The following is a 56,924-nucleotide window of genomic DNA, read 5'->3' as shown; positions in this document are numbered from 1 at the left end:
ACAACATCATGAGCTGTTACTATACGGATCTGGCTTTACAAATGCGATAAAATAGCCGAAAAGGATGCAGAATCCTTTGACAGCTTTGCAGTGGATCTATATGATGCGCGCCTTATGCAAAAAGTAAAAATTCCTGTTACCTTAGACCCGGTGCGGGCGGCCCAGAAACGATCATCGTATGATGGTGTGGTGCCGCTTAAAAATTTAAGCCGGTTATCAGAGCAACTGCTGGATACCAGTGGTGAGGTAACTGTACGGATTGATTGTGATATCGACGAGCAAAAGCTGGTCGTGCTATCAGGGGAAGCGAATTGCGACGTGCAGCTAAGCTGCGAGCGTTGTCGACAACCGATGAACCTGTCATTGCATTGCCAGTTTGCGTTTACGCCGGTTCGCAGCGATAATACAGCGCTGGATCATATTCCTGAGCGCTATGACGTGGTCGTTCCGGACGAACACGGTGAAGTGAATTTGCAGCAAATGGTAGAGGATGAGTTAATCCTGACCCTGCCAATGTATCCGGTGCATGACGAAAGCTTTTGTTCAGCATCGGATCAGCTTAGCAGCTTTGGTGTGGTGATTGATGAGCCGGAAAAACCGAACCCTTTTGCAGTATTGCAAGAATTAAAGAAAAAGTGATTTATTAGGAGAAAGCCATGGCTGTTCAGCAAAACAAAAAATCTCGTTCACGGCGTGATATGCGTCGCTCACACGACGCACTGACAGGCCCTACGCTGTCTGTCGACGCTACCACTGGTGAAACGCATCGTCGTCACCACATGACTGATAGCGGCTTCTTCAAAGGCCGTAAAGTCAAGTAAGTCTGGATGCACCTGGTGCAGCCAACACAAATACATATCGCGTTAGATATGATGGGGGGCGATCACGGCCCCCTTGCTACTTTACCTGCAGCCATTCTGGCTGTGCAGGAATTCCCTTATCTGTTACTTACCCTCTGCGGTGATGCAGCTTTGTTGCAGCGTGAGCTCAGCCAGCTTGGTTTTGGCAATCATCCCCGTTTACGTATTCAACACTGCTCTCAGCAAGTGAGTATGTGCGAAAAACCCAGCTCAGCGTTGCGAAATAAGCGTGACTCCTCAATGCGTGTAGCTCTTGACTTGGTAGAACAAGGACAAGCCGCAGCTTGTGTCAGTGCAGGCAATACCGGTGCATTAATCGCTATGGCGCATTTCGCATTGAAAATGTTGTCAGGTGTCGAGCGTCCTGCCCTGATCAGCACCTTGCCGTCTACAGCAGCACAGCCTGTCTACATGCTGGATTTAGGTGCTACTGTAAACTGCGATGCCGACACCTTGTTTCAGTTTGCCGTGATGGGGTCGGTGATGGCGGAAGAAGTAGAAGGTCTGGATGCCCCAAGGGTGGCTTTGCTGAATATGGGGGAAGAGGAAATTAAAGGCTCCGATCAAATTAAGCAAGCAGCGGTGTTGCTTAGTGAGTGCGATGAGCTGAATTATATCGGCTACATCGAAGGCAACGATATTTTTTCCGGCAAAGCCGATGTAATCATTTGCGATGGTTTTGTCGGCAATGTGGCTTTGAAGACTTGCGAGGGCGTGGCCAAGTTGATTGTAAATCAAATCCGGACCACACTGCTGAGCAGCTTGATTGGACGAATTGTCGGCAAACTGGCGCAACCCTGGTTAAAAAGCATGGTCAAAGGGGTGAACCCCGACCAGTATAATGGCGCAAGTCTGATAGGATTGCGCGGAATTGTCGTGAAAAGTCATGGAAATGCCTCCAAAGAGGCCTTTTTCAGTGCTATCCGGCAAGCTGTCCTAGAGGTTGAACGTCAGGTCCCGGCCAAAATTAAAGATCGGCTGGAACAGGTATTAATTGGAAAAGCGTAGGTTGCCATGTATTCTCGCATTATCGGAACCGGAAGTTATTTCCCGTCTCAAGTAAGAACCAACACCGATCTGGAAACCATGGTCGAAACTACCGATGAGTGGATCATTGAGCGCACTGGTATTCGTGAACGTCGTATCATTGCCAAAGATGAGAGTGTCGCTACCATGGGGGCAGCCGCTGCCCGCCAGGCCATCGAAGCCGCTGATATTGATAAGAACAGCCTGGATATGATTATTGTCGCTACCACCAGTGGGGCGCGTTCATTACCCAGCTCAGCCTGTGAAGTGCAGCGTGAACTGGATATTCCTGCTATTCCTGCCTTTGATGTGGCCGCAGCCTGTGCTGGTTTTTGTTATGCACTTAGTGTGGCGGATCAATACATCAAAAGTGGTATGGCGAAACGCATTCTGGTGATAGGCTCCGACTGCTTGTCCCAGTTGATAAGCCCGGAAGACCGAAGCATGGTGATCCTGTTTGGTGATGCTGCCGGTGCTGTGATTTTAGAAGCGTCTGAGCAGCCAGGGATTTTATCTACCCATATTCATGCCGATGGTAAATATTCAGAGTTACTTTATGTGGATAATCCAATCCGTGGTGATGTCGAGTCTGTGCATAACTCCTGGGGATCGATGAAGGGCAACGATGTCTTTAAAGTCGCCGTCACTAAGCTATCGGAAGTAGTAGAGCAGACACTGGCTGCCAATAAGATGGATAAATCTGAAATTGATTGGTTGGTTCCACACCAGGCTAACCTGAGAATTATATCTGCTGTCGCCCGTAAGCTGAACTTACCAATGGAGCAGGTGGTGATAAACCTGGACCGTTATGGCAATACGTCTGCGGCAACGGTGCCAACTGCCTTGGATGAGGCCATCCGTGATGGTCGCATTAAGCGTGGTCAAACCTTACTGCTAGAGGCTTTTGGTGGTGGTTTTGCCTGGGCATCTGCGTTGGTTAAGTACTAGTCCGCTTACTCATGGCACCGGTTTTACTACAGGATTAAGATTATGACAAAGAAAATTGCCATTGTGTTTCCAGGGCAGGGCTCACAAAGCCTTGGTATGCTTAGTGAACTTTACGCTGCTCATGCCGTGGTTCGTGAAACCTTTGCTGAAGCGTCAGTTGCTTTGGGTTACAATCTTTGGGCATTAGTTGCGGAAGGGCCGGAAGAGCAACTAAATGAAACCGATAAAACCCAACCCGCTTTATTAACTGCCTCTGTGGCCTGCTGGCGTCTCTGGCAACAGCAGGGTGGAGCCAGTCCAGCCTATCTTGCCGGTCACTCCCTGGGCGAGTATTCAGCACTGGTTTGTGCAGGCGTACTCTCGCTGGCGGAAGCTGTTGTTTTGGTTGCCAATAGAGGTCGTTACATGCTGCAAGCCGTGCCTGCTGGCACCGGGGCTATGTACGCTATCATCGGTTTGGACGATCAGGCCGTTGCCGAAAGTTGTGCTCAGGTTGCGAACAATGAAGTCGTGGCACCAGTGAACTATAACTCACCTGGTCAGGTTGTTATTGCTGGCCATAAAGCGGCGGTAGAACGGGCTGCTGAAGCATGCAAAGCTGCAGGTGCCAAACGGGCATTACCTCTTGCTGTTAGTGTGCCGTCGCATTGTGCCCTGATGAAGCCTGCTGCCAATACGTTGGCACAGGATATGGCTGCTATGGATTTTCAGCCAGCGACTCTTGCGGTGGTTAATAATGTAGATGTGGCTGTATGCTACGACAGTGCAGCCATTCAGGATGCCTTGGTGCGGCAGCTGTATAGCCCGGTGCGCTGGACTGAAACCATCGAGTGGTTAGCCGCTCAGGGGGTGACTGATGTTATTGAGCTGGGAGCTGGCAAAGTACTCTCTGGCTTGATTAAGCGCATTGATAAATCCCTGGCCGCTGTTTCTGTCAATGACAGCGCCTCATTAGCTCAGGCACTGGCCAACGAATAACACAAGAAAGGATTTTTTATGACAGCTTTATTTTCTTTAGAAGGCAAAGTTGCTCTGGTGACAGGTGCCAGCCGTGGTATTGGCCGGGCGATTGCGGAGCAATTAAAAGCACAGGGAGCTACTGTTGTTGGTACTGCGACCAGTGAAAAAGGGGCCGCTGCCATTACTGAGTACCTTGGTCAGCCAAATACTGGTTTGGTGCTGAATGTGACCGATACTGATTCGATTGAAGCTTGCCTTACCAGTATTAAAAATAATTTTGGTGATATTGATATTCTGGTCAATAATGCCGGTATCACCCGGGACAATCTGCTGATGCGCATGAAAGACGACGAATGGTTTGATATCATTCAAACCAACCTGACATCGGTGTTTCGTCTGAGTAAGGCCGTGTTGCGCAGCATGATGAAAAAGCGTTATGGTCGTATTATCACTATTGGTTCGGTGGTGGGTAGTATGGGCAATGCGGGTCAAACTAACTACGCAGCCGCCAAAGCTGGCGTACTGGGTTTCACCAAGTCACTGGCACGAGAGGTCGCTTCGCGTGGTGTTACGGTGAACGCAGTGGCTCCGGGGTTTATTGATACGGACATGACTAAAGAGTTATCGGATGACCAAAAAGAAGCTATTTTTGGCCAGGTGCCTGCCAATCGCTTAGGACAGCCTGCTGAAATTGCTGCAACTGTTGCCTTTTTGGCATCAGAACCTGCAGCCTACATTACTGGCGAAACGATTCATGTCAACGGCGGTATGTACATGGTGTAAGCCCAGCATGTCAGACCAGCAAAAAAATGCCGGTAGGACGACTTGCATCAATGCAGGCTTACGCATAAACTAGCGCCACATAAAATTGCACGAACTGTTGCGATTTAAATGAAAAAAGGAAGAAAAGATGAGCAACATCGAAGAACGCGTTAAAAAAATTATTGTTGAACAACTGGGTGTTAAAGAGGAAGAAGTCAAGCCTGAAGCTTCCTTTGTTGATGACCTGGGTGCAGACTCTCTGGATACCGTTGAGCTGGTAATGGCTTTAGAAGAAGAATTTGATACTGAAATTCCTGATGAAGAAGCAGAGAAAATCACCACGGTACAATCTGCGATTGACTACGTCAAAGCCAACGCAGAGTAAGCCGTTCTGGCTAAAAACGGGTAGCCTGGCTACCCGTTTTTTGTTGGATGCTTTTATCCGGCAACTCTTGCAGCAAGCTTAGTGTCGGTCCAGAATAAATTCTACTGCAGCATCGCATGTTGATGCTGCAGTAGAATTTATTTTCATCAGCTCCATTGGAGGATGCAGTGTCAAAACGTCGAGTCGTAGTGACGGGGCTGGGTTTACTCACCCCGGTTGGTAATGATGTAGCCACCAGCTGGCAAGCCCTGCAACAAGGTAAAAGCGGTGCAGGCTTGATTGAGCACTTTGATACCGAAGCCTACAGCACCAAATTCGCTGCCATGGTCAAAGACTTTGATGTCGAGCCCTACTTTCCGGCGAAAGAAGCCAAAAAGATGGATTTGTTTATCCAATACGGTGTTGCGGCAGGTATCCAGGCGTTTCGCGACGCTGGTATCGAAGTGACCGAGCAAAACGCTGGCCGCATAGGTGCAGCCGTTGGTTCTGGTATCGGTGGCCTTGGTTTGATTGAGGAAAACCATACCAAGCTATTAAACAGCGGCCCTCGTCGCTTGTCGCCGTTTTTTGTGCCCTCGACCATTATCAACATGATCTCGGGTCAGTTGTCTATCATGTTGGGCCTGCAAGGCCCCAACATTAGTATTGTGACTGCCTGTACCACAGGCGTGCATAACATTGGTCAGGCGGCCAGGATGATTGCTTATGGTGATGCCGATGTCATGCTGGCTGGTGGTGCTGAAAAAGGCTCAACCCCACTGGGAATGGGGGGCTTTGGTGCTGCCCGGGCATTGTCTACCCGCAATGATGCACCGGAGCAGGCCAGTCGTCCCTGGGATAAAGACCGTGATGGCTTTGTGCTGGGCGATGGTGCTGGCGTGGTGGTACTCGAAGAGTATGAGCATGCCAAAGCCCGTGGCGCCAAAATTTATGCCGAGCTGGCTGGTTTTGGCATGAGCGGTGATGCTTTTCATATGACATCACCGCCGGAAAATGGCCGTGGTGGCGCTATGGCGATGCAAAATGCGCTGAATGATGCCGGGGTGAACCCGGAGCAGGTTGGTTATATCAATGCGCATGGTACCTCGACCAATGCAGGCGATTTAGCGGAAACCTGTGCGATTAAGTCGGTATTTGCGGCCAACAAAGACAGCATTATGGTGAGCTCCTCCAAGTCGATGATTGGTCACTTGCTGGGTGCGGCCGGTGCAGTTGAATCAATCATCACCATTTTATCGCTGCGCGATCAACTGGTGACGCCAACCATTAACCTGGATAATCCAGATGATGGTTGTGATTTGGATTATGTGCCACATACAGCTCGTGATGCCAAACTGGAGTATGCGCTTTGCAACTCTTTTGGCTTCGGTGGTACAAACGGCTCCATCCTATTTAAGAAAGTGTAACCCGCTTCTTGTGTGATCAAGCCCGCCTGGTGCGGGCTTTGCTGTATATGCAGTATGGAGGATCCCGTTTTATAACGGTAGTTTGCATGATTGAGAATTTAACTTTCTGACAGCCAATAAAAAAGGCAGCTGCATTGCAGTTGCCTTTTTTGACTAAGATGGCCGTAGGTTCAGAACAGTTTGAACTCAGCGGCGCTATCCTAACGATTAGATCGCAGTAATGTTAGACGCCTGTGGGCCTTTCTGGCCAGCAGTGACGCTGAACTGAACACGTTGGCCTTCAGCCAGGGTTTTAAAACCTGAGCTTTGGATTTCACTAAAGTGAGCGAAAACATCTGGTCCAGAAGCTTGTTCGATGAAACCAAAGCCTTTAGCTTCGTTAAACCATTTGACGGTGCCGGTAGTTGTATTAGACATGGTATGTACCTGTATTAATTAATAAATAAGATGCCTGATGTCAGGCGATTGTGCTGTGAGAGATGTTTTAACTTATGAATACAGGAAGAGTTACTAAAACGGCAATAACATTCGAGGTTTTGCATAAATAACGAACAAACTAATCAAGCACGGCCAGTGTATAGGTTTTCTTTGCGCTGTCAAACTTTATTTCTCATAGTTATAAAAAATAATGTTTTTATTTCTCTGCTGTCTATTGCTCCGACCAAACCGCGTATTCATTGCCACTAGGGTCGGTAAAGTGAAAACGCCGCCCGCCCGGAAAGTTGAAAATAGCTTGCAGGATCTGACCACCTGCCGCTTTCACATCAGCTAAGGTTTGCTCCAGCTCAGAGCTATACAGCACCACCAGGGCGCTGCCATGCTGAGTTAGCGCTAGGTGTTCACTTTGGTAATAACCACCATCAATGCCAGCATCGGTAATGGCCATATACTCCGGGCCGTGATCGACAAACCCCCAGCCAAATACCTTGCTAAAGAATGCTTTGGTCGCCGCCATATCCCGGCAGGGCAGTTCGATGCAATTGATTTTTCTATGCTGATGCATTCGGGAATCTCCTGTTGAATTGAGGTTTAGCCACAAAATGGCACCAGTTTTAGATGTATATTTCGCCCATCATATAATCTACCGCATTGCCTGTCAGTTGCACCCGATCGCCCTTGAGTTCACAGCGCAGGGCACCGCCTCTTTTGGATAGCTGGTAAGCACTCAGTTGCTGCTTGCCAAGCTTGTGGGCCCAGTAAGGGGTAAGCTCACAGTGCGCCGAGCCGGTGACCGGATCCTCGTTTACCCGCAGCTTGGGAAAGAAACAGCGGCTGACAAAATCAACGTCTTTATCTTTGCCAGAGGCTGGAGCGGTTGCCACCACGCCACGCAAGCCCAGTTTTTTCAGTTGCTCAAAGTTGGGGGCTAGGGCTTTGATCTCATCGGCAGTTGGGTACACTGCAATGTAATCAAAGGCTGCCAGCACCTCCACGGGAGCTTTGCCAAGCCCGGCAAGCAGCTCTGCCGGCGCTGAAACCGGTTGTGGCATACTGGCTGGAAAGTCCAGCTGATAACCCTTATCAGTGCGTGTTACCCGCAAAAGGCCACTACGGGTACTAAACACCAGTTCTGGCTGATGAAAGCCAAGCTGGCTATACAACACATGGGCAGCAGCCAGAGTTGCATGGCCGCATAAATCTACTTCTTCTTCCGGGGTAAACCAGCGCAACTGGTAGCCATCGCCTGCAGGCACAAAAAAGGCGGTTTCCGATAAATTGTTCTCTTCAGCAATGCGTTGCAACAGCGCATCGTCCAACCAGTTGGTCAGTGGGCAGACCGCTGCCGGATTGCCACCAAACACCTGCTCGGTAAAGGCATCCACTTGAAACATTTGTAATTTCACCTTGACTACTCCTGGTTGAAAATCGGTTCAGTTTAACCGCTTAGCCACTGTTTGACGAGTGGGATCAAGGCTTCGATGGCAGCACCTTGGCTATCGGTGTTGGCATCGGCAATGCCTATGACCAGGCCACGCTTTGGCTCATGCATAAAACAATAGCGGCTAAAGGGCTGTACTTTAAAGCCGTGTTGCCAGAGCTTGTGGCTTAATGCCACATCGTCCGCTAGGTCGGGCAGCAGCAACGTCAGGTGTAAGCCAGCATCCTGTGCCAGCAAGGTGGCATTTGGAAAGTGTTGCTGCAGCAGGGGTATCGCGTATTGCTTTTGCTGCTGATAGCAGCGACGCATTTTCCGAAGATGGCGTAAAAAGTGCCCTTCAATGATAAAGTCGGCCAGCACGGCTTGGGGCAGTAAAGCCACATCGCCCTGCACCGCCTGCAGCAGGGCACTGGCGGTTTGGATCTGGGCTTTGGGCGCCACTAAATAACCAAGCCGTACTGCCGGAAACAGAGTTTTGCTGAATGAGCCGACAAAAAGCACCCCTTCACCTCCGGCTAGCCCTTGCAAGCTGGCAATAGGCCGGTGGCGGTATTGAAACTCACTGTCGTAATCGTCTTCCACCAACCAGCATTGCTGTTGTCTGGCCCAGTGCAGTAATTCCAGTCGCCTGGCCAGGGGCATAATGCCGCCGCAAGGGTATTGGTGCGATGGCGTTAAAAAAAGCGCTCTGGCCTTGCCATTGGTCGGCAGTTGGCGCAGATCCAACCCATCGGGGCCAGCCGCCGGCAGATGCTGCACTTTAAGCTCTGCCAATTGCAGCGCTTGTTTTAGTCGTGGATAACCTGGGGATTCCATCAGCACTTGCTCATGGCTTTTTGCTGCCAGCCTGGCCGCCAGAAACAATGCCTGCTGGGCACCCGTGGTGATAAGGATGTTGTCCTGATCGCACTGCAGCTGACGCGACTGAGCTAAGTAGTGCGCCAAAGCTTGTCGTAGTGGCTGGTAGCCAAGCGGATCGGCCATGCCACAGAGCGCAGTCCGGTTGCCATGGCGCTGCAGCAATTGCTGCCAAATACGAAATGGAAAGGGGCGTACATTCGCCAGACCAGGCTGCAGCCGACCGCTGTGAGCCTGGCCTTTGGCTGATAGGCCGTAGTGCTGCATCGGCAGGGCAGCACCAGCGGACGCCTGGACTGGTTCTGGCGTGAAGTAGTGATCGGGCAGTGCTGCAACGATCTGATAGCCCCGGCCTTGCTGTGCCTCGACATAGCCTTCTGCCACCAGTTGCTGCAACGCTTGTTGCACTGTGGTGCGGCTAAGCACAAGGTCACTGGCCAGTTGCCGCTCTGAGGGCAGCAAGGCGCCAACCGGCCAGCGGCCACTGAGCAGTTGCTGACGTAAACACAGATAGAGTTGCTGCTGCAGTTCCCCCTGGCCGGATAAACTGAGGGCATCACTGCACAAACGGGTACCGGGCAACTGGATTGCTCCTTTTTCTAAAACTGGCTATTTCAATCAATCCAGTTTAGCAGTGAAATGATGTTTTCAGAACAGGAGAGATTGATGATTTTAACCTTTGCTATCGAAACACAGCTTGATCTTGATGAAGTCATAGCGCTGTATCAAAGCTCCGGCATCGCCCGGCCGCTAGAGCAACCGAAGCGGATGCAGCGGATGCTACAGCATGCCAATCTGATCGTTACCGCCAGGCGGGACGGCCAGTTGCTCGGGCTGGCTCGCTGTTTAACCGATTACAGCTGGGTGGTGTATATTGCCGATTTGCTGGTAGCCAAAGATTATCAGCAGCAAGGGGTAGGGCGGCAGTTACTGGCAGAAGTGCAGCGCATCACCGGGCCTGAAGTGCAGCAATTGCTCTTAAGTGCCCCTTCGGCCATGGCTTATTACCCGAAGGTAGGTTTTCAGCCGCTTAGCAATGCCTTTGCCATTGGCCGTAAGGAGTAGCCCATGCTGTATTGCCCCAAAGCCATGGCGTTTGCCAGCACGGACGCTTTGCATGATTTTATCGAACAGCATGCTTTTGGCTGCCTGGTGAGCCAGCCATTTTTTTGCAGTCATCTACCCTGGTTACTGAAGCGGCAGCAAGGCGAGCAAGGGGTGCTCTATGGTCATCTGGCCCGGCAAAATCCGCATGCCAAAGCCCTTAACGGCCAGCAGGTGCTGATTAATTTTACCGGCCCCCATGCCTACATTTCACCGGGCTGGTATCAAAGCAAGCTGGCGGTGCCGACCTGGAATTATGCGGTGGCGCATGTGCAGGGCAAGGCACAGTTGCTGGAGCCAGAGGAAACGTTGGCAATGCTGGAGGAGCAGGTGGTCAGTTATGAGTCTGAGCCGGCGGCATTGGCGAAGATGCCAGCCCAGTACCGCGAGCAACTGGCCAGGGCCATTGTCGGGATCCAGGTGCCGATAGAGCAGCTGACAGGCAAGTTAAAGCTGGGGCAACAGCGCTCAGCCGAGGATCAGCAAGGGGTGTTGACTGCCTTGCAGCTGAGTGAATCGCATCAGGCACAGGCTCTGGCGGCCTTGATGACCAACTGGCAACTTGGCGTTGGCTAAGTGGTCGCTTGTTGCGTCAGATCAAGGCCTGTTGCTGTGGTTTCGTTAGACTAAGCGCAGAGTTCATTGCTTTGAGAGTTCCTATGCCCAGTATCCAGTGGGATCCAGCTTTGATTGCCAAATACAACATCCATGGCCCACGCTACACCTCGTACCCGACGGCGCTGGCACTGCAGGCGCCCTTTGATAGCCAACAAGTGCGCGACACCTTGCTGGCATCGGCCGGTGAACTGAGCCTTTATCTGCATCTGCCGTTTTGCCATCAGCTCTGTTACTACTGTGGCTGCAACAAGGTGGTTACCCGGCATCAGCACAAGGCGGATCGTTATCTGGATGCACTGGAGCAGGAAATGGCCATGTATCAGCCCTTGGTAGCGCACCGGCCCATTGGCCAGATTCATTTAGGCGGCGGCACCCCGACTTTTCTAACCGAGCAGCAGTTAAGCCGGTTAATGCAGCTGTTTCATCAGTACTTCGATTGTACAGCGCTGGATGAGCTCAGTATTGAAATAGACCCGCGCAGTTGCAGCCTGGAAAAACTGGCGCACCTACGCCAGTTGGGCTTTAATCGGGTCAGTTTTGGCGTGCAGGATTTTGATCAGCAGGTGCAAATCACCATCAACCGGGTACAGGATGCCGATTTAATTCGTCAGCTGGTGCAAGCGGCCAAAGCACTTGGCTTTAGCTCCATTAATCTTGATTTGGTCTATGGTTTGCCTTACCAGCAGGCGGCTTCGTTTCAGCAGACGTTGGATCAGGTGGTGGCGTTGGAGCCGGATCGGGTGTCTTTATTTAGTTATGCCCACTTGCCAGCGCGCTTTGCTGCGCAGCGCAAGTTGCCGGAGGCCGCCTTGCCAGGCGCTGAAGCCAAGCTGGCTTTGTTGCAGCAAGGCATCGCCACTTTTAGCCAAGCTGGTTATCAGTTTATTGGCATGGATCACTTTGCCAAGCCTGAAGATGGCCTGGCCAAAGCGCAGCGGGCAGGGCGGTTGCAACGTAATTTTCAGGGCTATACCACCCATGGTCAGAATGCGCTGCTGGGCCTTGGCGTTTCTTCGATTAGTCAGGTGGATGGTGTGCTGTGGCAACATGAAAAAGATTTGCCGGATTACTATCAGGCGATTGAAGCTAGGCAGTTACCTCTGGCCAAAGGTTTTGTCTTGTCCAAAGATGACTGCATTCGTGCGGAATTAATCGCACAGCTGATCTGTCATTTTGAACTCGATACTGCGGCTTTTGCACAGCAGTGGCAGCTTGATTTTGACCAATACTTTGCTGATAGCTTGCAAAAGCTGGCCCCCTTTATCGAGGATGGTCTGGTTGAGTTAAGCCCGACAGGCATTAAGATAGCCGATGCAGGTCGGCTATGGGTGCGCAGCATTTGCAGCGCCTTTGATGTGTATTTACAGCAGGGCCAGCAGCGTTATTCCAAAGTGGTTTAATACAAAGAGTGGTTTAATACCAAGAATGGTGTAAGCCAAACAATAAAGCCACCTCGCGGTGGCTTTATGCGTAGTTGCAGCGACTTACAGATGATAACTGATGTGCTGATGAAAACGCACTACCAGATCATCTCGCTCCGGATTCAGATTAACGCCTTTGGCAAAGCGGCGCAGGGCGGTTTCGACCTGATTCATAAAGCGTCCATAACCCATATCGGTGTAATCGTCTTTGGTTGCAAAGATAATAAACTGAGCGGATTCAACCAAGTTGCTATCATCCCAGTCAGCAATCAGTTGCCCTTCGCTGATGCTGGTATCAAAACCAATCATCTGCAATTCTTTGCCGGTACTCATTTTATCAAACTTGCTGTTACGAACCAGTGGCAGCAAGCCATTGGCCAGCACAGCTCTGTGGGTCAGTTTATTCAGGCTGGTGGCTTCAACAAACTGGTCCTGAATCAACTGGTACAACTCAGTGTAAGGACGATCAGATTTAGCATCAATGGTGACTTGCTCTTTGATATAGCGGCTAAGTGGCAAGTTAATAATGGCATAAGTCAGGGCACTGTGCTCAGCCGGTAGTTCACAATGGCGGGCTTTGTAGCGCGCATCCAAAGAGCGAAGTTTGTAGCCATAACTTTCTTTGACACCTTTTTGCTTAGCAAATAAGTCGTACGTTAGGTGTTGGTGGTCGCGAACTTTGATGGCGAGCTCTGGGCTGTTAATTTCATCGCTAAAGCGTTGCAACAAGGCGCGAACTTTATTGTGAAAATCTGCTGCGTTGGCACGAATGTTTGCATCTGTTGCCATAAATAGTAAGGAGATCTTACGGGCTTTTTCCGCCGGGTTAAAGAAGCTATTTTGCGCTTCATGGTAGGCCGGGTTGTAGAAAAACAGAATTTGTTCGGCGGTTTGCAGGGTATAGGCTTCGGTATGAAAACGCACCACCGGCGTTTTGCCATTGGCAATCAGGTGGACATTGCGTAAACCTGCTTGATCGGCCAGTTCGAAAAAAATCTTACTCAATTGCAGGTAAAATTCTTTGAAAGGCTCGGGACTATCAACCATTGGGGCGCCAAAGCGCGCCAAAATTGCATCTGTCAGGCTGAACTCTGCTAGCAGATATTGGTTGTCCCTGGAGCTGGTTGGAATATAAACTTTGTGTTGGCTGCTGACCGGCATAACTCCCCCGTTAAAGCTGTCCTTAATTGCTGGTTAGTGTAGCAAAATTTAATCAGCTGGACTTTCATTTTTTGTTGATTTTTCACAAAGATAGTAGCTGGTACACCAAACAGGTACACCAGCCGAGGTTAATGGCTGCTCCGTGCAAAGCGTCCCAGTTGTTGCTGTGTTCGGGCCGTTCCATCCAACAAAGCTTTGGCGGCATCATCAATAGAAGTCATCTGCACATTGGCTTCATTGGTCACATGCTCAATAGCTGATAAGTGCTTATGGGTTTGCTGGTAACGTTTTTCCAGTGCCCCTACGGTGTCATTGATACTGTGCACCCGGTTTTTGGCATCGGCCAACTGCTGTTGTAAATTAACAAATTCGTGGCTGGTTACCCCAGTTTGCTGTTGGGCATCTTTGGCTTGCTGGTGCAGACTTTCCGATTCGGTTCGGGTTTCCTGTACCAGCCGCTCCATATCGTTTAAAAAGCCTGATATTTGCCGGGTGGCATCGTTGACCTTGGCCGCCAGTGTGCGTACTTCATCAGCTACCACGGCAAAGCCACGGCCAGCCTCACCGGCTCGTGCCGCCTCTATGGCAGCATTAAGCGCCAGTAAGTTGGTTTGGTCGGAAAAGTTCTCTACCATCACCAGAATTTGCCGTACGTTCTCAGCATTTTGATGCAGACCATTGATGGTCTGACCAAAGGTATCCAGCAGTTTGACGATACTAGCTAACTGACCCGACAGCTGTTGCATCTGACTGCTGGCGCCCTGTGCACTTTTTACTGTCACTGATGCTACTTCACTCATTTGATCACCGTGCTGAACGATGTCAGACAAGTACTCCAGTACCTGATCACTTTCGCCGCGGATCTGATGGCTACGCTTCTCCGTATCCTGCAAGTGACTGCGTGTGGTGCGAACAGCTTTGGATACTTGCTCATTGGTTTCATGGGTGCGTTTAGCTTCCTGATGAATATCACCCAATAACTGCCCCAGTTGATTAACAAACTGATTGTACTGCTCAGACAAGGTTCGAAACTCGTCGTGGGTAAAAGCCGGCAGTCGGTGGTTCAAATCTGTTCCTTTACTGTTGGTTTCCTGCAAAGCGGATACCAGAGCATGTACTGGCCGAACGATTAAGTGATGTAAATAGAAAATGGTGAAGATAAAGGCTGCCGAACCCAGCAGCAACAAAAGCCACCACCCCGTGGTAGCCGCATCATCCGCCGGGTAAGCCAGATAGAGGGTCAGCGCAAAGAAGAGCGCCAAAAAACCAATGTTGCCGATGATTTTACGAGTGAGAGTATAGAAGAAAGTTTGTTCAATAAAGTTATACACTTTGGCAAAACTCCCCATAGCTTTTCCATGCATCAGTTACGAATCGAATAAATGCAGCATAGCATAACTGCTGCTGCTGACTATTGTTTCAGCACAGGTTTTCGTTGCTTTTTTGCGGCTATTAATTGGAAGTCACTTCCGGCAATAACTCCAAACCAAATCGGCGGAACTCATTGCTAAACGGTTCTTGCTGCAGTATGCGGTAAACCCATTGGTACAGTGTTTCTATGGCAAGATCATGTTCGGGATTGATCAACAACTGATGCTGGTAACTTTGATCAACCCGTTCGGAAACGATGATTTTCCTGGCATTCTGTTGGTTAGCCATTAAATACTGATGTAAAAAAGAACGGGTCACGATGGCTGTATCGGTGCGCTGCTTCAACACCAGCTCGATACTGGCCTGATGATCGTTGACCAAGGTCATTTGATAGTTGCTAGCTATTATATCAGGGGCGGTTTCATAGTTGGCTAGCCGATAATGATAACCTAGAATTCCGGCAACGGTTTTATCGGTAAGATCGTCAAACCAGGACTGAGTGCTGGCTTTACTGCTAAGTGCAATAAAAACTTCATCATCTTTGGCAAAGGGCGGTGAATGATCAATGCTTATGTTGCGTTGAATCCAACCCCAGCTCGGATCTTCAAAGAAAATTGCATCGTACAGGCCTTGTTGATAGTCCTGATGACGCCGTATGGGCGTTGTGAGTACCAACTCAAAGCGGTAGTCCTGTTGCAGGCGGTTAAGCTGAAGGATTAAATCCACGGTGAAGCCTTTAGCCAGCCCATGCTCTAGCTCGATATAAGGAGGAAATGGGTAGCCACCAACGCGCACCAGAGTTGTTGCAGACGCCTGATTAAAGAAAGTGACCAGGACAATTAACGTAGAAATCACAACAGACCGCATGATCGATTCCTTTTAACAGCGAAAGCTAATTCATTCCTTGCCTATATCTTCGTACCATAGTTCCGGTGAACTGGCAATAAAGTCTTCCATCAGTTGGATGCATTCTGCATTCTGTAATATAGTTAACTTTACCCCACGGCTGCGAATGTAATCTTCCGGTCCCTGAAAAGTTTTGTTTTCACCCACCACTATATTCGGAATACCGTATAGCAAGGCTGTACCACTGCACATATCGCAAGGGGATAAGGTAGAATAGAGTGTCGCTTTTTTGTAATCGGCTGGCGATAGACGGCCTGCTTGCTCCAGGCAGTGCATCTCAGCATGCAAGATGGCACTGCCTTGCTGCACCCGTTGGTTATGGCCACGGCTTACAATCTTATTATCGATCACCAATACGGAACCGATGGGAATACCTCCTGCAGCCAAGCCTTTTTTTGCTTCATCAATAGCTGCTTGCATAAAAAGATCTGTCATCGTTACCCCGACTTTTTATGAATGCCTGTGATTTAGCATAGTTGCTTTTCTGCTTTGCCGCGAGAGCAGTTTTGTTGAACATACCAGCTGTGGTAGATTGCATCAGAGTATGAGCTAGCAGAAAAGGCATAAACAGATGGAGTGGATACTGGCATTAGTTATCGGGGCAGCGACACCTGCTGTAGCAACGCAGAACGAAGCTGCAGCACAGTTTTGGTTGCATATGGCGCAACACTGCGGTCAGGCTTATGAAGGGCGGCGCGTAGTAGCCCGGGATGACCGGCCGGATTTGCTGGAGGGTAATGAACGCCTGATTGTGCACTTTCGTGAGTGCTCCAGTGAATTACTGGCACTGCCATTTCATATTGGTTCGGTCGATGGCAGTTGGGATCGCTCCCGTACCTGGCGTTACAGTTGGCGGGATGGTCAGTTGGAACTGCGTCATGATCACCGGTTAAGCAGTGGTGAGCCTGATGAAAGCAATACCATGTATGGTGGTTTATCGATAGGGCGAGGCACACCGGAGCAACAACAGTTCTTATTTACTGAACGCACTGCTGACGATGGCTCAGCGCTTGGTTGGCGAATCGAAATCGTTCCTGGTGTGCGCTATACCTACGGTACTTTTAGTGGCGATAACTGGACCTGGCGGTTGGACTTTGATTTAAGCAAACCCTTGGATAGACTGCCCCCGGCACCCTGGGGGCATCAGTAAAAGAGCATTAGCTACCGAAGTTGGCCGAAAAATTGTAAATCACGCCCAGTGACAGTGCATAGGGATCCTGGCCAGGTTCAATGGCCAGTTGCTTACCATGGCCGCCTCCGGCCGATACATTAAAGTTGGCATTGTCGGCGTTGTTGGTGAAGGCCGCTGCTGCATAAAGCGTGAGCTGGCGGCCAAAGCGCCGGTCTAGACCTAATGCCAGCATGGTGGCTCTGCTGTTGTCAGCATCGGCGTTGCCGGCATGATAAAGCTGAGCTTTCACGCTGTAGGCGTCATTGATACGATAAGCAGCCCCGATGCCGTAAGCATCTCTGTTGCCACCAGCGAAGTTTTCACTGCTTTGCCAAAAGGCCGTCAGCCGCCATTGTTCGCTCAGGCGATAACTGGCGCCAGCACGAAAACCGCTCAGTGCGCTATTGTCCGGCCGGTTGCGCCGCTCGTAAGCCAGCATCAGCATTAGCGCTTTGTTATCAAAGGTGACTGAGCTACTGATGGCATCGTCTTTATTGTCACTGGTGCTGCCGGTGCGATCATGGGTGGAGTAGTGCAGATCGAAGGTCAATTGCTGAAAAGCAGGGGTTTGATAATGCAGGCCGTTGCGAAAGCGCCGGTCTAAATCGACTCCGCCACCCCGAACGATGTTGCGGGCATCACCTACCTGATCACCAAACAAATCGGTGCGGCTGCGTACGTTTTTCAAGGGAGTATCAAAAAATCCGGCCCGAACCAGGCCGAAATCGCCCTGTAATCCTAAAAAGCTGTTGCGCGAGGCCCAATCACCACTGCCTTCATCGAGGCGGATCAGGCTTTCGATTTGCAACAACACAGTCAGATTGTCCTGCACCTGATGCGAGCCGCGAATGCCAAAACGGCTGGCATTGCTGGATATATTCAGGCCATTGTCGTTGCCATTGTCCAACTGATCAACCGACAGGTGCGCCCGGCCGTAGATGCCAAACTCAGTGGCTTGAGCAGGGGGCAGTAAAAGGATGCTACTGACTGCCAGGCAGCCAAGGAGAAGGTGTTTTTTCATGGAAAAGTGATCCGTCATATTTTTGTCATAATGGTAGTTCGCTTAGGGGAGAAAATCAAAGATAAAACAGATAGCTAGCTGGTCTTGAGTAGATAAAAGCGGATATTCAAGGTCTTGGCTATTGGCCAGAGCAACTGCAATTGCTGTTCGAGCTGTTGCTGAGGGACATCATGGAGTGCCTGTTGGGCCTTTGCGTTAAGCAAGATATCGACCTGAATGGGGCTCTGATAGTAAAGGTTCAGTTCAACATCATTGCTGTTAAGTTGGTAGGAGTGCAGTAGTTGGTCGATAGCCCGGGTTAAAGCTGGCCGGATATTCAAAGCTTGTAGCGATGATGACACCTCTGAAGCAGAGCTATTGATGTGGACCAGGATATCGCCGATTTCGGGGAATTGTTGCTGCAGCTGCTGTTTAACCTGAGTACCCAGCAAGTGTGCTTCGGAAGCAGTAAGTCGTGGCGCAACTTCCAGTTTTAGTTCCAGCAGGACCTTGCCACCACTGGTTCGGCTGCGCAGGGAGTTGATGGCGTGGATCCCGTCTGTTTGTACAATCAACTGACGGTAGCTTTGTTGCTGTTGCTCGGGGATGGCGGTATCTATTAGCTCTGCCAGGCTGCCCGCTAGCAACTGCAAGCTGATCATGCCAATCAATACGGCCACCAGCACAGCAGCAACTGCATCCAGCCACCAGACACCCAGCATGGCACCGCCGGCACCGAGCAGCACCACGATGGAAGAGAACGCATCGCTTCGGCTATGCCAGGCATTGGCGTTCAGCAGCTCTGAGTGCAAAGCATGAGCTGCCTTGATGGTATACCAGTACAGCCCTTCTTTGATGCTAAAAGAAAGCCCTGCCACCAGCAATACTGGCCAGGTAGGTACTGTGCTGTCCTGGCCTTGCCACAGGAACAAGGCATTTTGCCAGATCAGCCCAAGGGCAATGGCCAGCAGCATCAAGCCAAGGATCACTGTACCCAGGGTTTCAATACGGCGATGGCCAAAAGGGTGGTTTTGATCAGGCGCCCGGCCACCTAACCGGATGCTGATAAGCACCACTACATCGGTCGCCAGATCCGACAAAGAGTGCACACCATCAGCAATCAGGGCAGCAGAGTGGCCAAGCAGGCCGGTGATGATTTTCACTACGCCAAGAAGCGCATCAAACAGCGCACCGACCAGCGTTACTTTGCTGGCATGAGCTGTATCCTGCTGCAGGGATGTTGCATCAGTATGTGAATCCCTCATGTCAGTGCGCCACTATAACGAGACCGATGCCTTCAGTGTTAGCCACCAAATTACCTCGCGTCAAGATGCACCCTAAGTGTTAATGAGGCAATGGCCATTTTCTTGCCAGATACCAGCCTGCAATCATAGTGGCTACAAAAGCCAGAGTAGCAGGGCTGCCTGCACTTAAAGCCGCTAACGCCGGTCCCGGGCAATAACCGACCAGGCCCCAGCCAAGACCAAATACCGCCGCACCAATCAGGATAGGTTTATCGAGCTTGGTGGCGCTTGGCAGTTGAAATTTTTCTGCCAGCAAAGGCGCCGGTTTGCCGCGAACCAGGCGAAAGCCAACACTGTACACCGTGAGGGCTGCCGCCATCACCAGGGCTAAACTGGGATCCCAGTTGCCGGACAGATCTAAAAAGGCCAGTACTTTGGCCGGATCGATCATCATGGAGACGGCGATGCCGATGGACATCAACAAACCGGCGACAAAAGCGATGATGAGTTGCATGGTGGACTCCTTAAAACAAACTGGCGACAAAAACGCCAACCGCCATAAACACCAGGGTGGCAGTAATGGAGCGCGGCGAGAAACGGCCAATGCCGCAAACGCCGTGCCCCGAGGTGCAACCACTGCCCCATGCGGTGCCCAACCCAACCAGCAAGCCGGCAATCAGAGTTCGAGGGCCTAGCTCAGGGGTGCTGAAACTAAAATCGCTGATAACCAGTGCCACCAGCAAAGGCCCTAGCAGCAAGCCGGCAACAAAAGCCAGCCGCCAGCTACGGTCTTGCTTTTGGAAAATGGCCTGGCTGGCAATGCCGGAAATCCCGGCAATTCTGCCAAGAGCGGCCATCAGCAATAAGGCTCCCAAGCCAATAAAGGTGCCACCAATCAAAGCGGATAGCGGAGTAAAGTTTTCCATGATTACCTCTTATTTCACGATAGGCAATTGGGCGTCCAGCCAGCCCTGCATGCCCGGTGCAACGGAGTACACCTTTGAAAAGCCCATGCGTTGCAGTGACTCTGTTGCCAGAGCGGATCGTGCACCAGAGCGGCAAATTAGATACAGTGGCTCTGCAGCCAGTTGCTCCAGTGCGACATCAGCAGCGCAGCCACTGGCTGCGACGGCTGGGTGGTTGGCCAACTGCATTTCAAGCACACCTCGGGGATAATTGACCGCCCCCGCAATATGGCCCTGAGCAAACTCTGCTGGCTCACGCACATCAATCAATCTGGGTTCAGGATGTGTGTTCAGGTAATTTGAAAGCTGATCAAGGTTGACTTCCTTTATGCCTGCTTTGGCTTCTGCTACCAATTGTTGTGCTGTTTTCATCTGTATCTCCAAGTTGTTAGATAACGGACTGCGTTACGACAACCACTGCCATAACGGCTAAAAATACCGCAAAACCCTTCTGCAGTTTTTCTTTAGGTAAACGGCGGCCTATCCAGGCCCCTAAATAACTGCCGGCAATACCTGCCACGATCATTAGAGCAATGACGGTCCAATCAAAACTTAACCCCTGGCCGGTAAAGACCACATAGTATTTGGCAAAGCCGACAAAGGATTTTAAGGCGATCACCACCAGACTGGTGGCAACCCCAATGACGATGGGTAAGCCGCCCATTAGCACCAATGCCGGCACGATAAGAAAGCCACCACCGACGCCGACAAAGCCAGTCACTGCCCCTACCACCAGGCCATCAGCCAGGACTTTGGCCTTGTTAAAAGCGAGTTGGTTGGCGGTATCTTTCAATTGGCTGCGCCACATAAAGAAAGCAGCGACGATCATCAAGAGGGCAAACACCAGCAACTGCCAACGGCTGTCGACCATAGTCCCGGCCCATGCCCCCAGATAGGTTCCAAACATACCCGGGATACCAAACCAAAAGACATGACGCCAACTGATGAGTCGCTTAAAACCATTGTGAAAAGAGCCAAAAGCACTGATGGCTGCGACGATAAGCAAGGATGAAGCAATGGCTAACTCTGCCGGCATGCCTAACAGGTACAACAGCACCGGGACGGTCAGGATTGAGCCGCCTGAGCCAAATAAACCAAGACTAAGACCTATAATGAGTGCGCCTAAGAGTGCTAACATAATTTTTATATTCCAAAAAAGAATATGTATATAACTGAATTGCATTTTAAACTGTGCTCAGCTATGATGCAATCACTATTTAGTGAAATCTAATTTAAAAGAGGTGCCCCGATGACCACGCAACAGCAGCCGATGCACATTGAGATGTTTTTTGATAACGATAGCAGTACTTTCAGCTATTTGCTGGTGGATAAGAGCAGTAAAGTGGCGGCATTGATTGATCCTGTGCTCGATTACGATGCCGCTGCCGGCGCAGTCGATACCCGCAGTGCCGATCAGGTATTGGCTTACCTGAATCAGCATGAGCTAAAGCTGCAATGGATTTTAGAAACTCATGCCCATGCCGATCATTTATCGGCTGCGCATTACCTGCGGCAAAAAACCGGCGCTCGGGTCGGTATTGGTGAAGGCATTCGCAAGGTGCAGCAGACCTTTAAGGTGGTGTTTAATATTGGCGACGAGGAGCTGACTGCCAGGGGGGAGTGCTTTGATCATTTGTTCCATGATGACGAGACTTTCCAGATTGGCGCTCTGACCGGACGGGTGATCAACACACCGGGGCACACCAACGATAGCGTCAGCTATCTGATAGCCGGTCATCTTTTTGTCGGTGACTCCTTGTTTATGCCGGATGCAGGCACGGCACGTTGCGATTTTCCGGGCGGCGATGCGGCTGTGCTCTATCAATCCATTCAGCGGTTGTATCAATTGCCGGATGAGACCCCGATGTACATGTGCCACGATTACCAGCCCAATGGCCGTGAACTGCGTTACAAAACCACGGTGGGGGAGCAAAAGCAGCAAAATATTCATGTTGCGGCGCAAACACCGCAACAGGATTTTGTGCAAAAGCGTACGGCACGCGATGCCACTCTGGCCGTGCCGCGGCTGATTTATCCTTCGGTGCAGGTGAATATCCGTGCGGGGCAGTTGCCATCAAAAGAAGGCAATGGCACGGCTTACATCAAGATCCCACTGAAAGGCACGGCTCAGCTTGACTGAGCCGAAGGCTATTGGCTTTGACGATTTGCACAGCTGATGCAAAGAGTAGTGTAAGGGATGGCGCTTAGCCGCTCGATAGCGATAACATCCTGGCACACTGAGCAGCGGTCATAGCTGCCTTGTTCCATCCGGGTCAAGGCACGATCGATGTGTTGCAGCTCCTGCTCGGCTTTAAGTTCAAGGGCAGTGAGTACGTCATCATTCTCTCGCACTTGCGCTTGCTCGGCCAGATCGGAACTGCGGCCCTGGCGAAAGTCGTGTTCGATGGCAGCAATCTGACGTTCGAGCTTCATTTTGCGTTGCAGTAACTCTTGCTTTAGTTTTTGCAGAGGCATCGTACTCTCCTGTGGTTATGCTAAAAGCGTAGTGTAGTGGATTTTATCTGTATGAGCTTGATCTGTCTCAATGACTGCGCGAGTACTGAATGCGATCACCGGATTGCAGACTTGTCGGTGGATGAGTGATCACCAGCTCACCGGCTGTAAGGCCAGACTCCAGTTGTGTCACCAGTCCGCTACGACGGCCAATCTCGACAAATCGTAACTCTGCTTTGCCGTTTTTGGCAACGAACACCGCCCAGCCCGGTTGCTCATTCGTTTGTCCGGCATCGTTGCGCTGCTCACGGAATAAAGCACTGGTGGGCAGGCTGAGCACATCATCGCCTTGCCAGAGGACAAAGCGGGCTTCTACCCGGTAGCCTTCGCCCAATTGCTGCCACAGCTCAGGGTTCGATTCAATGCTTACCAGTACCGGCACACGCTGCTCATCCACGCCCAGCGCCGACACGCGGGTAAAACCGGCTGGCTCCACCCGTCGGACCAGTCCCTGCAGGGTGCTATCACCCCCCCAGCGCTCCAGGTGCACCGTCATACCAGGACGGACCCGCACTGCATCGGCCGATAGCAAATCGACCTGAACTTCCAACTGATGCAAGTCGCCAAGGGTGAGCACCGGCACGCCGGCCATTATGACACCTTCGCAGCAGCGGTGGCGCTGCAGTACCAGGCCGCTAACCGGTGCCAGCACCTGCAACACACGTTCATCGCCACTGCGGCTGCCATCGGTAATGGCCAATAGGGCACGGGCATTTTCCACTTCGTAGCGGGCGACATCCATGGCTGCCCTGGCCATACGTTCACCGGCTTGGGCGCGCTGCCATTCGTGGCGCAGTCGCTCCAGCTGAGTGGCAGATATCACGCCTTGTTGCTGCAGGCCTTGATGACGTTGGTATTCCTGCTCAGCGTAACGGCGCTCTTGCTCACTGCTGTCAAAACTGGCTTCAGCGGCCAGCAACCTGGCTTTGGCGGCAGAAAGCTGCTCTCTGGCCTGCTCCAGGCTGCGTGCATCCAGTGCCGGTGTTGGAGCAGGCTCCAGGGTGAGTAGCGGCTGACCGGCCTGCACAGCATCGCCCGGCTCAAATTCGACCCGATGCAGGTAGCCGTCTATTGGTGCCGAAATGGTGTAGGTATCACGTAGCCGGGTTTTGCCTTCATCGGCCAGAGTTTCTGCAAAATAGCCGCTTTGTATCTCGCTGATCGACACCTGCACAGCAGCAGGCCGAAGGGCCAGCAACAGCGCCAGCATCACCGCGGCGGCTAGTAAACACAGAAACCAGTGTTTGGTTCGGATGATCATGAGGTTACTCCGTTTTTAAAGCCGAAATCATATCCAGTTGCTGAAAACGCCTGAGCATCAGGCTAAGTGACAAAACCGTTGCTACCAATACACCCAATGCTGCCAGCGCAAAGCTGGCTGGCTCCAGCACAAAGGGTAAGCGAAACAGATCCATGGTCAGCGCCTGTTGCAACGACCAGGCGAAACCGGTACCCAGCAGCCAACCCAAAGGGATCGCTAGCAGGGTCAGCAGTAGTACTTCACCGGCCAGCACCCAGCCGACCTGATAGCGCTCGAACCCCAGCACCCGCAAGGTTGCCAACTCACGTGAGCGCTCAGCCAGCGCAATGCGGGCATTGTTGTAGATCACCGCAAAGGTGATGGAGCCTGCCATCAGCAGCAGGATAGCCATCATCCCAAGCAGGGTATCGGCAATGTAATTCCTCAGCTGCTGCTCAATATCAGCCATCTGACTAATACCGGCAATCTTGGGGCGCTGCTGCAGGCGCTGTTGCAATTCAGTGCGCTTAAGCGGATCGGTCAGTAACCAGACGCCGGAAATAGCAGGGCCTTCCTGCAATAAGCGGTTTAAAGCTCTGCGCTCCATGTAGCCACTGACCCCAACCGGCTCATCCACCACAGCAGCCAGTGGCAGCTCCACCAAGCGGTTGGCGCCTTCCATTAGTTCTGCCTGCACACTATCACCGGGTTTGAGCCCGAGGTAGTCGGCCAGGTACCGGGTTAATACCAGGCCTTCTGCGGGCAGTTCTATCGGTGTTAGTTCCTGGTCGAGCAGTTGCCTTAGTTGAGGCCTGGCTTCCAGTCCTTGCAGCACGGTGCGGTAGGAGGTGCGTTGATGGTGCAGTCGCACCGGTACCATGCGAAAGGCTTCAGCGGCCAGTACCCCGGGTTCAGCCCTGATTTCGGCCAGTACCCGTTCCGGACTGGCTTCGGTGAGCATCAGTTGGGTGTCCATTTGCAGAATGTGGCGGTACTGGATATCCAGTAAAGCATTGAGGGCATGAAACTGAAAACTACCGACCAACAGCAAGGCTGAGGACAGCGCTATCCCCAACACCGATAGCAGGCTACGGCCGGGGTAACGCAGCAGGTTGCGCACAATGATGCGGTTTAGCTGGCCCAGCCAGGGGCGCAGCAACAGCTGCTCTGCCAGGCCTTGATGAAATTGCGGGGGGACAGCCGGGCGCATAGCTGCTGCGGGCTGCAGTCTGGCGACTTGTTGTAGCACACTAAATACGCCAACCATGGCGGCCAACAATGCCACCAATAAGGCCAGAGCCAGGTGGCGCAGTTGTACCCGCAACTCCATCTCGGGAAAATGAAAGTAAGCGGCATAGAGCTCAGCCAGGCCAGTGGCTGCCCAAAGCCCTAAGCCGATGCCAGTGATCACTCCAAGCACTACAATCACGCAGGCCAGTTGCAGGTAATGCAGTAGCAAAGCACTGTGGCTGTAGCCAAAAGCTTTTAGCACCGCAATTTGCTGCAATTGATTGCGCACCAGTCGGCCAATCAGCACATTGAGCAGGAAAGCAGCCACGCCAAGGAACAACAGCGGCAGTACCCAGGCCATCACGCTAAGCTGCTCCAATTCCTCGGTTAAAAAGCGATGCGAGGCTTGCTCGGCTCTTAGGTAACTGCCCCGGCTGCCATAAGGCGCCAATACCAGATCCAGTGCATCCAGCACCGGCAGTGGATTGGCGCCACGCTGCAGGCTAACACTCAAATGATTGAACGCGCCATCCATCTGAAAAGCATGGGCCAGCGCCCGTCGCTGCATCCAAAGCACACCAAAGCGCTGGTAGTCCGGCAGCAAGTCGGCCGGACCCAGTTGATAAATAAACTCAGGCGACAGCACGATGGCGCTGACTTGCAGGCGCTGCAAGCGCCCCTGAATCACGGCGGTGATGGTATCGCCGGGTTGCAACTGATGGGCGTTGGCAAAGGGCTCGGTGATGGCGACTTCATTGGCTTCGGCCGGAAAGTGTCCATGCAGCAACACCAGTTGATTCAAACGCGGCAGGCCTTGCTCCGGCAGTGACAGCATCAGGCCCCGGATTGGAGCCTCAAAACCGGCCACCTCCAGCCGCACCGGGGCCCGTACCGAGCTTTGCACCTGTTGCACTCCGGGTAGCCGTTGCAATTGAGGGAACAAGTGCTCTGGCGCTCTGGTCAAATCGACAAAGACATCGCCAAAATGGGCCTGCTGGTAAAAGCGTTGTTGCGCCCGCTCCAGCATATCCAGGGTGGTGACCGCCAGGAACAGCACCATAACGCCGGCACCAATCACCGCTGCGATGGCCAGGATCTGACCTTTCATCGCCAGTAAGTCGCGCCATAGCTTTTGTTGCAGGGCCTGCATTACCAGCTGAGCTCCGAGGCGGATTTGGGAGCAGGGTTGTGCTGAATATCGACAATTTGCCCGTCTTTTAATCGAATAACCCGATCCGCCATAGCGGCAATGGCTTCGTTGTGGGTGATCACCAGGGTGGTGGTACCCAATTGCTGATTAATCTGATGCAGTACTGCCATCACCTTGCTGCCGGTTTTGGAGTCGAGCGCTCCGGTTGGCTCATCGCACAGCAGTACCCTGGGCTTTTTGGCAATAGCGCGGGCAATCGCCACCCGCTGCTGTTCACCACCGGAGAGTTGTGACGGGAAGTGACCGCTGCGCTCAGTCAGATCCACCATCGCCAGAGCTTCGTGCGGCGACATCGGATTGGAGCTGATGTCGGTGACTAAGGCAACATTTTCCAGCGCGGTCAAACTGGGGATCAGGTTGTAAAACTGAAACACAAAGCCGACCTGTTCGCGACGATAGCGGGTTAATGCTTTGTCATCGGCCTGGCTTAATACCGTATTGCCATACCGCAGCTCACCAGAGCTGGCCGTATCCAGCCCACCCAGAATATTGAGTAAGGTCGATTTACCAGAGCCGGAGGCGCCTAACAGTACCACAAACTCACCGCGGTACAGCTCCAGATCGACCCCACGCAGCGCCTGGATCAGCACATCCCCCATCTGGTAATGACGGGTTAGCTGATGGGCAGAAAAAACCGGCTCTTTGCGTTCGGTTGTGACAGACACCACATTTCCTTATGAAAAAGCAATAGCTTAGTATGGCACAGCCTGATGCGAATTGGCTTGATCTACAGCAAGCTGGATGATCTGGTATTTTTTGGATCAAAAAGGGCGCTGTAGCTGCGCCCAATGGGAGTATGATTTAGACGGCGCTATCTTTAGAAATAGGCTCGGATCCCCAATGAAAGTTGGGTTCCAAAGCGCTCCAGGTAGGCCACTTGATCGTCCCGGTCGATGTAGTGCCAGGCGCGGTTGTTGGTGATGTTGGAGGCTTCGGCAAACACCGTGACCTTGTCGTTGATGTCGTAGCTCAGGCTGGCATCCAGCTGCCCGTAGGCAGCATGCCAGGCAGGTCCACCCCAGGCATCCGGGTTTAACAGGTACTTGCTACGCCAGTTATAAGCCAGTCGTGCTTGCAGGCCATACTGCTCGTAATAAAGCACAGCGTTGTAGGAATTTTTCGACATGTCTTGAAAGGGCAGGCCGGCAGCTTTTAGCTCTGGGTCTTCGTAGTTGCTGTCGACATAAGTGTAATTAAGCAAAAAGCCCAGTCCATCGAAAGGTGCCGGCAAAACATCAGCAAAGGATTGCTGCCAGGCCAGTTCATAACCACGCACTGAGGCGCCATAATCACCACTTACCGGCTCGTAAATTAAGTACTCAATACCTTCAACTACGCCTCTCTTACCCTCAGAGCTGATAAAGGACAGAATATCCTTATAGAAAACACCCACATTCAATGCACTGGCTTCGGCAAAGTACCAACCAAGCACCAAATCGCCCTGACGAGCCCGCTCAGGTTTAACACTGGCATTACCACGGGTCAGCACTGGTAAGCCCTGCTCACGGCTGGTGAAGTTGGCCTCAGCCCATGGACGAAGGTAGCTGAGGCTTGGCCGGCTTAGTACCTCTGCAGCTGAAGCCCGAAGCTGCAAACTATCCGTTAACTGGAGCCGGAAATTCATGCTCGGTAACACATTGGAGTAGTTGCCGCTGTAGCCTACACTCACCACCTCATCTTGCCAGTCATTATTTACCGGCTCTCCAGTCGCTGGATCCAGTTCAATGAAACTAAAATCGTAGCCAAAGCCTGATGCATCGACAGCCGTTCTGCTGGCCCGTAGCCCCAGGTTTAACACAAAAGGCAGGTTTGATAGTTCACTTTCAAAATCGGCTTGCAGATAGACAGCGCTAACCGCTTCAGTTACTTTGTAACTGTCTTGTGGCACTACACTGGCAACGATGCCGGCATTGGCAGCATCGGCATTGATACTGCGGTAATAGTCTACCAAATCGTCGTAATCAAAACTTGGCCAAGGGTTTGGCGTGATGCTGTTCTCGCCTTTTAAAAAGTTATCAAAATTGGCAGGGCGAAAGACATAAGAGGGGATTTCAAATAGCTCAAAAGCTCCTCTTTGAAATACGGTACTGTTGTCAAATGCGTAACCATCCCGCTCTAAAAAGAAGCCTCCGCGGCTAAACTGGCTTGGATTTCTGGAACGAAATCCATCTTGTTGCTTGGATTGACGTAGGTAGGTCAGACCTGCATCCAGTCGGGTTAATCGACTGCCAAAGGGTTGGTATTGCGTAATGAGCTTTAGATCGGTAACGGTATCTTTTACCCCAGTGCCAGAACTCAAACTGTAATGCGCACCATACTGCTGATCGGCGGTCAGACCTGGCTCAATCACCACATCGGGCAGCATGTTGCCGCTGCTGTAATCAATATCAATGGCATCAACAAAACCACGGGCAACAATAAAACGATTGTCGCCATTGTTTTTGTTCCGGGCTTCCGAATAGGCTGCATCTGCTTCCAACGTCCATTCATCATTCAGGTAATAACGGGCATTGGTGCCTAATTGCCAGGTATCGCTGTGTCGGGGGGTGGTGCGGTTTAATAGTTCCACCATGGTCTCGGGGCCGGTCTGGCGGATTTTATTGACCCTTCCCAGTTCATCAAAGCCCGGCTCAGTAAAGATGGGGGTACTGGGCGTCCAGTCCTCGTCGTAATTCACAAAACCTATCTCGTAGAAGCTGCCATCGGTAGTATATCGCGAGTACAGAGCATCCAGATTCAGATCCAACCGATCACTGGGTTGCCACTGCAAGGCCAGTGAGCCACCGATGCGGGTGCGCACATCCTGTGCATTGGCAAAATACATGTACATGGGGATTTGAGATGGAAAACGTTCGTCATCGCTGATGACGCCATCGCCATTCATATCCACATTGAGGAAGGCGTCCTCATCTTCATCCTCAAAGCCTGAGGCCCTGTAGGTATCAGCACGTAGGGTTTTACGTGAGTAAACCAGTGAGAATAACGCCCCCAAGCGGTTATCGGCCGTTTTATCGCCAAGAATAAAGGAGGCATGCGGATGAATATCACCGGAGCGGGATTCATGAATGCCTTTGACCGAAGCGGCCACGGTACGACCATCCAGAGCTAATGGTTTGCGGGTTTCAATATCAATCACTGCGCCAATGCCGCCATCAATCAACCTGGCTTCGGGCGATTTATACACGCTTAGCACATTGACCAATTCGGAGGCGATGGTGTCAAAATTGAAGTCCCTGCCAGCAAACTCGGATGCCAGTTTCCTGCCATTCAGGGTGGTGCTGTTGTAATTGCCACTTAAACCCCGCACCGAGATATTCTGGCCTTCGCCACTGTTGCGGGTGATGGTAATCCCTGGAATGCGTTGCAAGGCTTCAGCTAAATTCTCATCCGGAAATTTACCAATATCATCAGCCACCACCACATCAATCACACTGGTGGCGTGTTGCTTTAAAAAATGCGACTCGCTAATACTGCCGCGGATACCGCTAACCTGAATGCGCTCAACCTCCTCTTCTGTATTTTGTTGCTGTCCGGCCAGTAAAGCAGGTGTTTGCATACTGAAGAAACTGGCCAGCGCCAGCGCGACAGGTGTAGGTATAAATGAGCGTTGTATCATGATGTGTTCCCCTGTGTTCGTTATTGTGCGCTCTTGTCTTTTGAATCACTGCAATAAATCTTTATTCGAAACATATCGAAAGGTGTATTTTGTTTCGATGTTATTCTTATAGCCTGTTTTTTGCTCAGCGATCAATACCGAAGGCAAAAAAAAATATTGCTTGCTTTTCTTTTTGGTGGCTGGTACATCTATAAAAGGCTGCTGGTAGAGCGGGGGACCGTAATTTGTTGGCTCGTATTTTTCGTAAGCATTTGAAAGTATCAACTGAGGTGTTATCTTAAGGTTAAATTTAGGCAGGAAACTAAGAGCAACGTTGATATGAGTGGATTAAATACGATTGAGCGGCAACAGCAAATTGTGCGGTTAACGCAAGAGCAGGGCAAGGTATCGGTCAAAGAGTTATCCGATCGTTTTCAAGTATCGGAAGTGACTATTCGTAACGATCTGGGGATATTGGATCGTAAAAAAATGCTGGTACGTTCCCGTGGTGGCGCTATGGTCAACTCGCAACTAAGTCGGGAGTTGTCACTGAAAGAGAAGAGCCACCACCGCCATGCGTTAAAGCAGTTGCTGGGTAAAGCAACTGCTCAATTGGTCGGCGATAACGAGCAAATTTTATTGGATTCCGGCACTACCACACAAGAAGTTGCAGCCAACCTGGTCGATCGGAAAAACCTGGTAGTGATGACCAATGGTTTGAATATCGGGTTGGAGCTTGCTCAAGCAGACGACGTTCAGGTGATGTTGACCGGCGGTGTGCTGCGGAAAAAATCGATGTCCTTTTATGGCCATCTGGCTGAGAAGAGTTTGCAGGATTTTCACTTTAACAAGTTGATCCTGGGTGTTGATGGCTTTGACCTGAAAACCGGGCTGGCAACACATTTTGAAAAAGAGGCGGTGCTTAATCGCATTATGTGCGAAATCGCTAGTGAAATCATAGTGGTAACCGACTCATCCAAATTCAATGCCCGGGCATTTCATCGCATTTGCCCCATTCAGCGGATCCATACCCTGGTTACCGATGATGGCATTCCGGATGAGTATGTGCAGGCATTAGAGCGACAGGGTGTGCGTTTACATCTGGTCAAACAAAATAAATAACAGGAGCATGGCAATGTCCAAACTGAATCGTCGATCGTTTTTAAAAGCCACCATGGCAACCGCAGCCCTGGGTGCTATGACTGCCTGCAGTAGCAGTCAGGCAGGAGGTGCCTATACACCTGCAGCAAAAGGCAAAAGCGTGATGGGTCTGGTCGCCCCAAAAATGGAGACGGTTCGGGTTGGGTTGATAGGCGTTGGTGAGCGTGGTGTGGGTTTTGTCCGCCATTTCTGCCATATCGACGGTGCTGTGGTGACGGCAGTCTGTGATACCGACCCAATTGTATTGGAGCGAGCGGCTGGTATTGTGACCTCGCTGGGTGGCGAAAAGCCAGCACTCTATGGTGAGCACCCCTATGCGTATCGGGACATGTTGGCGCGGGATGACATCGATATCGTCATTATTTCTACCCCCTGGGAATGGCACCATCCGATGGCCAAAGACAGCATGTTGGCCGGCAAGCATGCTTTTGTTGAAGTACCGCTAGCGCTGACTGTGGCAGAAATGTGGGATCTGGTCGATACCGCAGAGAAAACCCAGCGCAACTGCATGATGATGGAAAATGTCAATTACGGTCGGGACGAGCTGATGGTGCTGAATATGGTACGTCAGGGCCTGTTTGGTGAGCTGTTGCATGGCGAAGCGGCTTACATCCATGAACTACGCTGGCAAATGAAGCAAATGGATCGGAAAACCGGTTCCTGGCGCACCCATTACCATACCACCCACAATGGCAATATTTATCCGACCCATGGCCTTGGCCCCGTATCACAGTACATGAACATTAATCGCGGTGATCGCTTCGATTACCTGACTTCGATGAGCTCACCAGCCCTGGGGCGGGCAGCTTATGCCAAGCGCGAATTTCCAGCCGATCATCCGCGTAATCAACTGAACTTTGTGCATGGGGATATCAATACCAGCATCATCAAAACGGTAAAAGGCCGAACCATCATGGTGCAGCATGACACCACAACCCCGAGACCTTACAGCCGGCACAATCTGATCCAGGGAACCAATGGCGTCTTTGCCGGCTTTCCCAATCGTATTGCGTTGGAAACTGGCGGCCGGCTCGATTTTCATCACTGGGATTATGAGATGGAAGATTGGTACCAAAAATACGATCACCCGTTGTGGACCCGGATGGGCAAAGAAGCAGAAAAGCAGGGCGGCCATGGTGGCATGGATTTTCTGATGTGCTGGCGCATGATCTATTGCCTGCGCAATGGCGAGCCGTTGGATCAGGATGTGTATGATGGTGCTGCCTGGTCAGTGATTCTGCCACTGTCGGTGGCATCGGTGGCCGATCGCGGTAACTCGAAAGATATCCCTGACTTTACCCGTGGTGCCTGGCAAAGTGGCCAGCCGCTTGGGATAGTGAGTTAGCAGAGACAACCTATTGCTCACACCTTTCTGCCTTTTAGCCGGGGCTTGCCCCGGTCTTTTTTACATAGTTTGAGGATCGCATGCACGCATTGCACTCTATCTTTGCTGCCAACAAGGCTGGCCAGCAGCAAGGAATTTACTCCGTATGTTCCGCCCACCCGCTGGTCCTAAAAGCGGCTTTGCTCCAGGCGAAGCAGGATCACAGCTTGTTACTGATTGAAGCCACCGCCAATCAGGTCAATCAGTTTGGCGGTTACACCGGCATGCTGCCGGCCGATTTTATTGCCTTTGTAAAGCAACTGGCTACTGAGGTTGGCTTCAATCCCGAACACCTGGTGTTTGGTGGCGATCACTTAGGGCCGGTCTGCTGGCAGGAATTGCCGGCGGCAGAGGCAATGCTTAAGGCGGAAGACCTGATTGCTGCTTTTGTCGCTGCGGGTTTTACCAAAATTCACCTGGATACCAGCATGCGCTGTGCCGATGATCCGCCTGTGCTGTCTGATCAACTAATAGCCAGCCGGGCGGCACGTTTGTGTCAGGTTGCTGAAGAAAATGCGCTTCGAACCAACCGAGCCGGGAGCCTGAGTTATGTGATTGGCACTGAAGTGCCACCACCAGGGGGCGTATCTGAGCTGGAGCAGGGTATTGTGCCGACCTCGTTGGACAGTGTGCAGGCGACTCTTTTGGCTCATCAGCAAGCTTTTGTCAGGCAGGGTTTATCGGCTGAGGTCTGGTCTAGGGTGATTGCTGTGGTGGTGCAGCCTGGCGTCGAGTTTGATAACAGCAGGGTGCATGCCTTTGATGCTAAGAAAGCCAATGCTTTGAGTGCATTTATTGCCAGCCAGCCAGGTCTGGTGTTTGAAGCCCATTCTACCGATTATCAAACCGAAGCGGCTTACCACGCTCTGGTGCAAGGTCACTTTGCTATTTTGAAGGTTGGGCCACAGTTAACCTTTGCGTTGCGTGAAGCATTATTTGCATTGGCACAGCTGGAGCAGCAACTATTGCCCGCTGCTGAGTGCTCGCAACTGCAAACTAAGTGTCTTGAGCTGATGCAGGCTAAACCTGCTTACTGGCAAAAGTTCTACCAGGCGCAAGATACCAGGCTGTCGGAGTTGCTGCTATACAGCTACAGCGATCGCATTCGTTACTATTGGCCTGAGCCTGAGCTGCAACAGGCAGTGCAGCGTTTATTTGACAATATACGGCACTTGGAAGTCAGTCAGCCAGTTCTGCATCAGTTTTTACCGCAGCATGCGTTGCCTGAGACCGGGAGTGAGCTGGTGAATGATCCAGAGCAACTGGTGATTCGCCATATACAATTAGTACTGGCACGCTATGCCAGTGCTTGTGGTTTGCGCTACCAACAGGAGCAATCGTCATGACAACGGCTTTGAATCACGATGCAGGTTTGATGCTGGGATTATCGCAGGCTGAGTTACGTCAGGCCGGTGCCCAGGCGACCGCGAAAGAAATTAGTCAGCAGCCAGAGTTATGGCGCACTCTGCTTGATGGTTTTGAGCAGGAAACCGCGGGCTGGTTACCTTGGCTGACTAAGGTACTGCAACAGCCAGGGCTGCGCTTGATTTTGACCGGTGCCGGTACCTCTGCTTACATCGGAGAGGCACTGGCTCCTTATTTGCAACAGCAACTCGGAAGTCAGGCTCAGGTGCAGGCACTGGCAACCACCGATTTGGTCAGTCACCCACAGCTTTATCTGGCAGGGGATCAGCCGGTGTTGCTGGTATCGTATGGTCGCTCGGGCAACAGCCCGGAGAGTGTGGCGGCTGCACAGATGGTGCGTCAGTTGCACCCTGACAGCCACCATCTGGTGCTCAGTTGCAATGCCGATGGCAAACTGGCTCAAATGGCTGTAGATGATGCCGCTACTCAGCTTTGGCTCATGCCTGCCGAAGCCAACGATCAGAGCTTTGCCATGACCAGCAGTTACAGCTGCATGTTGTTTGCTACCATGCTGTTGTTTGGTGCTGACAAGGCGCAGGCAAGCCGGATGATTGCATTAAGTCAGCATCTTTTGCAGCACAGTGTAACCCGCTTAAAAAGCTTATCGGCGCACAGCTGTGATCGTATTGTTTTCCTGGGTTCCGGACCCTTAAAGGCGGTGGCAAGGGAGTTGGCTTTGAAGTATCTGGAGCTGACGGCCGGCCAAATTCCAAGCTTTTATGAAACGTCCCTGGGTTTTCGGCATGGCCCGAAATCTTTAGTCAATCAGAGCACTCAGATTGTACTGCTGGATGCACTTGATCCATACAGTCGGCGCTACGATCTGGATATGCAGCAGGAGCTTTGCCAAGACCAGCAGGCCTTGTCGGTGCAACTGTGTTCGGAGTTGCTGGATACTGGCTTACTACCAGATGATGATAGCTGGCTTTGCTTTCCTTATGCGTTGTGCGGTCAGTTGTTGGCATTTTTCAAAGCCATTGAGCTTGGAATATCGCCGGATAATCCGTGCCCGACTGGCCTGGTCAATCGGGTGGTGCAGGGCGTGACCATCTATCCTTTATTCGAGCGGTAAGGACCATGAAGCTTTGTTATGGCCTCGATATTGGTGGCACCAAAATGGAGCTGGCCATTTTTGACCAGCAGATGCAGTTGCAACAAGAATGGCGGTTGGCTACGCCAACTACCAACTATGCCGATTTTCTGCAGCAACTTTGTGCTCAAATTACCCAAGCCGATCAGTTCAGTGGGCAGAAGGGGCAGCTGGGCATCGCGCTGCCGGGCATTCAGGATGCAAACGGTCGGGTTGTTTCAAGCAATGTGCCTTGTTTAAACGGTCGGCAGGTTGTGGCTGATTTGCAGCAACTGCTGCAGCGCCCGGTGGCCATTGGCAATGATTGCCGCTGCTTTGTGTTCTCCGAAGCTGTGCTTGGCGCAGGTCGTGGTTTTGTACGGGTGCTAGGTGTTATTTTGGGTACGGGGTGTGGCGGTGGCTTTTATGCTGATGGCGCCTTGCAACAAGGCAGGCAGCAGTTGGTAGGGGAGTTTGGTCATCAAAACCTGGCAGCCCGGGTGGTGCAGCAGCACCGGCTACCTCTTTATTCGTGTGGCTGTGGTCTGGTAGGTTGTGCGGAGACCTATGTCTCCGGGCGAGGGCTGGAGCGGTTGTATCAGCACTTTGCCGGTGAGCCAAAGAGTACCTATCAATGGCTGGAAGATTACCGGGCCGGGCAGCCCGCAGCTGTTCATACGTTTGCCGCTTATATGGATGCGCTTGGTTCAGTGCTGGCAGCACAGCTGCTTGCTTACGATCCGGATGTAATCGTGCTCGGTGGTGGCTTGTCCGATATTGCTGAAATAGTTGCCGCAGCACCAGAGGCAACACAGGCACATCTCTTTGCCGGTGTTCAAGTACCGCCAATCAAAGTGGCAGAAGGCGGTGCAGCCAGTGGCAAACGTGGTGCTGCGCTGTTAGGAGCAAAGGCCAATGGTTAATGTCTTTCAAATTCTGGCGCCAAAAATTTTGACCCCAACTGGCTGGCTGTACCATGGCTATGTCACTATTCAGCATGATCGTATTCTCAGCATAGGGCAAGACTCCGATGCTGATTTGCCATTGCTTACCTTGGAGGAAGGCAGCCTGGTACCTGGGCTGATCGATGTGCAAGTCAATGGTGGTGGGGGTGTCTTGTTTAATCAGGCACCCAACTGTCAGGCACTACGTACCATGCTCAAAGCCCATGCCCAGTTCGGCACCACAGCGATGCTTCCCACTGTGATTACCGACTCTATCGCCGTGATGCGCCAGGCTGCAGATACTATCGCCACAGCCATTGCCGAGCAAGAGCCTGGCGTGGTGGGCATTCACTTTGAAGGGCCTCATCTGTCACTGGCAAAAAAAGGGGTGCATCCGCCTGGTCATATTCGCTCCTTGTCAGATGCCGAGTGGCAGCTGTATCGAAGAAAAGATCTGGGCATTAAAGTCGTGACCTTGGCTCCGGAAACGGTCGCTCCTGAGCTGATAGCGGCACTGGTGGCCGAGGATGTCCGGGTATGTCTGGGGCACTCCAATGCCGAAAGTGCCACGGTACAGGCGGCTCTGAACGCCGGAGCGACCGGTTTTACCCATCTGTACAATGGCATGTCCCCACTGACATCGCGTGAGCCAGGCATGGTGGGGACTGCTCTTACCGACAGCCGTAGCTGGTGTGGCATTATTCTGGATGGCCATCATCTGCATCCGCTCGCTGCTTTACTGGCCTATCAGGCCAAACCCAAAGGCAAGTTAATGCTGGTCACCGATGCGATGTCGCCGGTAGGTACTGAGCAGCAGCAGTTTGATTTTTTTAGCGGCAAGGTGGTGCGTGATGGCAGTCGTTTGACGGATCCATCCGGCTCTTTAGCGGGCTCTGTGCTGGATATGATCACCGCTGTGCAGCAGGCGAGCCAACAACTTGGTATCAGCTTTGCCGAAGCGCTGATGATGGCTTCGGCTTATCCGGCAGACTTTCTGGGCTGTGCCGACCGGCTGGGTCGTTTGGCACCGGGTAAACAGGCCGATCTGGTCTGGCTGGACGACTCGCAGCAAGTTCGACAAAGCTGGGTCGCCGGTCGGCCATTTTATGTTCATCCACAATCGAAGGTAGCGTTATGACCACAAGCTCCAGGCAACAAAGCAGCTTTTTCCCCATGCTGCTGATTGGTATCTTGTTCTTTGTGTTTGGTTTTGTCACCTGGCTAAACGGTGCCTTGATCCCTTTCTTAAAAATTGTCTGCGAACTAAACGAGTTTCAGGCGCTGTTGGTGGCATTTGCGTTTTACATTGCCTATGTGGTGATGGCACTGCCGATGTCCACCTTATTAACCCGCTTTGGTTATCGCAACGGCATGACCATTGGTTTGGGAATTATGGTGGTTGGCTCCTTACTGTTTATCCCAGCGGCGCAAAGCGCACACTATGCTTTCTTCTTGCTTGCGCTCTTTGTGCTTGGTACCGGCCTGACTATCTTGCAAACGGCAGCCAACCCTTACATCGTCTGCATTGGACCGCGTGAAAGCGCCGCTATGCGTATCAGCATTATGGGCATTGTGAACAAAGGTGCCGGTTTTATTGTGCCTTTGGTATTTGCCGCATGGATCCTGACCGGGATGGAACAATACAGTGAGGAAGCATTGGCACTGCTTAGCCCAGAGCAGCAGGCCGAACAGTTGCAAGCTTTATCCAATCGCTTGGTGGTGCCTTACCTTTACATGACAGCTGCGTTGCTGGGTCTGATGGTGTTTGTGCATTTCTCCCGTTTGCCCGAGCCGGATTTATCTGAGCCGGAGCCTGCGACCGATGCCGTCACGACTCTGGTAGCAGAAACCGAGCACGCAACCAATGCCGTGCATCACAGAGAATCCGACTGGCGGGCTATCTGGCGCCATCCTCAATTGGTATTCGGCTTTATCGCACTGTTCTTTTATGTTGGCGTCGAGGTGATAGCCGGCGACAGCATTGGACTCTATGGCCAAGGGCTTGGTGTAGCCCACTTTGGTATTCTTACTTCCTACACCATGGCTTTTATGGTGGCAGGTTATCTGCTTGGGATTTTGCTGATACCTCGCTACGTATCTCAATCGACTGCATTGGTTTGTTCGGCCTTGGCTGGGATCTTGTTTAGTTTCGGTATTTTACTGGGCTCCAGCGAGAGCTCAGCGTTGTCGGCATGGAGTCTGGGTTTACTGGGCATTCCGCTGGTTCCAGATACCGTGCTTTTTGTTGCCCTGTTGGGATTTGCCAATGCTCTGGTGTGGCCAGCTGTCTGGCCGTTGGCGCTGCAGGGGCTGGGTCGTTTAACGGCGACAGGTTCTGCTTTGCTGATTATGGGGATCGCCGGCGGTGCTTTATTGCCTTTGCTGTATGGGTATCTGGCCCACAGCAGTGGGAACAGCCAGTCAGCTTACTGGATGCTGATCCCTTGTTATGCTTTTATCCTGTTTTATGCGCTCAAAGGCCATAAAATAAGACGCTGGTAATAAACCCTTGAGCTAAAAGCAATTCCACAGCTTTTTCCTGGCAAGAAAGCAGCTATACTCAGTGACAGAGTTTTTACCTGCACTGAGGATGCTGCTTGCTCACTCCGTACACTACGCTCAAGAGCTATAAGACCTTCAGCCGGCGTCAGCTATGGCTATGGTGCTACATCAGTGCAGTTGGGCTGATCAGCAACTTACTGGCACTGCAAATGCCTTTGCTGGCTCCTTTGCTGCTGGGCAATGTGGCATTCTTGGTTATTTTGCTGCGACTTGGCCCAATTTGGGGGCTGGCCTCTTTTGCCTTAGTAGTGCTGCCGCTTTGGGGGACCTGGCTGTGGTGGTTGAGTCTAGCCGAGTTTAGCCTGGTATTTCTGGCCTGGCGGGCAGGAAAACTGCATATTGCACAGCTTTATGTGCGTTGCTGGTTCTTGCTGACACCGGCTGTGTTTTTGTATCTCTGGTTGTGGCAAACCCATGCTGCAGGTTTTGCTTTGCTAATTAGCCTGGTCGTAAGCTTGGCAGGCGCACTTAATTTGGTGGGTGCCAAGCTGATTCTGAATGTGGCTATCAGTACACGCTTAAGCCGCCTGCAACCATTACCTCAGCAACTGGCAGGGCGAATTACCGTCTATTCGGCTGTACCCACCTTATTGCTTATTCTGGCAGTGTTGCATGCCTTTGTGATTTGGGATTTGAATAAACGTCACGATGAGCTATTGCGCTTAGAACAGCAGTTACTTACCTACAGCGAGGACCAATTGCAACAGTTCCGTGCTGCAGTGCAGTTGGTTGCCTTAGGCTATCCACGCTATCAGGATGACAGTATGCTGGATGATTTACTGCAGTTACAGCCTCATTTTATTTCAGCGGCTATTACCGATCAGCATGGAGATGTGACCAGCTATCGTAGCCGTAGTAACTTAGTGCTGACACGATCGGTAAATGTAGCGGATCGGGACTACTTTAAGCACTTGCAGTTAAAACCAGTCGGTAGCTATGTCAGTGATGCTTATGTTGGGCGGGGGTTAGGGCAGGACCTGCTGTTTGCTGTCAGTGCACCTATGCTAAATAGCCAGCGGCAGTTTATTGGTGTGGTACAGGCTTCAGTGTTATTGTCTTCACTGGCAGAGCAATTGCAGCCTTCCTCGGGTTCGACACGGATCCGGGCGGTTTTGTTGGATAGCCAGGATCATTTAATTTGGTCGGTTCCTGCTTCTCCTGCATATGGTCAGCCATTTTCAATTGAATCTGGCTTGCAACCAGGGCAGTCAGTATTTGCCAGCTCCTGGTTAACGCCATCTACCGGCATGCAACTGAACCAGGATGGACGTGGTTTTATTCGTCGTTATCAAACTGATGATGGTTGGTTGTTGCTAATGAAGTATCGGCTGGATGCCGTGCTTATCGGCTATAACCTGCTTACCTTAATGGTTATTTTGCTGGCGATACTGGCGCTTTGGTTACTGAACCGTACCTCTTTTTATTTTGTGCGTTTTTACACCCGGCCGTTGCAGCATTTGGTGCAGTCCATTCAGCGGCTGGAGCTGCAGGGCGGAGCTCCTTTTTGCGATCTTTCAGCCAGAGCCAGCGGGTTGGAGGTGCAGCAGCTGTTTGATGAATACAATGCCATGGTTTCGCGCCTGCATCAGGCTGGTAGCCGGCTGGAGGAGTTGAATACCAGTCTGGAACAGCGGGTAAAACAGCGTACAGAAGAATTGGCCAGTGAGCGTGACAGAGCTACCCACTTGGCTGAGGTTAAGTCGCGTTTTCTAGCCACCATGAGCCATGAGCTGCGTACGCCTCTGACGGCTATTATCGGTTATACCGAACAGTTGCAACGCAGTACAGATTTGCAAGTAAAACAGCAGCAACAGTTGCAGGTTATCGCCAGAAACAGCCGTTATTTACTGGGAGTGGTGAACGATATACTGGATGCCGCCAAACTGGAAGAGGGCAAGCTGTCGATTGAAACCCAAGCGGTTGCAATTCAGCCGCTGCTGCAGGAACTATGTGCTGATATGGCCAGTCAGGCCAGCAGCAAAGATTTGTTCTTAGACTTTCATTATGATGAGCAGTTGCCGGACTGGTTGGTGCTGGATCCACTTCGCTTGCGGCAAGTTTTGCTTAATTTGCTAAGCAATGCCATTAAGTTTACTGAAAAAGGCAGGGTAACCGTACAAGCTCGCCGCAGTGCAGCTCATCGTATGCAGATTGTCGTCTCGGATACCGGTATCGGTATGACGATGGAGCAACTGGAAAAGGTGTTCAGTGCTTTTGAACAGGCCGATAGCGGTACCAGCCGAAAATATGGCGGTACTGGACTCGGGCTGCATATCAGCTATCAGTTGGCTGAGCTGATGCAAGGGGAGCTGTCGGTAAGTAGTACGCTTGGTAGCGGTAGCAGCTTTATACTGGAGCTGCCGCTGCATGAGCCGGAGCCTGGTCAACTTACCCGGAATCATCAGGGTGAATCAGACGCTATTCAACCACCTGCATTAACCGGCCAGGTATTGGTGGCGGATGATGTGCTGGATATTCGTTTGCTGATCACCGAGCTGCTGGAACAATGTGGTTTGGTGGTACAGCAGGTAGAAAATGGCATGGCAGCGGTGCAGTTAGCACAGCAGCAGCCTTTTGACCTTATCCTGATGGATATGAATATGCCGGTACTTGATGGCGCTGAGGCCACACGTCAATTGCGAGCATCCGGCCTGTCCTTACCAATTTTGGCGCTTACTGCGGATGTACTGCCAGAAGATAAAGCGCACTTTTTACAAGCAGGATGCAATGAAGTGCTTACTAAACCTATTCAGCCAGGCTTGTTGTATAAGGCGCTGAGTCACTACCTGGCTATGTCCCGCAAACGCCAGGATGCTACAACCATCCCTGGTAAAACTGCTACAGAGCGTATTGCCGAGTTAAAGCAAGTGTATGTGCAGCAACTACCTACTCAGTATCAACAATTGCTGACCTGGTTGAAGAATGCGGATGACCAGGCCGCATTGGCGCTGTTGCACCAACTAAAAGGTACATCCGGAAGCTTTGGTTTGCGTGAAATTTCTGAGTTGGCAGCTGCCATGGAACTACAGCTAAAGCAAGGGGAAAGGATAAAACCGGAGCAATTGGCACAGCTGCAGCGTTGTTGTTCTGGCAAAACAGGTTAAAGCTGGATGGATAATCAGGGAGAGCCAAAGCTCTCCCTGACAAGCACCCCATTAACGGCGGCGATACAGCAATCCAAGACCAGCCAGTAATAAGAAGGCTGTTGCAGGCACTGGGACCTGAGTGGGCTGGATGCGCAGGCTTAAATCCGCAAAGCTGGCGTCGATAAAAGTTCCGGCAAAGTTTTCTACCCCAAACCAGCCCGGATTAAAGCTTAGTAAGAAATCACCAGCTTCAAGCGCAATAAAGTTTAGCTGAGCAAGCACAAAGCCGGTGCCTTGTTGTGCCGCGAGTATGGACTCGTCTGCATCCCAAAAAGCGTAGTCATCCAGTGTAATACTTCCTACTACCGCATCATGATCTGCAAATTGCAGGCTACCAAAGCCATCATCAAGGCCGTTACCAAACTGCCAGCTTTGCAGTAAGAAAGCGGATGGCTGATAGAATACTTCGGACCAAAAAGCGCCAAGGGTTTCACTCAGCCCGCTAATTGTCATACTCAGCTGGATACTGTCACCTACCCGATACTCGTTTTGATCCGGTTGCAGCTGGATAAGCGCGGCATGGCTCAGGCCGCTCATCACTAAACAAAAAGTAAGAAATAAAGCTTTCATTCGTATTTTCTCCAATTAATTTGCGACAGCACAACGAGGCAAGTCGCATAGAGCCATCATGGCTCGAACATCCAACTGATTAACAACTCCGTCACCATTAAAGTCCAGTGTCAGCGGCAGTTCGCCGCCTTGACGCAAACGTTGCTGAAACAGCTGGATATCGTGCTGATCCACAACACCGTCTTGGTTTAGGTCTGCTGGGTGGAAGCTAGAACTTAACTGCAAAGCGATCACCAAGGGATCATGATCCGAGGTGCGGAATGGGTCAGCCTGATAGAAGTTATCGGGTTTCACCAGGCCACCTTGCAGCGGCCCTTCGCTGTAGTTAAAGGCAGGGATCTCATCCGAGTTGATGTGCCAGGATTTGGCCTGCAACACTTTAGTCGCCAAGGAAGGGCTGGCAAAGGCATGATCCAGACTGCCGGACTCGCCCATAAAGGTGTAGCTGTACACCCGGTAATCGTTGTCGTTGCTCTGCACCGTCAGATTGACAAACCCTGCTGCTTCCATCGCAGCCAGCGGATCTTCTTTGGCGTAGGCATTGAAGTCACCCAATACCAACATATCGTTGTTACCAGAATTGGTTGGGTCGGTTTCTAACCAACGCAACAAAGCCCGGGCAGAAAGGGTGCGCCAATTGTTCCAACAGCCCTGGCCGTCGCCTTGGTCAGCATTAATTCCACTGGCACTGCCACAAGATTTGGCTCGTAAATGTATTGCCACGGCAGTAAACACAGCCCCTTGCTCAGTAGCAAAGCTTTGTGCCAACGCCGGGCGTTGCCGGGAAGTATCAAAGTCTGGATCCACGCTTGAATCTAATACAGCAAAGTCACCATGCAGGCTGACCCGGTTGGCGCGATAGATAAAGGCAGGCTTGATGGCATCAGTGCCAAGCCAGCCAGTAGCAACATAGCTCCAGTCTGCAGTAGTGGCTGCAGCATTGAGTGCCGCCACCAAATGCTCCAGAGTAGAGTCATCGGCATCATTTTCGATTTCGATCAAAGCCAGTACATCGGCTTCCAGAGCCTGAATGGCGGGTACCAGTTTATCCAACTGCCGTGCCAGTTCGCTTTCAGAGCTGGCTCCACGGCAAGCTAATGCATTCGGGCCACAACTGTTGCCGGGCAGATCGAAGGTGGTAAAGAGGTTTTCGACATTAAAGGTCGCTACTTTGATATCCCCTTGCTCCACGAGCTCAGGAGCATTCGTTCTTGGGTTGCTGCTGGTGATAAAGTTGGGTGTGCTCAGATAGCGAACGCGGTAGGCACCAAAGGCATAGCTCATTACACCATCCAAACCAGCTTGCAGCAAATAACCATTTCGGATCGGGTTGTTGGCGGAAATTTCGTTGATGCCATCTTCACCGGTGATGAAAGGCTGACGGTTCACGCCGGTCAGGCCATTATCAATGATGATTCGGTTTAGCCGGTTGCTGGCGATGACCGCTTGAGCCTCTGTACCAGGTGCGACCACCTGGGTCGGATTGTATAAGCGGCCATTCGACACTGTAAATTCGCCAAAACGTACCGCATTAAACACATCGGTAACGGTTAAGTCATTAGCGGTTTGAACCCACATGCCGGCGATGCTCTCCAGCTGTTCAAAGCTGGCCACAGGTAAACTAAGCTCTGCCGGGCTTACCAGATGCAGGCGGTTGGTATCACAAACGGCCAACTCACTGACATTGGACAGCTGCGTTTCTTCAAAAAACTCGGCGACAGTGCCGCGTACCCGTACCAAATCACCCAGCTGTACCGGTGTACCAAAGCCATTGTCGTAGACAAAAATACCTTCGGATGTCATCGGGTTATTGTCACGATGCTGATCTTTTTCCTGCAGATAAAAGCCACCCAGACCACCGTTGTCGGTCTGTTGGAATACGGCCGTGACTACAGCTTGCAACTGCACTTCAGCACCTTGCAGCGGGCTTTGGAAGCCGGCACCTTGCACCTGATGGATGCGGGTGACTGGGTTGTCACAGGCAAAAGTCTCTGATGCAATCGGGTTTTCTGCGGTGAGCTGAATATTCGACAAACGCCAGGTACTGCAGTTGCCGCTGTCAAATTGATAACGCAATGCCAGATGCACCGAGCCATTTAATGCTGAAAGTTGCTCAAAGCCATCAAAGCGAACCGGCACATTGTTGCTGCTAAAATCATCCGGGCTGATGCTGGTGAGTAATACCCAGTCTGCCGGGTTCAACTCTGAGCCGGTAAATTGGGTAGAATAGTAAATATCCAAATTATTCACACCAGCAAAACCGCGGGCAATATCAATGGCCAGGCGTTCACCGGTTTGGTTGTCGACATCAAAGGCTGGTGATACCAACCAGCTGTCATTGGCACTGCAGCTGCCATCGACAAAACCAGAAAAGCTTACATTGTTAAAGCCGCCATCCCACTGCCACTGCTGCTCACCCTGCAAACTCCATTGTTGCCAGCCCTTCTCAAAGGGGTTGCTGGCAAAATCACGCTGATACAGGGTAATGCGATCGGCATCAGCAGTCAGCGTTCCAGTGACCAGCAGGTTGTCAAAGCGGTTGTTGCCTGTGGCATTGCTGGCACCATCGAGCGTGATACGAAAATAGACGCTGGCCTGGTTATTCAATGCTTCCACGGCTGAAAAATCGTAGCTGCGAAGTTGAAAGCTGCTGCCAAGGGCACCTGGATCCACTGCGAACTCTGTGAAGTTTTCACCATCAAGTGACCAACTGATACGGCGCTCATTAAAACCTGTGGCCGTGCCACGTTGTGCCCAACTTAGCTGCAGGTCCTGATAACCTTCGCTATTAATTTGAATAACGATAGCTGCGCCATTGTTGCTGGTGCCAGGGCCACCTTGTACTGACAGGCTACCACCAGCGATATAGCCTGGCAGTGCATTAATGGTACTGCCGGCAAAAGACTGAATAGTGATGTAGGTACCATTGTTGTCAGTATCCTGATTAAAGTTGGTCAGGTAAATTGTGCCGGCACCAATATCCGGTTGTTGCGGAAAGGTGTCTGGACTAAAACCAAAACTACCATCGGGCAATTCATTGAAGTTTTGTGACCAGTAGGCGATAGGTGTTTGCGCCCACAGGCCAAAGGTGCTGAGTAGCAGCACCAGAGCTAGTAGTTGTTTCATCGTTCGGTATCCATGTTTTTATTGTATCATTTTGACGTGGTACGGCTGTACGTCCTGGTCAGCACTTGTCGGCATCTATCTGCGGCCATGCATGCAGAGCCATAGGCAACAAAGTGAGGCCAATACTATAGAAGTGTTTTGTGTCAGTTTCATTAATTTTTTAGCAAAGGCTAAGGTAGAAGCAGATAGGGCGTTTAGCTGTTAACAATACAGGCATAAAAAACCCGGCTTGCACCGGGTTTTTAAAGATTTACTTAGCTTAGGCGGCATTCACCTTGGCCAGCTGTTGTTGTTCAGAAGCCAGCAGCTCTTTATCTGCGGCCAGATAGTTGAAGTCAAAGTCATCGACATTGATGGTGCGTAAGCGGCTTATCTCGGCTTGACGCAACACCTGTGCTTCCTGTTCAGAAATCACCTTTAACTCCAGGCCTAAGTCGGCCACTTCGTTTAAGCGAAAGAAAGGCAGGCGTTTGTTTGCAGCCTGGCTAACTTTATCAAACAGTGGCTCTGCAGCCAAAATATCGCGCAGTGCCTGCTCAACCATGCCGATAGGGTTGTTGTCTTTGCCTGCCAGATACAAGTGGTGGCCCAGCCTAGAGCGTGCTTCGCATGGGGTTTGCATAATGCGGGCAACCTGATGCTCTACTTTGTCACTTGGACGGCGCAGAGTACGGCCCCATGGGAACACCACACGTTTTAGTACCACGCCAACCAACCGGTTGGGGAAGTTATCAAACAACTCGTTCAGAGCCAGTTGTGCTTTGGCTAGGTTATCTTCACAGGCCCACTGTACTAATGGCAGATCCTGAGCCTGACGGCCTTCATCCTGATAACGTTTTAACACACTGGATGTCAGATACAGCATGCTCAGGATATCACCTAGTCGGGCAGAAATACGCTCACGACGTTTCAGATCACCACCCAGAGTGCCCATGGCCACATCCGACATCAAAGCCAGTGCCGCACTGAACCGGTTCATTTGTTTGTAGTACCTGGCTGTGGCATCACCGTATGGAGCGCTGCTGAACACACCACCGGTAAAAGACAACCAGAAGGTGCGGAAGAAGTTGCTAATGGCAAAGCCAATATGGCCAAACAAAGCTTTATCAAAAGCAGTAACAGCGGCTCTGTTGTCTTCATTGTATGCTGCCTGTAACTCTGCCAGGACATAAGGATGGCAGCGAATGGCACCCTGACCATAGATGATCATATTACGGGTCAGAATATTGGCACCTTCAACGGTAATGGCAACAGGAGCGCCCTGATAGCCACGTGCCAGGTAGTTGTCCGGACCCATGCAGATGCCTTTACCGCCATGCACATCCATGGCATCAATCATTGCCAGGCGCATGCGCTCGGTTATGTGGTACTTGGTAATGGCAGAGATAACCGATGGTTTTTCACCCAGGTCAATGGAGCCGACCGACATAGTGGTGGAGGCACATGCCATATAGGCGGAGCCGCCAATACGAGCCATGGCTTCTTCCACTCCTTCCATTTTACCAATAGGGATTTTGAACTGACGACGAATGCGGGCATAAGCACCCGTTGACATTGCCGCAGCTTTAATGCCGGCTGTGCTGTTGGAAGGCAGGGTAATAGCGCGGCCTACCGACAAACACTCAACCAGCATGCGCCAGCCCTGACCAGCCATTTTTGCACCACCAATGATGTAATCCAGTGGTACAAATACATCGCTGCCCTGGGTCGGACCATTCTGGAATGGCACATTGAGTGGAAAGTGGCGACGGCCTATTTTCACGCCTGGTGTATCGGCAGGGATCAGTGCACAGGTGATGCCTAAGTCTTCTTTATCCCCTAACAACTTGTCTGGATCCTGCAATTTAAAGGCCAGGCCAAGCACGGTAGCAATAGGTGCCAGCGTAATGTAGCGTTTGTTCCAGGTTAGGCGCATCCCCAGCACTTCTTTGCCTTGCCACTGGCCTTTGCAGACAATACCAAAATCAGGAATTGAGCCTGCATCCGAACCAGCTTCCGGGCTGGTCAATGCAAAGCAGGGCACATCAATACCCTTAGCCAAGCGGGGCAGGTAGTGATTTTTTTGCTCGTCAGTACCGTAATGCTGTAACAGTTCGCCTGGCCCTAACGAGTTAGGTACGCCAACAATACTGGATAAAACCATGCTTTTACTGGTCAGTTTTTGCAGGACACAGGATTGCGCATAGGCAGAGAATTCCAGACCGCCGTATTGCTTTTTGATGATCATGGCAAAGAAGCCGTTGTCTTTCAGGTATTGGTACACCTTCGGTGACAAATCGGCACGTTCGTGCGTGATTTCCCAATCATCAACCATATCCAGCAACTCTTCCACCGGGCCATCCAGAAAGGCTTGTTCTTCTGCACTTAACCGTGGGATTGGGAAGTTATGCAGTTTTTGCCAATCTGGGTTGCCACGAAACAGGTCGGCTTCCCACCAGGTAGTGCCGGCATCAATGGCTTCTTTTTCTGTACTGGACATTTCCGGCATGATTTTCCGATAAACGCCAAGCAATGGTTTCGTTATCAGCATTTGGCGGATAAAAGCAATGTTCAGGGGCAAGGCAATCACCAGGAATACCACCCAACTGACGACACCGACCGGGCCGATAAAGGTACCTACTGCCAGAACAGCTGCAATGGCAGCAGTGAACAGCGTAAGGCTGGCACGGTAATATGCCAGCACGCCAATCACAACCAGAAGTAACAGGCTAAACACTAACCCTTCCATACATATCTCCTAAGAGGTCTGACCACTATTTTGTTTAGGGTATAATCTTCCAAAGCAAGTTGCAAGTGTTTCAACGCTGACGAAAAAAGCTGCGTACAAAGCGCTTTACATCTATTCATACGAATGAGTATAGTCGTTTGGCTCACTTTTAGCGTAGCAGTCTGACAAAGGAGTACAGTGGTTTATGTGTGAGTTGCTTGGGATGTCGGCCAATGTACCCACCGATATTTGCTTCAGTTTTAAAGGCTTAAAAGAGCGGGGAGGCCGAACAGGTCCTCACCGGGATGGCTGGGGCGTGGCTTTTTATGAAGGAAAAGGGGTTTGTACCTTTAAAGATGCACTGCCAAGTTATGAGTCTGAGATTGCCCGTTTGGTAAGTGATTATCCAATTAAAAGCTGTGCTGTGGTAGCTCATATTCGTCAGGCCAATCGAGGCCGGGTTAGTTTGCAAAACACTCATCCCTTTACCAGAGAACTTTGGGGGCGTTACTGGACTTATGCGCACAATGGTCAGTTGCATGATTACAAAGATCTGCCGGTAGCACGTTTTCAACCCGTTGGTACCACCGACAGTGAGCGAGCATTTTGCTTTTTAATGAGTGAGTTGGATAAGCGTTATCCGAATAAGCCGCGTACCCGGCAGGCGGCTTTTCGTTTTTTGCAAAAAAGGGCCTCTGAGCTGCAAAAGCTGGGTGTCTTTAATATGCTGCTGACGGATGGCGAGTACCTGCTGACATACTGTACCACCAGACTACACTGGATCACCCGGCGGGCACCTTTTGGTATCGCCCGCTTATCGGATGTGGATGTGGATATTGATTTCTCCCGTGAGACCACACCAAAAGATGTGGTAACGGTGATAGCGACAGAGCCTCTGACACTGAATGAGCAGTGGCATAAGATGCAGCCTGGTGAGAGTCAGTTATTCCGTTATGGTGAGCCGATTTAACGCAGCCTGGCAGCAGCCGTAGTGGCATCCGGTTGCTGCCAGTGCACTTTGTGCAACTGGACATCGACTTGCTCCACATTATTTTCGCCATGCCAGATCCGCACCAGCAGGTAGTCGAGATCTGGCGCTACCCAGGCGTAAATTTGCCGATCAGAATCTTCCTCTACGCGCTCAATTCGGTACGCCATCACATTGCCATAAGGCAATGGCAGTAGTTCTTTGGTGACAACCCGAAAGTCATAGGTTTTGGGATCACCACGCCGATTTAACACTTCATAGCTGAAAGCGCGCTTGCCTGCAGCCAGATCTATCGCCAGTTGTTGATGATAACTAAGCTGATCGAGCCAGCTATCATCCCAGCTGTGGGATTTCAGCTCGCCTTTAGCCCCCTCACGCAGCTCTTCTTTCTGCGGATCCAAGGTTAATACATAATTGCGGCTTGGACCTGTGCCACTTCGGTTCATACGGTATTCAAGTGGTTGTACCTGTGAGCCCTGAATGTGAAACCTTGTTTGCTCTTCCCTACGATCACGGAATACCATCCAACTGATTTCACTGCGGTAGCGCAAGGTATAAACACCATCCACTTGTTTCAGTTCTCGCTCGGCTTTGCCATGGCTTCGACCATTACGGTAGACCACATACTCGGCCTGGTAGGGCGTTAGCTCCAGCGGTAGTGGCTCTGAAGCCGGTTCAGCCATTGCGGGCATTGCCAGCAATGGCAAGCATAAAAAAGGCGCCCGTTGGCGCCATTTAGAGATCGTACTCATCATCGTCATGGGCATATCCGTGTTGCGGTAAAGGCTCATTATCCAACAAGGCCTGCTGACCTTGTTGCTGCAAACGTCCCTGACAAAACCAGCGGATCACCAGCGGATAAATCCGGTACTCTTGTTCATGTACCCGCTCCGCCACAGTTGCTGCATCGTCGTCAGCAAACACAGGGACTTTGGCTTGCAATACCACCGGCCCGCCATCCAGCTCTTCGGTAACAAAGTGCACACTGCAACCATGCACAGTATCACCGGCTTCGATGGCTCGCTGGTGGGTGTGCAAGCCCTGATACTTTGGCAACAAGGATGGGTGAATGTTCAATAATTTTCCGGAAAAGTGTTGTACAAAGTCTGGAGTCAGGATCCGCATAAAACCAGCCAACACAACCAAATCAGGTGCAAAACTATCGATCAATTGTTGCAGTGCCAGATCGTAGTTATCGCGATTAGCATAGTCGGTATGTGCCAGGCAGTGGGTAACACTGCCTGCTTCACGTGCTCTGACCAGGCCATACGCATCCGCTTTATTGGATATCACGGCGGTTACTTTGCCGGCAATAAAGCCAGAGGCGCAGGCATCAAGAATTGCCTGCAGGTTGCTGCCATTGCCGGAAATCAGTACAACGATGGATTTCATGCCAGCCCTTAGCGAATAATCACACGCTCATCATCAGCGGTGGCGTGTTGGATTTCGCCCAGATGCCAGGCTGTTTCGCCAGCCTGCTGCAGCAACTGCAGGGTTGCTGCAAGTGTCTCTGCCGGTACCACAACGATCATGCCAACACCGCAATTAAAAGTACGGTACATTTCATGCGTACTGACATTGCCTTGTTGTTGCAACCAATTGAAAATCGCTGGCCATTGCCAACTTGTGCCATCTATCACCGCTTTGCTGTGCTCTGGCAGCACGCGCGGAATGTTCTCCCAAAAACCACCACCGGTAATATGGCATAGCGCGTGTACCGGTTGCTGTTTGATCAGGCTCAGTAAGTTTTTCACATAAATGCGGGTTGGCTCCAGTAAATGATCTGCAATGGATTTTCCTTCCAACTCACTGTCAGGAGACTGGCCGCTTACTTCCAGAATTTTTCGAATTAACGAAAAACCATTGGAGTGTGGGCCGGAAGAGGCCAGGGCAATCAGTTGATCACCGGCTTGCACCTTACTACCATCAATCAGTTCAGATTTTTCAACCACGCCAACGCAAAAGCCGGCAATGTCGTAATCATCACCATGGTACATGCCTGGCATTTCTGCTGTTTCTCCGCCTACCAGAGCACAACCTGATTGAGCACAACCATCGGCAATGCCTTCAACCACAGTCGCTGCGGTATTTACATCCAGTTTGCCAGTGGCGTAGTAATCCAGGAAAAACAGCGGTTCGGCACCTTGCACAATCAGATCATTGACGCACATTGCAACCAGGTCAATGCCGACGCCTTGATGGCGCTTTAAATCCATCGCCAACCGTAATTTGGTGCCGACACCATCGGTACCTGATACCAACACCGGCTCTTTATAGCCTGCCGGGATTTGGCACAGGGCACCGAAACCACCTAAGCCACCCATGACTTCAGGGCGATGAGTGCGTTTGACGGCACCCTTAATACGATCGACCAGAGCGTTACCAGCATCAATATCGACACCGGCATCTTTGTAACTTAAGGATGGATTTTGGTTGCTCACGGCATTCCTCAATTGGACAAGGGCTGAAAATGGTCGCTATTTTACCTGCATAATCCCTGTGACAAAAGCATTACTGGGTAGCATTTGATATTGCCAGCTCTACATAGCTGGCAATACTGATACTGTCGTCTTGCATGATTTTATGGTAAACGATTGATGCAAAAGGAAATTCCTTATCCAGGTAGGTCAGGCAAAGGTAAGGTGCATCCTGGCTGCTTTTATCGTGAAACCACTCGCCTCCCAACTCTCGGCGAAAGACTTCGCCAGTGTAAGCACCCAGGATGGTACACAAAGTAAACAGCAGGTCCTGAGCATGGGCCTGTTTTTTCTGTCGCTGATGGAGGTTTGAAATCAAAGTGTCCAGTTGCAGCAGGCTGGACCTGGTAAAGTCCAGTTCAAGCTGGAACTCTTCTTTGGCATAATTGACGGCATCGTCGGCTGACTGAACCATCAGGTCCCTGAGCTGTTGATCGTGCATAGATTCTCCTTGGTTTGTTCGGATTGATGAGCGCTTAGCAGGCATTGCCGCAATAGTTTGCTGCCGGGACCCAGTTGTTCTTCGTATGGGCTTAATAAAGCCATCGGGGCTAATTTTTCACCACCGCTGGCAAGTTGCACTACTTTAAGGCTGCCGTCTTGTAAGCCGGTTTGTACGGTGTAATCCGGTAGCCAGCAAAAGCCAAGCCCCAACTGCAAGATTTCGATGGCCTCGTAAAAGTTATCGACGGTCCAGCGTTGCTCGGACTTCAACCAGCCGCCTTGTTCTTGCGGCTTTTGAGCGGTATCGCGAATGACAATTTGCAGTTGTTGGCTCAGCTCTGCCAACTCGAGCTTACTATGGCCGGCCAGGGGATGCTGACTACCAACTACAGGAATAAAGCGGGTCACATACAAGGGTTCACCAAGGTGGCCTTTGGGTATCAGGCCGGTGATTACCAGATCGGCACGTTTGTCACGGATGATCTCGGCTGTACCTGTGAGCACGGCATCAATGATTTGCACCCGGCTGCCTCGGCTTTGGGGATAAAACTGCAGTAGGGCCTGATAAAGATACTGCTTGGGGTACGCCAGCTCAACGGCAATACGGATTTCCGGCTCCCAGCCTTTGTCTATGGTGTCGGCCAGCCGTTCCAGATCTTCGATTTGCTGGGTCACCATGCGCGATCGGCGTAGCATCACTTCACCAGCTTCAGTTAAAAAGGCTTTGCGGCCTTTTACTTCCAATAATTCCACTCCAAGCATGCTTTGTAATTTAGCGACGGCATGATTTAGCGAGGATTGACTTTTGTTCAGGAGGGTAGCAGCTTGTGCATAGCCACCGGCGTCAACAACGGCTTGTAAGATGCGCCATTGTTCGATGGTAGTTTTTGGACGATATGGCATGGAAGAGTCACTCTCCTGTAGGCGTTAGCAGTTAACGCTCAGCAACAATCACGGCACGAAGTGGTGCCGGGTAGCCTTCTATCGTTTTACTATGGTCATTTGGGTCGAGAAAATCAATTAAACTTTCATTTTCCATCCAGGACGTGGCGCGCTGTTCAGTCAGGCTGGTTACACTGCTATCCACCTGCCGTGGATTTTTAAAGCCTAATCGCTTAAGCCAATGACAAAGAGCTGCACTGCTTGGGATAAACCAGACGTTACGCATTTTAGCGTAGCGATCACCTGGCACCAGTACCGTCTGCTCATCGCCTTCAACCACCAGTGTTTCCAGCACCAGTTCCCCCCCTGGGCGCAGTTGCATTTTTAATTGGTTTAAAAAATCCAGTGGTGAGCGACGATGGTAGAGTACCCCCATAGAAAACACGGTATCAAAGGCTTGCAGCTCAGGCAGTTCGTCACAGCCTATGGGCAGCAGATGCACCTTAGGATCTGGATAGAAGTGTTTAATGGCTTCAAATTGACTGTAAAAAAGTTGCGAAGGATCGATGCCAACTACAAAGGCGGCATTTGCTTCGCGCATACGCCACAGATGATAGCCACTGCCACAGCCGACATCCAGCACAAAGCGATTTTCCAACGGCTGAATATGGGGAAGCAGGCGTTGCCATTTCCAGTCTGAACGCCATTCTGTGTCAATGTGGATGCCATGAATTGCGAAAGGCCCTTTACGCCATGGCATTAATTGACGAAGTAAGTGCTCAATGCGTTTGCGTTGGCCATCATCAATCGCATCAGGCAAGCCGAGAGTGATAGTATCTCCAAGCTCTATTTTAGAAACTTTGGTTGCTGGCAGCTGTGCCAGTACTTTTTGCCAGCGATGAAAGTCGCCATGCAAAGCCTCTTTTTGCCAATGCGCCAGTTGTGCTGGCAATGTTTGCAGCCAATGTGCCAGGCGATTGCCAGCGATTTGCTGGTAAAAAGGAGTAAACAAATCGGTCATCGGTGCCTCAGGGCTGTTTAAAAGCAATCATGGAGCAGAAATTAAAACACTGGAACCAGACGGTACTCTCAGTAAAGCCTACCTGCTCTAATCGTTGTTGGTGTGCGGCGATGCTATCGGGTTGCATTACATTTTCCAGCGCGGTGCGCTTTTGGCTGATCTCAAGCTCGCTGTAGCCATTAGCTCGTTTAAAGTCGTGATGCAAGTCCACCAACAATTGATTGCTGCGGCTATGAGCGCTGATGATTTTTTCCGATAAGACTAAAATGCCGCCCGGCTTGAGCGCTTGATACACTTTTTTCAATAAAGGGCTTCGGTCTTGCTTAGCGAGGAACTGCAAGGTGAAATTAATGACTACCATGGCTGCGTTTTCGAACGCGACTTCACGAATATCGCCTTCGAGCACAGTAACGGGTACTTCAGAGCGGAAGGCTTCGAGGTGCCGCTGACAACGCTGTACCATGGCTGGGCTGTTATCGACGGCAATAATTTTACAACCAGCAGCACTGATATTGCGCCGCATTGCTAAGCTGGCAGCTCCAAGCGAGCAGCCTAAATCGTAAAAGTGGCTGTTGGCTTGCTGATAACGGCTGGCTAGCTGCCCAATGGTTTGAATAATGCTTTGATAGCCAGGGACTGAACGTTGGATCATATCCGGAAAAACGTCGGCTACCTGATCGTCAAAGCGGAAATCCTGAATGTGCGCCAATGGTTCGGCATAAATATGATCTTTGTGCATAGAAAAAAGGGATAAACACGCATGGGCTAAGTGTATCCGATTTTGTGACGGAACACGATGAGCTTGTGGTGTTCCCCTTGTTTTACTGGGCAACCAGCCGTTTGGTGGCCTCGCGACGTCGGACATAATCGATAAGACCAACAATGAGTAGCGCCAGGCTTTGATACAAAGGAACCATGGCCAGAATCAACACAGCGCGTTCACCTTCAGCCTGATTGGTCACCAGGCCGGCATAGGGCAGTAACGCCAGTAGATGAACAAGGAGTGCAGCCAGCGGAAACAACTTTTTCAGCGAATACTTACAATGCAAAAAAACACTAATACCGGCGGCCACTACTGCGGGAAGTACCAACCAGAAGGAGAGTAGTGGTAGTGTATGCAGCCCGGCTGTCAGGCTAAGTACCAGCCAACAATGCAGCGCCAGCAACGCCAGGGTGGTGATTAAAAGTTTCATGACGAAGGGCTCTCTTTGGGTTTACTCGTGCCAAGCCAGCTTACTTGATACAAATCATGGCGTCGATCTTTTAAATTGGTGACGGAGCCTTCATTGCGGATTTGGGTTAAACGGTCCAAATCCAGATCGGAAAACATCAGCATTTCCGTGTTCGGCGTGGTTTCCGACATCACGGCATCGTGTGGGAAGGCAAAGTCTGATGGGGAGAAAACCGCCGACTGTGCATACTGTACATCCAGATTATCGACAGATGGTAGGTTGCCGCAACTGCCGCAAATGACCACATAACACTCATCTTCAATGGCCCTGGCCTGGGCGCAGTGCCGTACTCGCAAGTAGCCATTTTTGGTGTCGGTCCAAAAAGGTACAAAGAGTACATCCATGTCTTGTTCAGCCAGCAAGCGGCTAAGCTCTGGAAATTCGACATCGTAGCAAATCAGAATACCAACACGGCCGGCATCGGTCTGAAACACCTGCAAAGTATCTCCACCCTGAATGACCCAGTCGCGCCGCTCGTGGGGTGTAATATGGATTTTGCTTTGCATGTCAACGGTGCCATCACGGCGGCATAAATAACTGACATTGAATAAGTCATCTCCCAGCAATAAAGGCATAGAGCCAGTAATGATGTTGATGTTGTAGCTAACCGCCATATTGGACATTTCCTGGCGAAAACGCTCAGTAAAGCCAGCCAGAAAGCGAATAGCTTCCGTTTGGTTGGATTTGTTGTCACAGAGGCCCATTAAGGGGGCATTAAAAAACTCCGGGAAAAGGGCGAAATCACTTTTATAATCAGACAGAGCATCAACAAAGTACTCCACTTGTTGCAGCACTTCATCGACTGAGCGGGCCTGACGCATTTGCCATTGCACGGCACCTACCCGAATCTGGGTTTTACGGCTCTCTATCAGGCGGCCAGGCGGTTCGTAGAAGATATTGTTCCATTCCAGCAAGGTGGCGTAGCCTTGCGACTTTTCATCTTCAGGCAGGTACTTTTTCAGTAAACGCTTTAGTTGAAAATCATTGGACAGCTGAAAGGTGAGAATAGGATCGTAAATTTCCCGACGTTTTACGGCCTCCAGATAGTCGGCAGCCGACATCTCATCAACGTATTGGTGAAAGTTTGGGATCCGTCCTCCGGCTAAAATGGCTCGCAGGTTCTGCTGGCGGCACAGCTCTTTTCGAACTTCGTAAAGGCGGCGGCCTAAGCGATAGCCGCGGTAATCCGGGTCTATCAGTACATCCAGGCCGTAGAGGGCATCACCATGAGGGTTATTCAGAATGGTCATGCGCTGGCTGATCAGTTCATCGTAGGTGTGTGGGTTACTGAAACGGTCGTAATCCACCTGTAACGAGAGGGCAACGCCAACAATGTCATCGTGATCTATCACGCAGACCTGGCCATCCGGAAAATCCTGGATTAGTTTCTCAATGGTATGTCTGGGCCAGGCACCACCGAGATCGGTATAGATCCGGTCCATTAGGCGCTTTAATTGTGGGTAATCGCTGACTTCGAGGTTGCGGATTTTAATATGCAGTTCTTCTTGCACCTGTGAGCTCTCCCTGGGGTTGAGGCAACTATGTACGATGGACGCTAGGGCCGGCAATTGTGCTGCAGGTCAGCTGTTGCAGCGTCAGAGGTTGACTCTGATCCTGCTCAAAACACTGCATGATATCAGCCAAAGGTACGCGAAGACCGGTGACACCGCAAGCCTGGTTCCGCCCTTTTGCTTTGCCGGAATAAAGTGCCAAATCGGCCAGTTGCAATGCTTTTTCCCAGTTCAGTTTTTCTTCCGGAATGTTGTCAAATGGCAGGGTAATAAAGCCAGCCGTAGCGGTGACTACTATGGATTGCCCATTGACCAAAAATGGTTTTTCGGCCAGCAGATACAAGGTGCGCTCGACCAGGGTGCTTAAATCTTTTGGCTTGATTCGGTGCAAATAAAGTAAAAACTCTTCACCGCCCCAGCGAATGGCCTGATCATGTTGTC

Annotated in this window: 54 protein-coding genes (1 of these 54 only partly in view); 22 read left to right on the top strand and 32 right to left on the bottom strand. The window is 51.2% G+C overall.

All coding sequences use genetic code 11. The features are described 5' to 3' along the window. Window positions 1–114 precede the first annotated feature (114 nt). The 8 genes from yceD (at window position 115) to fabF (ending at window position 6,347) form a co-directional block, all read left to right on the top strand. Window positions 115–639, top strand: a complete 525-nt coding sequence (yceD, locus tag QWF21_RS11995; RefSeq protein ID WP_330088292.1) for a 23S rRNA accumulation protein YceD — start codon at window positions 115–117, stop codon at window positions 637–639. A 17-nt stretch (window positions 640–656) separates the two neighbouring features. Continuing rightward, on the top strand, window positions 657–821 hold the full coding sequence (gene rpmF, locus QWF21_RS11990) for a 50S ribosomal protein L32 (RefSeq protein ID WP_091340992.1): 165 nt from the start codon (window positions 657–659) through the stop codon (window positions 819–821). A gap of 6 nt (window positions 822–827) precedes the next feature. Beyond that, window positions 828–1,868 carry a phosphate acyltransferase PlsX gene (plsX, locus tag QWF21_RS11985; protein ID WP_330088291.1) on the top strand — a complete coding sequence of 347 codons (1,041 nt, stop codon included), beginning with the start codon at window positions 828–830 and terminating at the stop codon, window positions 1,866–1,868. Between the two features lie 6 nt (window positions 1,869–1,874). Next, on the top strand, window positions 1,875–2,834 hold the full coding sequence (locus QWF21_RS11980) for a beta-ketoacyl-ACP synthase III (protein ID WP_330088290.1): 960 nt from the start codon (window positions 1,875–1,877) through the stop codon (window positions 2,832–2,834). A 42-nt stretch (window positions 2,835–2,876) separates the two neighbouring features. Further along, on the top strand, window positions 2,877–3,812 hold the full coding sequence (gene fabD / locus QWF21_RS11975) for an ACP S-malonyltransferase (protein WP_330088289.1): 936 nt from the start codon (window positions 2,877–2,879) through the stop codon (window positions 3,810–3,812). A gap of 18 nt (window positions 3,813–3,830) precedes the next feature. After that, window positions 3,831–4,577: a 3-oxoacyl-ACP reductase FabG gene (gene fabG, locus QWF21_RS11970; protein WP_330088288.1), complete on the top strand. Its 747-nt coding sequence runs from the start codon at window positions 3,831–3,833 to the stop codon at window positions 4,575–4,577. A gap of 127 nt (window positions 4,578–4,704) precedes the next feature. Beyond that, window positions 4,705–4,941, top strand: coding sequence for an acyl carrier protein (gene acpP, locus QWF21_RS11965; protein WP_228590370.1), 237 nt, complete (start codon window positions 4,705–4,707; stop codon window positions 4,939–4,941). A 167-nt stretch (window positions 4,942–5,108) separates the two neighbouring features. After that, a complete protein-coding gene (gene fabF, locus QWF21_RS11960; RefSeq protein WP_330088287.1) occupies window positions 5,109–6,347 on the top strand; it encodes a beta-ketoacyl-ACP synthase II in 1,239 nt (412 codons plus the stop codon). Window positions 6,348–6,554: 207 nt separating this feature from the next. Here fabF and QWF21_RS11955 read toward each other — a convergent pair whose 3' ends face one another. The 4 genes from QWF21_RS11955 to pdxR form a co-directional block, all read right to left on the bottom strand. After that, window positions 6,555–6,764 carry a cold-shock protein gene (locus QWF21_RS11955; RefSeq protein WP_330088286.1) on the bottom strand — a complete coding sequence of 70 codons (210 nt, stop codon included), beginning with the start codon at window positions 6,762–6,764 and terminating at the stop codon, window positions 6,555–6,557. A gap of 232 nt (window positions 6,765–6,996) precedes the next feature. After that, window positions 6,997–7,350 carry a VOC family protein gene (locus tag QWF21_RS11950; RefSeq protein ID WP_330088285.1) on the bottom strand — a complete coding sequence of 118 codons (354 nt, stop codon included), beginning with the start codon at window positions 7,348–7,350 and terminating at the stop codon, window positions 6,997–6,999. Window positions 7,351–7,399: 49 nt separating this feature from the next. Then, window positions 7,400–8,191 carry a PhzF family phenazine biosynthesis protein gene (locus QWF21_RS11945; protein ID WP_330088284.1) on the bottom strand — a complete coding sequence of 264 codons (792 nt, stop codon included), beginning with the start codon at window positions 8,189–8,191 and terminating at the stop codon, window positions 7,400–7,402. Window positions 8,192–8,223: 32 nt separating this feature from the next. Then, window positions 8,224–9,666 carry a MocR-like pyridoxine biosynthesis transcription factor PdxR gene (gene pdxR / locus QWF21_RS11940; RefSeq protein WP_330088283.1) on the bottom strand — a complete coding sequence of 481 codons (1,443 nt, stop codon included), beginning with the start codon at window positions 9,664–9,666 and terminating at the stop codon, window positions 8,224–8,226. Between the two features lie 84 nt (window positions 9,667–9,750). Between pdxR and QWF21_RS11935 the strand changes: the two genes are divergently transcribed. The 3 genes from QWF21_RS11935 (at window position 9,751) to hemN (ending at window position 12,206) form a co-directional block, all read left to right on the top strand. Beyond that, window positions 9,751–10,149 carry a GNAT family N-acetyltransferase gene (locus QWF21_RS11935; RefSeq protein WP_330088282.1) on the top strand — a complete coding sequence of 133 codons (399 nt, stop codon included), beginning with the start codon at window positions 9,751–9,753 and terminating at the stop codon, window positions 10,147–10,149. A 3-nt stretch (window positions 10,150–10,152) separates the two neighbouring features. Then, the gene (locus tag QWF21_RS11930) at window positions 10,153–10,764 is read left to right on the top strand and encodes an FMN-binding negative transcriptional regulator (RefSeq protein ID WP_330088281.1); all 612 of its coding nucleotides are present in this window, start codon (window positions 10,153–10,155) and stop codon (window positions 10,762–10,764) included. A gap of 83 nt (window positions 10,765–10,847) precedes the next feature. Beyond that, complete coding sequence (gene hemN / locus QWF21_RS11925; RefSeq protein WP_330088280.1) at window positions 10,848–12,206, top strand: oxygen-independent coproporphyrinogen III oxidase; 1,359 nt, start codon at window positions 10,848–10,850, stop codon at window positions 12,204–12,206. 84 nt (window positions 12,207–12,290) lie between these two features. On the opposite strand, the gene QWF21_RS11920 is transcribed toward hemN, so the two are convergent. The 4 genes from QWF21_RS11920 to QWF21_RS11905 all read right to left on the bottom strand — a co-directional run bounded on the left by QWF21_RS11920 (window position 12,291) and on the right by QWF21_RS11905 (window position 16,100). Continuing rightward, a complete protein-coding gene (locus QWF21_RS11920) occupies window positions 12,291–13,388 on the bottom strand; it encodes a DUF3083 family protein (protein WP_330088279.1) in 1,098 nt (365 codons plus the stop codon). A 128-nt stretch (window positions 13,389–13,516) separates the two neighbouring features. Beyond that, entirely contained in the window at window positions 13,517–14,737 is a 1,221-nt protein-coding gene (locus QWF21_RS11915) for a methyl-accepting chemotaxis protein (protein ID WP_330088278.1), read from the bottom strand. A 103-nt stretch (window positions 14,738–14,840) separates the two neighbouring features. Beyond that, window positions 14,841–15,626 (bottom strand): substrate-binding periplasmic protein, encoded by a 786-nt coding sequence (locus QWF21_RS11910; RefSeq protein ID WP_330088277.1) that lies wholly within the window; start codon window positions 15,624–15,626, stop codon window positions 14,841–14,843. A 30-nt stretch (window positions 15,627–15,656) separates the two neighbouring features. Further along, window positions 15,657–16,100 carry a nucleoside deaminase gene (locus QWF21_RS11905; RefSeq protein ID WP_330088276.1) on the bottom strand — a complete coding sequence of 148 codons (444 nt, stop codon included), beginning with the start codon at window positions 16,098–16,100 and terminating at the stop codon, window positions 15,657–15,659. 136 nt (window positions 16,101–16,236) lie between these two features. On the opposite strand from QWF21_RS11905, the gene QWF21_RS11900 reads away from it, so the two are divergent. Beyond that, complete coding sequence (locus QWF21_RS11900; protein ID WP_330088275.1) at window positions 16,237–16,815, top strand: hypothetical protein; 579 nt, start codon at window positions 16,237–16,239, stop codon at window positions 16,813–16,815. A gap of 7 nt (window positions 16,816–16,822) precedes the next feature. Here QWF21_RS11900 and QWF21_RS11895 read toward each other — a convergent pair whose 3' ends face one another. The 6 genes from QWF21_RS11895 to QWF21_RS11870 form a co-directional block, all read right to left on the bottom strand. After that, on the bottom strand, window positions 16,823–17,857 hold the full coding sequence (locus QWF21_RS11895) for a porin (RefSeq protein WP_330088274.1): 1,035 nt from the start codon (window positions 17,855–17,857) through the stop codon (window positions 16,823–16,825). 74 nt (window positions 17,858–17,931) lie between these two features. Beyond that, on the bottom strand, window positions 17,932–19,101 hold the full coding sequence (locus QWF21_RS11890; protein WP_330088273.1) for a cation diffusion facilitator family transporter: 1,170 nt from the start codon (window positions 19,099–19,101) through the stop codon (window positions 17,932–17,934). A 79-nt stretch (window positions 19,102–19,180) separates the two neighbouring features. Next, entirely contained in the window at window positions 19,181–19,594 is a 414-nt protein-coding gene (locus tag QWF21_RS11885; protein ID WP_330088272.1) for a DUF6691 family protein, read from the bottom strand. Window positions 19,595–19,604: 10 nt separating this feature from the next. Beyond that, window positions 19,605–20,006 (bottom strand): YeeE/YedE family protein, encoded by a 402-nt coding sequence (locus QWF21_RS11880; RefSeq protein ID WP_330088271.1) that lies wholly within the window; start codon window positions 20,004–20,006, stop codon window positions 19,605–19,607. Between the two features lie 9 nt (window positions 20,007–20,015). Further along, complete coding sequence (locus QWF21_RS11875; RefSeq protein ID WP_330088270.1) at window positions 20,016–20,417, bottom strand: rhodanese-like domain-containing protein; 402 nt, start codon at window positions 20,415–20,417, stop codon at window positions 20,016–20,018. Window positions 20,418–20,433: 16 nt separating this feature from the next. Beyond that, a complete protein-coding gene (locus tag QWF21_RS11870) occupies window positions 20,434–21,183 on the bottom strand; it encodes a sulfite exporter TauE/SafE family protein (RefSeq protein ID WP_330088269.1) in 750 nt (249 codons plus the stop codon). 111 nt (window positions 21,184–21,294) lie between these two features. Here QWF21_RS11870 and QWF21_RS11865 point away from each other — a divergent pair, with 111 nt between their 5' ends. Further along, window positions 21,295–22,185, top strand: a complete 891-nt coding sequence (locus QWF21_RS11865; protein WP_330088268.1) for an MBL fold metallo-hydrolase — start codon at window positions 21,295–21,297, stop codon at window positions 22,183–22,185. 8 nt (window positions 22,186–22,193) lie between these two features. Here QWF21_RS11865 and QWF21_RS11860 read toward each other — a convergent pair whose 3' ends face one another. The 5 genes from QWF21_RS11860 to QWF21_RS11840 form a co-directional block, all read right to left on the bottom strand. Beyond that, window positions 22,194–22,520, bottom strand: a complete 327-nt coding sequence (locus QWF21_RS11860) for a TraR/DksA family transcriptional regulator (protein WP_330088267.1) — start codon at window positions 22,518–22,520, stop codon at window positions 22,194–22,196. A 67-nt stretch (window positions 22,521–22,587) separates the two neighbouring features. Further along, window positions 22,588–23,820 (bottom strand): efflux RND transporter periplasmic adaptor subunit, encoded by a 1,233-nt coding sequence (locus QWF21_RS11855; RefSeq protein WP_330088266.1) that lies wholly within the window; start codon window positions 23,818–23,820, stop codon window positions 22,588–22,590. 4 nt (window positions 23,821–23,824) lie between these two features. Next, complete coding sequence (locus QWF21_RS11850) at window positions 23,825–26,179, bottom strand: ABC transporter permease (RefSeq protein WP_330088265.1); 2,355 nt, start codon at window positions 26,177–26,179, stop codon at window positions 23,825–23,827. Next, window positions 26,179–26,838 (bottom strand): ABC transporter ATP-binding protein, encoded by a 660-nt coding sequence (locus tag QWF21_RS11845; protein ID WP_330088314.1) that lies wholly within the window; start codon window positions 26,836–26,838, stop codon window positions 26,179–26,181. The genes QWF21_RS11850 and QWF21_RS11845 overlap by 1 nt, the downstream gene beginning before the upstream one ends. Before the next feature lie 218 nt (window positions 26,839–27,056). Further along, window positions 27,057–29,855 carry a TonB-dependent receptor gene (locus tag QWF21_RS11840; protein ID WP_330088264.1) on the bottom strand — a complete coding sequence of 933 codons (2,799 nt, stop codon included), beginning with the start codon at window positions 29,853–29,855 and terminating at the stop codon, window positions 27,057–27,059. A 318-nt stretch (window positions 29,856–30,173) separates the two neighbouring features. On the opposite strand from QWF21_RS11840, the gene agaR reads away from it, so the two are divergent. The 8 genes from agaR to QWF21_RS11800 all read left to right on the top strand — a co-directional run bounded on the left by agaR (window position 30,174) and on the right by QWF21_RS11800 (window position 41,483). Continuing rightward, window positions 30,174–30,956, top strand: coding sequence for a transcriptional repressor AgaR (agaR, locus tag QWF21_RS11835; RefSeq protein WP_330088263.1), 783 nt, complete (start codon window positions 30,174–30,176; stop codon window positions 30,954–30,956). A gap of 13 nt (window positions 30,957–30,969) precedes the next feature. Continuing rightward, window positions 30,970–32,340, top strand: coding sequence for a Gfo/Idh/MocA family oxidoreductase (locus QWF21_RS11830; protein WP_330088262.1), 1,371 nt, complete (start codon window positions 30,970–30,972; stop codon window positions 32,338–32,340). Between the two features lie 80 nt (window positions 32,341–32,420). Beyond that, entirely contained in the window at window positions 32,421–33,725 is a 1,305-nt protein-coding gene (locus tag QWF21_RS11825) for a D-tagatose-bisphosphate aldolase, class II, non-catalytic subunit (protein ID WP_330088261.1), read from the top strand. Continuing rightward, the gene (locus QWF21_RS11820) at window positions 33,722–34,876 is read left to right on the top strand and encodes an SIS domain-containing protein (RefSeq protein WP_330088260.1); all 1,155 of its coding nucleotides are present in this window, start codon (window positions 33,722–33,724) and stop codon (window positions 34,874–34,876) included. Before QWF21_RS11825 ends, QWF21_RS11820 begins: the two co-directional genes overlap by 4 nt. Before the next feature lie 5 nt (window positions 34,877–34,881). Further along, the gene (locus QWF21_RS11815; protein WP_330088259.1) at window positions 34,882–35,796 is read left to right on the top strand and encodes an ROK family protein; all 915 of its coding nucleotides are present in this window, start codon (window positions 34,882–34,884) and stop codon (window positions 35,794–35,796) included. Beyond that, window positions 35,789–36,955 (top strand): N-acetylglucosamine-6-phosphate deacetylase, encoded by a 1,167-nt coding sequence (gene nagA, locus QWF21_RS11810; RefSeq protein WP_330088258.1) that lies wholly within the window; start codon window positions 35,789–35,791, stop codon window positions 36,953–36,955. Before QWF21_RS11815 ends, nagA begins: the two co-directional genes overlap by 8 nt. Next, on the top strand, window positions 36,952–38,319 hold the full coding sequence (locus QWF21_RS11805) for a sugar MFS transporter (protein WP_330088257.1): 1,368 nt from the start codon (window positions 36,952–36,954) through the stop codon (window positions 38,317–38,319). The genes nagA and QWF21_RS11805 overlap by 4 nt, the downstream gene beginning before the upstream one ends. 95 nt (window positions 38,320–38,414) lie before the next feature. Then, on the top strand, window positions 38,415–41,483 hold the full coding sequence (locus tag QWF21_RS11800) for an ATP-binding protein (protein ID WP_330088256.1): 3,069 nt from the start codon (window positions 38,415–38,417) through the stop codon (window positions 41,481–41,483). 51 nt (window positions 41,484–41,534) lie between these two features. On the opposite strand, the gene QWF21_RS11795 is transcribed toward QWF21_RS11800, so the two are convergent. From QWF21_RS11795 to fadE, 3 genes are all read right to left on the bottom strand, one after another. Beyond that, a complete protein-coding gene (locus tag QWF21_RS11795) occupies window positions 41,535–42,095 on the bottom strand; it encodes a PEP-CTERM sorting domain-containing protein (protein ID WP_330088255.1) in 561 nt (186 codons plus the stop codon). Window positions 42,096–42,110: 15 nt separating this feature from the next. After that, entirely contained in the window at window positions 42,111–45,221 is a 3,111-nt protein-coding gene (locus QWF21_RS11790; protein ID WP_330088254.1) for an ExeM/NucH family extracellular endonuclease, read from the bottom strand. A gap of 259 nt (window positions 45,222–45,480) precedes the next feature. Then, complete coding sequence (gene fadE / locus QWF21_RS11785) at window positions 45,481–47,949, bottom strand: acyl-CoA dehydrogenase FadE (protein WP_330088253.1); 2,469 nt, start codon at window positions 47,947–47,949, stop codon at window positions 45,481–45,483. Window positions 47,950–48,133: 184 nt separating this feature from the next. Between fadE and QWF21_RS11780 the strand changes: the two genes are divergently transcribed. Further along, a complete protein-coding gene (locus tag QWF21_RS11780; RefSeq protein ID WP_330088252.1) occupies window positions 48,134–48,898 on the top strand; it encodes a class II glutamine amidotransferase in 765 nt (254 codons plus the stop codon). Here the strand turns inward: QWF21_RS11780 and QWF21_RS11775 are convergent. The 10 genes from QWF21_RS11775 to QWF21_RS11730 all read right to left on the bottom strand — a co-directional run. After that, a complete protein-coding gene (locus QWF21_RS11775) occupies window positions 48,895–49,677 on the bottom strand; it encodes a DUF3108 domain-containing protein (protein ID WP_330088251.1) in 783 nt (260 codons plus the stop codon). The two genes, QWF21_RS11780 and QWF21_RS11775, sit on opposite strands and share 4 nt — an antisense overlap. Then, window positions 49,652–50,308, bottom strand: a complete 657-nt coding sequence (purN, locus tag QWF21_RS11770; protein WP_330088250.1) for a phosphoribosylglycinamide formyltransferase — start codon at window positions 50,306–50,308, stop codon at window positions 49,652–49,654. Before purN ends, QWF21_RS11775 begins: the two co-directional genes overlap by 26 nt. A gap of 8 nt (window positions 50,309–50,316) precedes the next feature. Continuing rightward, window positions 50,317–51,357 carry a phosphoribosylformylglycinamidine cyclo-ligase gene (purM, locus tag QWF21_RS11765; protein WP_330088249.1) on the bottom strand — a complete coding sequence of 347 codons (1,041 nt, stop codon included), beginning with the start codon at window positions 51,355–51,357 and terminating at the stop codon, window positions 50,317–50,319. A 70-nt stretch (window positions 51,358–51,427) separates the two neighbouring features. Then, window positions 51,428–51,835 carry a hypothetical protein gene (locus tag QWF21_RS11760; protein ID WP_330088248.1) on the bottom strand — a complete coding sequence of 136 codons (408 nt, stop codon included), beginning with the start codon at window positions 51,833–51,835 and terminating at the stop codon, window positions 51,428–51,430. Continuing rightward, window positions 51,808–52,740, bottom strand: a complete 933-nt coding sequence (locus QWF21_RS11755; RefSeq protein ID WP_330088247.1) for a LysR family transcriptional regulator — start codon at window positions 52,738–52,740, stop codon at window positions 51,808–51,810. Before QWF21_RS11755 ends, QWF21_RS11760 begins: the two co-directional genes overlap by 28 nt. A 31-nt stretch (window positions 52,741–52,771) precedes the next feature. Continuing rightward, window positions 52,772–53,740, bottom strand: coding sequence for a tRNA 5-methoxyuridine(34)/uridine 5-oxyacetic acid(34) synthase CmoB (gene cmoB, locus QWF21_RS11750; protein WP_330088246.1), 969 nt, complete (start codon window positions 53,738–53,740; stop codon window positions 52,772–52,774). A 7-nt stretch (window positions 53,741–53,747) separates the two neighbouring features. Continuing rightward, complete coding sequence (cmoA, locus tag QWF21_RS11745) at window positions 53,748–54,479, bottom strand: carboxy-S-adenosyl-L-methionine synthase CmoA (protein WP_330088245.1); 732 nt, start codon at window positions 54,477–54,479, stop codon at window positions 53,748–53,750. An 82-nt stretch (window positions 54,480–54,561) separates the two neighbouring features. Then, window positions 54,562–54,933: a hypothetical protein gene (locus tag QWF21_RS11740; protein WP_330088244.1), complete on the bottom strand. Its 372-nt coding sequence runs from the start codon at window positions 54,931–54,933 to the stop codon at window positions 54,562–54,564. Further along, window positions 54,930–56,483 (bottom strand): carbon-nitrogen hydrolase family protein, encoded by a 1,554-nt coding sequence (locus tag QWF21_RS11735; protein ID WP_330088243.1) that lies wholly within the window; start codon window positions 56,481–56,483, stop codon window positions 54,930–54,932. Before QWF21_RS11735 ends, QWF21_RS11740 begins: the two co-directional genes overlap by 4 nt. Before the next feature lie 28 nt (window positions 56,484–56,511). Further along, window positions 56,512–56,924: the 3' end of a tetratricopeptide repeat-containing diguanylate cyclase gene (locus tag QWF21_RS11730; RefSeq protein ID WP_330088242.1), read on the bottom strand. 1,603 nt of this gene lie beyond the right edge of the window; only the last 413 of its 2,016 coding nucleotides appear in the window; its start codon lies beyond the right edge, outside the window — the gene reads right to left on this strand; its stop codon occupies window positions 56,512–56,514.

It is taken from the genome of Alkalimonas mucilaginosa, assembly GCF_036327005.1.
In the GTDB taxonomy this organism is placed as follows: Bacteria; Pseudomonadota; Gammaproteobacteria; order Enterobacterales; family Alteromonadaceae; genus Alkalimonas; species Alkalimonas mucilaginosa.
Note: the sequence above shows the minus strand (reverse complement) of the source record. Positions and strands in the feature narration are given on the sequence as shown.

Bases quoted from the DNA above. Each gene is read 5' to 3' on its own strand.
- QWF21_RS11915 (WP_330088278.1), bottom strand. From the start codon at position 14,737: ATGGGGAGTTTTGCCAAAGTGTATAACTTTATTGAACAAACTTTCTTC.
- QWF21_RS11760 (WP_330088248.1), bottom strand. From the start codon at position 51,835: ATGCACGATCAACAGCTCAGGGACCTGATGGTTCAGTCAGCCGACGAT.
- QWF21_RS11830 (WP_330088262.1), top strand. From the start codon at position 30,970: ATGTCCAAACTGAATCGTCGATCGTTTTTAAAAGCCACCATGGCAACC.
- QWF21_RS11805 (WP_330088257.1), top strand. From the start codon at position 36,952: ATGACCACAAGCTCCAGGCAACAAAGCAGCTTTTTCCCCATGCTGCTG.
- QWF21_RS11900 (WP_330088275.1), top strand. From the start codon at position 16,237: ATGGAGTGGATACTGGCATTAGTTATCGGGGCAGCGACACCTGCTGTA.
- QWF21_RS11855 (WP_330088266.1), bottom strand. From the start codon at position 23,820: ATGATCATCCGAACCAAACACTGGTTTCTGTGTTTACTAGCCGCCGCG.
- purN (WP_330088250.1), bottom strand. From the start codon at position 50,308: ATGAAATCCATCGTTGTACTGATTTCCGGCAATGGCAGCAACCTGCAG.
- QWF21_RS11870 (WP_330088269.1), bottom strand. From the start codon at position 21,183: ATGTTAGCACTCTTAGGCGCACTCATTATAGGTCTTAGTCTTGGTTTA.
- plsX (WP_330088291.1), top strand. From the start codon at position 828: ATGCACCTGGTGCAGCCAACACAAATACATATCGCGTTAGATATGATG.
- nagA (WP_330088258.1), top strand. From the start codon at position 35,789: ATGGTTAATGTCTTTCAAATTCTGGCGCCAAAAATTTTGACCCCAACT.
- QWF21_RS11825 (WP_330088261.1), top strand. From the start codon at position 32,421: ATGCACGCATTGCACTCTATCTTTGCTGCCAACAAGGCTGGCCAGCAG.
- acpP (WP_228590370.1), top strand. From the start codon at position 4,705: ATGAGCAACATCGAAGAACGCGTTAAAAAAATTATTGTTGAACAACTG.
- QWF21_RS11740 (WP_330088244.1), bottom strand. From the start codon at position 54,933: ATGAAACTTTTAATCACCACCCTGGCGTTGCTGGCGCTGCATTGTTGG.
- QWF21_RS11935 (WP_330088282.1), top strand. From the start codon at position 9,751: ATGATTTTAACCTTTGCTATCGAAACACAGCTTGATCTTGATGAAGTC.
- QWF21_RS11950 (WP_330088285.1), bottom strand. From the start codon at position 7,350: ATGCATCAGCATAGAAAAATCAATTGCATCGAACTGCCCTGCCGGGAT.
- QWF21_RS11980 (WP_330088290.1), top strand. From the start codon at position 1,875: ATGTATTCTCGCATTATCGGAACCGGAAGTTATTTCCCGTCTCAAGTA.
- QWF21_RS11930 (WP_330088281.1), top strand. From the start codon at position 10,153: ATGCTGTATTGCCCCAAAGCCATGGCGTTTGCCAGCACGGACGCTTTG.
- QWF21_RS11910 (WP_330088277.1), bottom strand. From the start codon at position 15,626: ATGCGGTCTGTTGTGATTTCTACGTTAATTGTCCTGGTCACTTTCTTT.
- yceD (WP_330088292.1), top strand. From the start codon at position 115: ATGCAAAAAGTAAAAATTCCTGTTACCTTAGACCCGGTGCGGGCGGCC.
- QWF21_RS11780 (WP_330088252.1), top strand. From the start codon at position 48,134: ATGTGTGAGTTGCTTGGGATGTCGGCCAATGTACCCACCGATATTTGC.
- cmoA (WP_330088245.1), bottom strand. From the start codon at position 54,479: ATGCACAAAGATCATATTTATGCCGAACCATTGGCGCACATTCAGGAT.
- QWF21_RS11905 (WP_330088276.1), bottom strand. From the start codon at position 16,100: ATGACAGATCTTTTTATGCAAGCAGCTATTGATGAAGCAAAAAAAGGC.
- QWF21_RS11885 (WP_330088272.1), bottom strand. From the start codon at position 19,594: ATGCAACTCATCATCGCTTTTGTCGCCGGTTTGTTGATGTCCATCGGC.
- QWF21_RS11815 (WP_330088259.1), top strand. From the start codon at position 34,882: ATGAAGCTTTGTTATGGCCTCGATATTGGTGGCACCAAAATGGAGCTG.
- fabD (WP_330088289.1), top strand. From the start codon at position 2,877: ATGACAAAGAAAATTGCCATTGTGTTTCCAGGGCAGGGCTCACAAAGC.
- QWF21_RS11865 (WP_330088268.1), top strand. From the start codon at position 21,295: ATGACCACGCAACAGCAGCCGATGCACATTGAGATGTTTTTTGATAAC.
- hemN (WP_330088280.1), top strand. From the start codon at position 10,848: ATGCCCAGTATCCAGTGGGATCCAGCTTTGATTGCCAAATACAACATC.
- QWF21_RS11775 (WP_330088251.1), bottom strand. From the start codon at position 49,677: ATGACGATGATGAGTACGATCTCTAAATGGCGCCAACGGGCGCCTTTT.
- QWF21_RS11820 (WP_330088260.1), top strand. From the start codon at position 33,722: ATGACAACGGCTTTGAATCACGATGCAGGTTTGATGCTGGGATTATCG.
- QWF21_RS11955 (WP_330088286.1), bottom strand. From the start codon at position 6,764: ATGTCTAATACAACTACCGGCACCGTCAAATGGTTTAACGAAGCTAAA.
- QWF21_RS11890 (WP_330088273.1), bottom strand. From the start codon at position 19,101: ATGAGGGATTCACATACTGATGCAACATCCCTGCAGCAGGATACAGCT.
- QWF21_RS11895 (WP_330088274.1), bottom strand. From the start codon at position 17,857: ATGAAAAAACACCTTCTCCTTGGCTGCCTGGCAGTCAGTAGCATCCTT.
- QWF21_RS11840 (WP_330088264.1), bottom strand. From the start codon at position 29,855: ATGATACAACGCTCATTTATACCTACACCTGTCGCGCTGGCGCTGGCC.
- fadE (WP_330088253.1), bottom strand. From the start codon at position 47,949: ATGGAAGGGTTAGTGTTTAGCCTGTTACTTCTGGTTGTGATTGGCGTG.
- agaR (WP_330088263.1), top strand. From the start codon at position 30,174: ATGAGTGGATTAAATACGATTGAGCGGCAACAGCAAATTGTGCGGTTA.
- QWF21_RS11845 (WP_330088314.1), bottom strand. From the start codon at position 26,838: ATGGGGGATGTGCTGATCCAGGCGCTGCGTGGGGTCGATCTGGAGCTG.
- fabG (WP_330088288.1), top strand. From the start codon at position 3,831: ATGACAGCTTTATTTTCTTTAGAAGGCAAAGTTGCTCTGGTGACAGGT.
- cmoB (WP_330088246.1), bottom strand. From the start codon at position 53,740: ATGACCGATTTGTTTACTCCTTTTTACCAGCAAATCGCTGGCAATCGC.
- QWF21_RS11875 (WP_330088270.1), bottom strand. From the start codon at position 20,417: ATGAAAACAGCACAACAATTGGTAGCAGAAGCCAAAGCAGGCATAAAG.
- rpmF (WP_091340992.1), top strand. From the start codon at position 657: ATGGCTGTTCAGCAAAACAAAAAATCTCGTTCACGGCGTGATATGCGT.
- QWF21_RS11880 (WP_330088271.1), bottom strand. From the start codon at position 20,006: ATGGAAAACTTTACTCCGCTATCCGCTTTGATTGGTGGCACCTTTATT.
- QWF21_RS11850 (WP_330088265.1), bottom strand. From the start codon at position 26,179: ATGCAGGCCCTGCAACAAAAGCTATGGCGCGACTTACTGGCGATGAAA.
- QWF21_RS11795 (WP_330088255.1), bottom strand. From the start codon at position 42,095: ATGAAAGCTTTATTTCTTACTTTTTGTTTAGTGATGAGCGGCCTGAGC.
- QWF21_RS11790 (WP_330088254.1), bottom strand. From the start codon at position 45,221: ATGAAACAACTACTAGCTCTGGTGCTGCTACTCAGCACCTTTGGCCTG.
- QWF21_RS11920 (WP_330088279.1), bottom strand. From the start codon at position 13,388: ATGCCGGTCAGCAGCCAACACAAAGTTTATATTCCAACCAGCTCCAGG.
- QWF21_RS11860 (WP_330088267.1), bottom strand. From the start codon at position 22,520: ATGCCTCTGCAAAAACTAAAGCAAGAGTTACTGCAACGCAAAATGAAG.
- QWF21_RS11755 (WP_330088247.1), bottom strand. From the start codon at position 52,740: ATGCCATATCGTCCAAAAACTACCATCGAACAATGGCGCATCTTACAA.